Origin of the sequence: Blastococcus sp. CCUG 61487, from assembly GCF_005222955.1 — a bacterium.
Taxonomy (GTDB): domain Bacteria; phylum Actinomycetota; class Actinomycetes; order Mycobacteriales; family Geodermatophilaceae; genus Blastococcus.
In genome coordinates this window covers 1-51,275 of record NZ_LWUA01000291.1, presented here as the reverse complement: position 1 = coordinate 51,275, position 51,275 = coordinate 1, and the positions used below count along the sequence as shown (strand labels likewise).

Below are 51,275 nucleotides of genomic sequence, written 5' to 3'. Positions count from 1 at the left end.
GCGCGGCGTGGCCAGGTGCGGCCGGGCCAGCAGGCCGGCGCAGCTCCGGCACAGGACGACGCCGGGCAACCCGCAGCCGGCGCACGTCCGCGGCAGCACGAGGTCGGCCAGCGCCGACCACACCGCCCCGACCACCCGCCCAGCCTCGGCGGTGGGCGGCCCGGGTCCGGCGCGGGCGAGGAAGTTGTGGATCCGCTTCCTAGAGCGGGAAGAAGGGCGCTGACCCGGGCAGTGGCCCGCGGCCCCGGATCAGCGTCACCCAGGAGACGCCCGACCGCTGCCAGAGGAAGCCGTTCGCCACGACCAGGGGCTGGCGCCCCGGTGCCGCGGCGAGCGAGGTCGGTTCCCCCGGGAGCCCGTTGGTGCGTTCCCGGAGCAGCCCCCAGCCGTCGACCCCGACCGAGTACGGCCCGATGCGGCCCTCCCCCGTGTCGCCGAGCGCCCACAGCTCCCCGGCGGTCCGCCAGGCCACGTCGACGACGCGGCCCAGCGACGGCGCCACCTCCCGCAACCCCCGGACCTCGACGATCCCGGCCGGGTCGGAGCGCACGACGGTGCCGAGGTAGAGCCGCGACCCCTCCGCCCCGGCGATGACCACGGCCGCGCGCACCCCGTCCGGCGAGAGCTCCAGCACCTGCACGCGCCCCAGGTTGGGGAGGTCAGGCGCGACCACGCCCTGGGCGGCCGGGGCGCCGGCGGGTACGCGGAGGATCTCGGTGCCGTCGCGAACCGTCCACGCCTCCGTGCCGGTGGCCGCCACGGTGGGCGGGGTGAAGGCCCCACCGACGTGCGGCAGCGGTGAGAGGTCGCCCCCGTAGGGCCCGGCCCACAGCCGCGCGCCGGCGGGGTCGGGCCGCACGCCGAACACGACGGTGAGCTCCCTGGTCCGGGTGTCGGCCGCGACGGCGGCGGACGTGAGCCCGTAGCCCCCGTCGCCGACCTGGCCCGGGGCGGGCGCGCCCTCCGGGAGCGTGCGCAGCACGCCGTTGTCCAGGTAGTGCCCCACCGCGTCCACCGGAGCGGCGTCGGGATCGAACTGCGCCCAGTCGTCGGTGGTCTGCTGCCGCGGGACGTCGTCGGGCCGCACGACCTCGCCCTCGATGCTGATGGTCACCGAGGTGATGCGGAAGTCGTCCAGCTGCTCGAGGGTCCAGGTGATCTGGGCGCAGAGCTCGGCCAGCGCCGGGCCGGGCTCCACGTCCACGTCGACGAGGTCGACCACCGCGGTCTGGCCCTCGATGGTCACCGTGCGGGCCAGCTGGGCCCCGGCGAGCGGATTGCGCACGCCCGGCGCCAGGGCGGCCGACGGGCCTTCGAGCAGACGCTCCACGAGCGCCGTCGGCTGGGCCTCTCCGCTGATCAGGTGGCGCGGATCGGGCACCAGCCGCTGGCCGGTGGGGTCCAGGAAGTAGGCGTCGAGGGTGTCGTAGAGCCGCTCGAAGTCGAGCTGCAGCATGATCAGCCCGTCGGGCGGGTTGGTGATCCGCCACTCGCCGTCGATCTGCACGAGGCTGAACTGGCGGGTGAAGGACTCCGCCCCGGCGACGGCGAACACCCCGCGCTCGTCGATGGTGCCGACCAGGTTGGCGCTGACCGCGACGGTGCCGGCCTCGGACGCGACGGTGGCGTAGTCGCGGCTGATGATCCAGATCTTCCCGGCGTCGGACCACGACGCCGCCGCGTCGGGCGTGAGGTGCTCCACGGCGACGGGGTGCCCGCGCACGGTGCTGGCAGAGGCGTCGATGAAGCCGCGCACGATCTCCTCGGGCGTCGCGCCCGTGATCGGCGAGAGCGGCTCGGTGATCACGTTCGCGGAGGGCCGCTCCGGGGCCTGGGTGATCTGGACCGTCGGGGACGACGTCGGCACGATCGAGCAGGAGGTGAGCCCGAGCACGGCCACCGCGAGCAGCGGGACGACGGCGCGCCGGTTCATGCCGGGCTCCCCGGGCGGCGCAGGGTGGTCGGCCGCAGCGGCAGCGGCGAGCTGGTGAGCTCCCCGCCCACGGTCAGCGGCACGGTGAGCCGGAACTGGGCGCCCGACCCGGGCTGCCCCCACACCTGGAGCCAGCCGCCGTGCAGTCGGGCGTCCTCCAGGCTGATCGACAGGCCCAGCCCGCTTCCCCCGACGCTGCGGACCCGGGACGGGTCGGCGCGCCAGAAGCGGTCGAAGACGTGCTGCGCGTCGGCCGAGCTCAGCCCGACACCGTGGTCCCGCACCGTCACCGCGGCGGCGCTGCGGCTGGCGGCCAGGGTGATCACGACGGGTCGGCCGGCGCCGTGCTCGATCGCGTTGCCGACGAGGTTGCGCAGGATGCGCTCCACCCGGCGCGCGTCCACCTCGGCGACGACGTCGTCGTCCGGCCGGTCGACGACCAGCTCGCACCCGTGCCGCTCCGCGAGGGCGTACATCCCCGCCGCGACCCGCGCGACCAGCGCGCCCAGGTCGGTGGGCTCGGCCTCCAGGACGGCGACCCCGGCGTCGTAGCGGCTGATCTCGAGCAGGTCGGTGAGCAGGCCCTCGAAGCGGTCCAGCTCGGCGCGCAGCAGCTCGGCCGAGCGCGCCACGTGCGGTGGGAAGTCCTCGCGCGCCTCGTGCAGCACGTCGGCGGCCATCTGCACGGTGGTCAGCGGGGTGCGCAGCTCGTGGGAGACGTCGGAGGTGAACCGCTGCTGCAGCTGCGACAGGCTCTCCAGCTGCGTGATCTGCCGCTGGAGGCTGTCGGCCATCGCGTTGAAGCTGGTGGCCAGCCGGGCGAGGTCGTCCTCGCCCCGCACCGTCATCCGCTCCTCCAGCTGCCCCTCCGCCAGCCGCTGCGCGGTCCCCGCGGCCCGCCGCACGGGATCGACCACCAGCCTGGTGACCAGGACCCCGATGCCGACGACGAACAGGGTGAGCGCGAGGCCGCTGATCAGCACGGTGCTGCGGATCAGCGACAGGCTCTCGGCCTCCTGCGCGAGGGGGAAGACGTAGTACAGCTCGGTCCGCGCCACGCCCGCCGTGTCGACGGTCACCGGCGCCCCGAAGACCAGGGATGCCTGCGGGTCGCCGTTCTCGTCGGGGATCTCGTCGTACTTGTAGGACTGGTTCCCGGCGTCGACGTCGGCCCGCAGGTCGTCGGGGAGCGACTGGTAGATGAACGACCTGCTGGAGCCCGGGATCTCCCGCTCACCGGTCCGGTAGATCATGACGACGTCGAAGTCGCCCGCTGCCCCGCCCCGCTGGAGCAGCGCCCGGCCGGTGCGGTCGAGGGTGGAGCGCACCGACGAGGCGTCGCCGGTCGCGATGCTCACGACCTCGCCCTGCGCCTCGACGACCCCGGCCTGGGCCTGGTCGATCGCCGCCTGGCGCTTGACCGACAGGAGCTGGTCGCGGATCTGGCTGAACAGCACCATGCTCACGATGATCACGACCGTGCCGGCGACCACCATCGTGATGGCCCCGATGCGCACCTGCAGCGACGAGCGCCAGGCGTGCACGGCGCGCCGCACCCAGGGGCGGGTGGTCCGGAGCAGCCAGCGGCGGAGGGCGCCGCCGCGCCGGCGCAGCCGTCGTGCAGCCGCCGCCGCGCCGCTGCCCAGCGGGCGCGAGGGTTCCGGCGGGGGCCCGGTCGTGCCGGGCCCCGCAGGAGGCGTCCGGGTGGCGGTCACGCACCCATTGTCGGGCAGTTCCGGCTCACGGCGGCCCGGCCTTGTAGCCGACACCCCGGACCGTCAGCACGATCTCGGGCCGCTCCGGATCCTTCTCGATCTTGGCGCGCAGCCGCTGCACGTGGACGTTGACCAGCCGCGTGTCGGCGGCGTGGCGGTAGCCCCACACCTGCTCGAGCAGGAGCTCGCGGGTGAACACCTGGCGGGGCTTGCGGGCCAGGGCCACCAGCAGGTCGAACTCCAGCGGGGTGAGGGCGATCGGCACGCCGTCGCGCGTCACCTGGTGCGCCGGCACGTCGATCTGCACGTCACCGATCGACAGGCTTTCGGCCTGCCCCGTCTCCCCGCGGCGCAGCTGCGCGCGCACCCGGGCGACGAGCTCGACCGGCTTGAACGGCTTGGTGACGTAGTCGTCGGCGCCGGCCTCGAGCCCCTGGACGACGTCGATGGTGTCGCCCTTGGCGGTGAGCATCACGATCGGCACCGTCGACTGCGTGCGGATGTCCTGGCAGATCTGCAGGCCGTTGCGGCCGGGCAGCATCAGGTCCAGCAGCACCAGGTCGGGGCGGGTCTGCTGGAAGACGCCCACGGCGCGGTTGCCGTCGGAGACGAACGCCGGTTCGTAGCCCTCCCGGCGCAGCACGATGCCGAGCATCTCGGCGAGGGCGGCGTCGTCGTCGACGACCAGGACACGGCCACGACTGGGCCCGTTCTGGGGAGCGGTAGGCGGCACGATCCCCATTCTCCCCTGTCACGCAAGGAAAGCGGCCCACCCATCCGGGTGAGCCGCTTTCCCTACTACCTGACGTGCGGAAACAGCCCTGGTCTGGGCTGGAACCGGCCCCCTCCCAGGGACCCACTCTGAGCCTGCGAAGGGTGGGGAGGGAGGGGGTCCTTTCAGTAGCGGTAGTGGTCGCTCTTGTAGGGGCCCTCGACCGGGACGCCGATGTAATCGGCCTGCACCTTGGTCAGCTCGGTCAGCTGCACACCGAGCGCGGGCAGGTGCAGCCGCGCGACGTGCTCGTCGAGCTTCTTCGGCAGCACGGTGACGGTGGGCTCCTTGCCCTCGTAGGCGGCGCGGTTGTTCCACAGCTCGATCTGGGCCAGCACCTGGTTGGAGAACGAGGCGCTCATGACGAAGCTGGGGTGGCCGGTCGCGTTGCCGAGGTTCAGCAGGCGGCCCTCGGAGAGCACGAGGATCGTGTGGCCGTCCTCGAACCGCCACTCGTCGACCTGCGGCTTGATGTTCGTCCTCACGACGCCCGGGGTCTTCGCCAGGCCGGCCATGTCGATCTCGTTGTCGAAGTGGCCGACGTTGCCGATGATCGCCTGGTGCTTGGTCCGGCCGAGCAGGTCGGCGGTGATGATGTCCTTGTTGCCGGTGGTCGTGATGACGATGTCGGCCTTGCCGATGACCTCCTCGAGGGTGGTCACCTCGTAGCCCTCCATCGCCGCCTGCAGGGCGCAGATCGGGTCGATCTCGGTGACGATCACGCGCGCACCCTGGCCGCGGAGCGCCTCGGCGGCGCCCTTGCCGACGTCGCCGAAGCCGCAGACGACGGCGACCTTGCCGCCGATCATGACGTCGGTGGCGCGGTTGATGCCGTCGACCAGCGAGTGCCGGATGCCGTACAGGTTGTCGAACTTGCTCTTGGTGACCGAGTCGTTGACGTTGATCGCCGGGAAGAGCAGCCGGCCGTCGCGGGCGAGCTCGTAGAGCCGCATGACGCCGGTGGTGGTCTCCTCGGTGACGCCCTTGATGCCCTCGCCGATGCGGGTCCAGTAGCCCTTGTCCTCGGCGAAGGTGCCGCGCAGCACGTCGAGGATGACGCCGTACTCCTCGGAGTCGGCGTCGGTGGTGTCGGGGACGACGCCGTCGGCCTCGAACCGGGTGCCGAGGTGCACCAGCAGCGTGGCGTCACCGCCGTCGTCCAGGATCATGTTCGGCCCGATGATGTCGCCGTTGTCGTCCCGGAACTCGAACAGCCGCTGGGTCGCCCACCAGTACTCCTCCAGCGTCTCGCCCTTCCACGCGAACACCGGGACGCCGTTGGGCCGCTCGGGCGTGCCGCCACCACACGCGATCGCGGCAGCGGCGTGGTCCTGGGTGGAGAAGATGTTGCAGGAGACCCAGCGCACGTCGGCGCCGAGAGCGGTGAGGGTCTCGATGAGGACGGCGGTCTGCACGGTCATGTGCAGCGAGCCGGCGATCCGCGCGCCGGCCAGCGGCTGGCTGTCGCCGTACTCCTCGCGCAGCGCCATCAGGCCGGGCATCTCGTGCTCGGCGAGCTGGATCTCCTTGCGGCCGAAAGCGGCCAGGGAGAGGTCGGCGACCTTGAAGTCGGGCTCGCCGGTGGGCGTGGTCAGCGAACGGGTGCCAGTGCTGGCGGTCATGGAGGCTCCAGGTGGGGCCCGGCGCGCGGCCGGGCGATGCAGTCGGATGCAGGGTCGCTTCGATCCCCGGTTGCCGGGGAGAGCGAGCATGCCGAGGCTTCGGCGGGGCTCGTGCCGTTCCCCAGGATAGACGAAGGACCCCGTCCTCCTCACCCCTCGCACGCTCGGGGCGAGCCTCTGGACGGGGCCGACGCTCAGGTCTCGCAGCCGACGCCGTCGCCGTCCCTGTCGAACTTCGGCTGCCAGCCCGGGTCACCGGCCCGGATCGGAGCGGCTCCGGCGGCCTTCACCTCGGTGCAGTTCGCGTAGGACACCGACGGGGCGGGGGCGGGCGCCGAGGCAGGAGCCGGGGCCGGGGCCGGTGCCGGCTTCGGCGCGGGGGCCGGAGCGGGCTTCGGCGCGGGAGCGGGGGCCGGGGCGGGTGCCGGGGCGGGCCGCTGCGGCAGCACGGCCACCACTCCTCCGGGCAGCGGCTCGGCCGGGCAGGAGCTGAGCACCGTGGCCATCGTGTTCTTCTCGGCCTGGGTCACCCACGCGCCGTAGCGGACCTTCACCGCGACCTGCCGGGCGACGTAGGCGCAGCGGAAGGACCGCGCCGGCGGCAGCCAGGTGGCGGCATCGCCGTCGCCCTTCTGCATGTTCAGCGGCCCGTCGACGGCGAGCAGGTTGAGCGGGTCGTTGGCGAACTGCGTGCGCTTCGCGGTGTCCCACTGCTGGGCGCCCTTCTGCCAGGCGTCGGACAGCGCGACCACGTGGTCGATCTGCACCGCCTCGCTGGTGCCCTGGCCCCGCTGGAAGGCGATCGTCTTCCCCGAGTAGGGGTCGACCAGCGTGCCGGTGAGGACGACGCAGTTGCGCGTGCCCGGCTTGAACGTCTCGCCGGTGAGGTCGCGGGCCAGCACGTCGTTGCGGGTGTCGCAGCCGTTGCGGTCGGTGTCCACCCACCCGTTGCCGAAGAGGTCGCGGTCGTACCCGGTGCGCGGGGCCCGCCCCTTGACCTCGAGCGCGGCGAGGGCGGCCAGCGCGGACGTCGGCTCGGCGGTGGCGACGACGGCGTCGGTGTTGCCCGCGTCGAGCGCGGTGCCGGCGAGGCCGTCGGCGGGAACCGCCTCCTCGGCGGTCTCGAGCTCCGCCAGGGCGGCCTCGGCCGCGGCCGCCGCCGCCTCGAGCTCCGCCTCGCTGAGCGTGGGCGCCGCGGCCTCGGTGGCCGAGGTCGCCGCACGCTCGTCGGTCGCCTCCGCGTCCGCGCACGCACCCAGCAGGGCGACGGCGAGCAACGGCGCGACCACCGCACGGGCGGCGCGGCGGGCACGTGCGGGCAGGCGGACGGACATGACGACCCCAGGCGGAAGACGACGGCGCCTCGGAACCTAGGCAGGCCGCGCGCCGTCCCGGTCCGCGACACGCAGGCCGCGGCCGCTGGGTCAGGTGAGGTTCGTCGTCGCGCGGTAGAGCACCGCGGGACCGCGCGCGCTGACCGGTGTCCCCGCGGGCACGAAGGCCGACTCGCCCTTCTGCAGGGTGAGCTCCTCGTCGGCCGAGGCGAGCACCGCCGTGCCCTCGGTGCACAGCAGCAGCTGCGGACCGCGGGTGGTCAGGGTGCCCGCCTGCTCGCCGAGCTGGCAGAAGGTGACGTCGAAGTCCGCCACCGGGACGGGGTAGCGCAGCCCGCCGGGACCGAGCACGGGATGCAGCACCGGCACCCGGCCGTCGGTGAAGTCGAGGACCTCGATCAGCGCCGCCAGGTCGACGTGCTTGCCGGTGAGCCCGCCCCGCAGCACGTTGTCCGAGCTGGCCATGACCTCGACACCGGCCCCGGAGAGGTAGGCGTGCAGGTTCCCGGCGGGCAGGAAGACCGCCTCACCGGGAGCCAGCTTGAGGTGGTTGCACATCAGCGAGATGACCACGCCGGGGTCGCCGGGGTAGGTCTCGGCGAGCGAGGCCGCCCAGCGGTAGGTGTTGATGAACTCCGGGTCGTGGGCGGCGACGAAGCCGGCGGCGGACACCGCGACGGCGGAGACCAGCGCCTCCCGCTGCTCGGGGGGCAGCGCCAGCAGCTGCGGGATCGCCGCCCGCAGCCCACCGCGCGCCAGCGCGGCGATGGTGGGCTTGAGCTCGGGCACCTGCAGCTTCGCCAGGCAGTGCAGGGATTCCTCGACCGGCCGGAAGCCGCACAGCGCCTCGACGGGCGTGAGGGCGACCAGGATCTCCGGCTTGTGGTACGGGTCCTTGAACGTGCGCGTCGGGTCGTCGCGCAGCACGCCCGCGGCCTCCTCGGCGGCGTACCCGGCCTGGGCCTGCTCGGTGGTGGGGTGCGCCTGCAGCGAGAGCGGCTGGTCGGCGGCGAGCACCTTCATGAGGAAGGGCAGCCGGGCGCCGAACCTGTCGACGACGTCGCGACCCATGAGCTGCTCGGGCTCGGCGGCGATGGCCTTGTCCAGCGGCACGCCGTCGGAACGCACGCTCGGCTCGTCGGGGTGGGCGCCGATCCACAGCTCGGCGTGCGGCTGGTCAGCCGGCGAGGGCCGGCCCAGCAGCTCGGGGATGACCGTGTGCGACCCCCACGGGTAGTGACGCACCGCGTTCTGAAGCTGCCACATCGGCTCAGGCTAACGCCCGGTTCCCGCTCCCCGGGCCTCCGCGGGCACTGCTCGGCCCTCTCGTCGCACGAGACCCTCGCCTCCCCCGGGCGACACCCCGGCCCGCACGTCGGGGGCGCCGAGCCGGGCGGCGTCGGCGGTGCGGTCGTCGGGCATCCGCTGCGACTCGCGCTCCGCGTCCACCCGGGCGGTGTAGTGCGCGACCTCCCGCTCGGTGCGCTCGTCGTCCCAGCCGAGCTCCCGGCGCATGAGCGCGGCGACCTGCTCGGCGGAGTCGACGCCGCGGTGCGCCGTCTCGATGGAGACGCGGGTGCGGCGGGTCAGGACGTCGTCGAGGTGCAGCGCTCCCTCGGCGGTCACCGCGTGCACGACCTCCGCGGCGAGGTAGTCCGGCGCACCGACGATCGGCGCGGCGAGCTCGGGGTCGGCCGCGGCCAGCGCGAGCACGTCGGGGGTGCGGTCGCCGTGGCGGCGCAGCAACCGCTCGACCGCGGCCTCCGGCACGCCGGACGCGGCGGCCAGCTCGGCGGCGGAGTCGCGGACCTCCGTCCAGCGGGTGGCGCCGACCAGCGGCAGGTCCGCGGTGCGCGAGGGCGGGACCCCGGGCAGCCAGGCCGCGGCGGCGTCGACGGCGTCCTCGGCCATGACCCGGTAGGTCGTGTACTTGCCGCCGGCCACCAGCACCAGGCCCGGCACCGGGTTCACGACGGCGTGCTCGCGGGAGAGCCGGCTGGTCTCGTCGGACTCGCCGGCCAGCAGCGGCCGCAGGCCGGCGTAGACGCCGAGGATCTGGTCGGCGGTCACCGGCCGGACGAGGACCCGGTTGACCTGGTCGAGCAGGTAGGCGATGTCCGCGCTGCTGGCCGCCGGGTGGTCGCGGTCGAGCTTCCAGGGCGTGTCCGTGGTGCCGACGATCCACTCCTCGCCCCACGGGATGACGAACAGCACGCTCGTCGGCGTGCGCAGGATCAGCCCGTCCGGCGTCCCGCCGGCCTCCGCGAGCGAGCCGCCGTCGATGGCCGACCGGGGCACGACGAGGTGCACGCCCTTGGAGGCGCGCACCGTGAGGTTCGGGGCGGAGTCACCCAGCATCTCCCCGACGTCGTCGCTCCAGACGCCGGTCGCCGCGATCACGCTCCGGGCGCGGACCGTGAACGAGGAACCGTCGGTCAGGTCGGCCACCCGCACGCCGACGACGGCGGCGTCGGGGGCGTCGCCGTCGCGCAGGAGGCCGGTGACCCGGGCGCTGGACAGCACCCGGGCGCCGTAGCCGGCGGCGGTGCGGACGACGGCGAGCGTGTGCCGCGCGTCGTCCACCTGCGCGTCCCAGTACCGGATGGCGCCGTGGACGACGTCGGGGCGCAGCCCGGGGAACGCCTGCAGCGTGGCCGTGCGGGACAGGTGCCGGTGGCGCGGGATGGGCCGCCGACGAATGAACGCCGCCCCGAGCACGTCGTAGAGGGCGACGCCCGCCCCGAAGTAGGCCCGCTGCCAGACCGGCGCGGTGAGCGGGAGCAGGAAGGGCAGCGGCCGCACCAGGTGCGGCGCGATGGTCTGCACCAGCCGGGCCCGCTCGTGCAGCGCCTCGTGGACCAGCGGGAACGCGAGCTGCTCCAGGTAGCGCAGGCCGCCGTGGATGAGCTTGCTGGAGCGGCTGGACGTCCCGGCGGCGAAGTCGCGCGCCTCCAGCAGCCCCACCGACAGACCGCGGGCGGCCGCGTCGAGCGCGGCTCCGGCACCGGTCACCCCGCCGCCGATGACCAGGACGTCCACGACCTCCTCGGCCAGCCGCGCGCGGTCCGCGCGCCGTCGGGCCGGCGACAGCAGCGTCCGATCAGCGGTCCCCGTGGGCATGACCTCCAGTGTCCCCCGTTCCGGAGCTCGGGGTGTCGCTGGCGGAGTGGCCGCGGTGCACCGTGAGCGTCATCACGAGGACGATCAGACCGCCGACGACCAGCCCGAGGAGCGCGCTGCCCAGCGTGTTGACCAGCCAGCCGACGACGCCGCCGAGGGCGCCGGTGGCGTCGTGCGCGGCCTCCTCCACGGAGTGCACCGCGTCGTAGAGCAGGTGCCAGCCGAGGTCGTCGGTCCCGACGAGGAGGATGTGGCCGCCGACCCACAGCATGGCGGCGGTGCCGATGACGGTGAGCGCGGACAGCAGCTTGGGCATCGCCCTCACCAGCCCGCGCCCGAACGCGGCCACGGCCTCGCCCGGGCGCTGGGCCAGGCTCAGCCCGATGTCGTCCATCTTCACGATCAGACCGACGACGCCGTAGACGAGCGCGGTGATGCCGAGCGCGACGACCAGCAGGATGATCGCCCGCGACCAGAACCCCTCGCCGGCCACCTCGTTGAGCGCGATCACCATGATCTCGGCCGACAGGATGAAGTCGGTGCGCACGGCGCCGGACACGATCGTCTTCTCGTCCGGGAGTGCGTCCTCCACCGTGGCGTGCGACTCCTCGTGGCCGCGCAGCCGGTGCCACACCTTCTCGGCGCCCTCGTAGCAGAGGTAGGCCCCGCCGAGCATCAGCAGCGGGGTGAGCAGGAACGGCAGGAACTCGCTGAGCAGCAGGATCGCGGGCAGGATCACCAGCAGCTTGTTGCGCAGCGAGCCGACCGCGATCCGCCGGATGATCGGCAGCTCCCGCTCGGCGCTCAGGCCCTGCACGTACTGCGGGGTGACGGCGGTGTCGTCCACGACCACACCCGCCGCCTTGATGCTGGCCCGCCCGGCGGCCGCCCCGATGTCGTCGATCGACGCGGCCGCCGCCCTCGCCAGCACCGCCACGTCGTCCAGCAGGGCTACGAGTCCACCCGCCACGGGAAGTCCTTCCGGTCGGTCAGCACCTGCGCGCTGTCCAGGTCATGATCGTCCGTCCGGCCCCGCGTGCGCTGCGGCGCGCCCGGCCGGGAACCGCTCTACCCGCGCATCCGCGGGGCCGAACCGTGCTGCGGGTCAGGGACGCTGCCCACGCTCCCGGTCCAGCGCCAGGGCCAGGTACACCGCGCTGAAGTCGGCGACGGCCAGCTGCCGTGCCAGCTGCGGGAGCCGCGCCGGTTCGGCCGCTGCGTGCTCGGCCAGCGCGCTGACGGGGACGTTGCGGGCCGCCGCCGTCCGCAGCACCTCCTGCATGGCCTCCCCCGCCGACCTGGGCTCCCGCTCCCCCGAGCCGTCGTGGCCACCGGCACCGGCGTCCCGGATGGTGAGCAGCCGCAGCCGACGGCCGGCGTCGTCGGCCCGATCGCGGAAGAAGTCGTCCTCGTCCTGCGGGGCGAGCGGACCGCCCAGCACCGAGCAGGCGGCCACCCGCTGGTCGGGCAGCCGGAAGCCGGTCGCGGGCAGGCCGGCGAGGGTGGCGAGCTGGTCGGCGATCCGGATGGCGGCCGCACCGGCGAGCGGGCCCTCCGCGGCGATCACCGGCAGCGCGTCGAGGAGCTCCACGGCCAGGGTCTTGGCCGGGTTGACGAACGTCTCCCGCGCCGGCCCGCACTCCTCGGCCGTCGCGTCGAGCGCGCCGGCGATCGACTCGGGATCGGCGACGTCGTCCGGCAGCAGGCCGAGTTCGGCGGCGAGCAGCAGCATCGGGGTGAGCAGCGACCACAGGGCCGTGTGCCGGACCCGCGACGCGGGGAGCGGCACGTAGGGGGCGCGCGCGGTCGAGCAGGCGGCGCGCAGCGGGGCGTCCTCGGCGCCGATGCCGAGCAACGAGACCCCGCGCCGCGCCGCCTCGTACGCCGGGGTGACCGCGTAGGCACCGGCTCCCGTCCGGGTGGCGACGACGACCACGTCGCTCGGACCGGTCCACAGCGGCAGCGCGGGGCCGGGCACGACGTCGACGCTGACCGGGCTCGACGGCCCGAGCAGCGCCCGCAGCACCGAGGCGGCCACGGCGCCCTCCCGCCGCGCCACGACCACCAGCCCCCGCGGACGGCCACCGCGGGTGACCCGCTCGAGGGCGGACTCCGCCGTCAGGCGCGCGGTCTCGCGCACCTGGGCGCCGGCGCCCGCGACGGCGGGGAGCAGTCCCCGGGGATCCCGGGCGCGCAGCACCGCGAGATCGTCGAGGACCTCCTCGGCGATCTCGGGCGAGGTCACGGCTCGATCGGGCTCACTGCGTGCGGTGCCGCGCCTCGTCGAGGAGCAGCACCGGGATGCCGTCGCGCACCGGGAAGGCCCGGTCGCAGGTCGGGCACACCAGCTCCGACGCCGCCTCGTCCACCGTCAGCGGGGTGTGGTGGGTGTCCGGGCAGGCCAGGATGGACAGCAGCTGCGGGTCCAACCCGAGCGGTCCAGCGTTCGTCGCGTCCGTCGTCATGCCCGCACCATCCTCAGCACCTGGTCCCGCAGTTCGGTCATCCGCGCCTCGTCCGGCGCCTCCACGTTGAGCCGCAGCAGCGGCTCGGTGTTGCTCGCGCGCAGGTTGAACCACGCGCCGTCGGACAGCTCCACGGTGAGCCCGTCGAGCTCGTCGACGGAGGCGCCCGGCTCGTCGGCGAACGTCGCCCGCACGTCGGCCATCCGCGCGGCCGCGTCGTCCACCGTCGAGTTGATCTCCCCCGAGGCGGCGTAGCGGGAGTAGGCCGCGGTCAGCTCCGACAGCGTGCCCGCCTGCTCGCCCAGCGCGGCGAGCACGTGCATGGCGGCGAGCATCCCGGTGTCGGCCCGCCAGAAGTCGCGGAAGTAGTAGTGCGCCGAGTGCTCCCCGCCGAAGACGGCGTCGGTCCGGGCCATCTCGGCCTTGATGAACGAGTGCCCGACCCGCGTGCGCACCGGCTCGCCGCCGTGCTCGCGGACGATCTCGGGCACCGCCTTGGAGGTGATCAGGTTGTGGATGATCGTCGTCCCGGTGCCCTTGGCCAGCTCGCGGACGGCGACCAGCGCGGTGACGGCCGACGGGCTCACCGGCTCGCCGCGCTCGTCGACGACGAAGACCCGGTCGGCGTCGCCGTCGAAGGCCAGGCCGATGTCGGCGCCGTGCTCGCGCACTGCCGCCTGCAGGTCGACCAGGTTGGCCGGGTCGAGCGGGTTGGCCTCGTGGTTCGGGAAGGAGCCGTCGAGCTCGAAGTACAGCGGGACCACCTCGAGCGGCAGGTCGGCGAGGACCACCGGCACCGTGTGCCCGCCCATGCCGTTGCCGGCGTCGACGACGACGGTGAGCGGGCGGATGCCCGACAGGTCGACCAGGCTCCGCAGGTAATCCGCGTACTCGCCGAGGACGTCGCGCTGGCTCACGGAGCCGACCCGACCGGGCTCGCGCTCGTAGCCGTCCCGCTCCGCGAACGCGCGGATCTGTGCCAGGCCCGAGTCCTGCCCGATCGGCGCCGCGCCGGCCCGGCACATCTTGATCCCGTTGTACTGGGCGGGGTTGTGGCTGGCGGTGAACATCGCCCCAGGGAGCCCCAGCGAGCCGGAGGCGAAGTAGAGCATGTCGGTCGAGCCCAGGCCGGCCTCGACGACGTCGAGCCCGCGGCTGATCACGCCTTCGGCGAAGGCCCGCGACAGCGGCACCGAGGAGTCGCGCATGTCGTGGGCGGTGACGACCGAGGTGGCCCCGCTGTCCCCGTGCACGAACTCGGCGAACGCGGCCCCGAGGGCACGGGCGACGTCCTCGTCCCACTCGTCGGGCACGACGCCACGGACGTCGTAGGCCTTGATGATCGATGAGAGGTCGTCCACGCGGCGACCTTATCGGCGCCCGCGACCGATCGCTTGGACGGCCACCCTGCAGCGGGGCCGTGCCAGCCGTTACGAGAGGTCGGGGAGGACGCGCAGGTGGCCACGCCGGGTGCCGCGGCCGTCGTCGGCCGGGTCGCGGGCGGGCTCGGGGCGGGCCGCCTCGCGGACGGCGTCGGCCAGCGCGAGCAGGTCGTCGCCGGTCGGACCGGCGTCCTCGAGGTCGATCTCGTGGCGGACGACCTCCCAGCCGCGCGGCACGGTCAGCCGCTCCGCGTGGAACTCGCAGAGGTCGTAGCTGTGCGGCTCCGAGGAGGTCGCCAACGGACCGACAACGGCCGTCGACTCCGCGTACACGTAGGTCAGTGTCGCCGCTGCCGGTTGCGCGCAGCCGCTGCGCGAGCAGCGACGTGACTGCCTCACCACCGGTTCCTCACGCCAGGCACAGTAAACCCGACCGCGGGCACACCGCAGCAGGCGCACCGGGGAGTCGGGCAGGCCGGCCCCATCCTGCACGATGACCCCGTGGGCATCGACGCGGGTCCGGTCCTGGTTCTCGGCGGGCGCAGCGAGATCGGGACGGCCGTCGCCGCCCGCCTCGTCGCCCGGGGTTGCGACACGATCGTGCTGGCCGCCCGGCGGTCCGCCGACCTCGACGCCGAGGAGGCGGCGCTGCGCCGTGCGGGCGCGCGAACCGTCGGCCGGGTGGAGTTCGACGCCGACGACCTGGGGTCGCACGCCGCCGTGCTCGCGGAGGTCGAGGAGCGGTTCGGCGCGCCGGCGACCGTCGTGGTGGCCTTCGGCGTCCTCGGCGACCAGGCCCGCGCCGAGCGGGACCCCGCGGCCGCCGTCGCGATCGTGCACACCGACTTCACCGCGCAGGTGCACGTCCTCACCCTGCTGGCCGAACGGATGCGCGCCGCCGGGCGGGGCACGCTGGTCGTGTTCTCCTCCGTCGCGGGAGTGCGCGTCCGCCGCGCCAACTACGTGTACGGCTCGGCCAAGGCGGGTCTCGACGGGTTCGCCAGCGGGCTGGCCGACGCGCTGGCGGGCACCGGCGTGCGGCTGCTGCTGGTGCGTCCCGGCTTCGTCGTCGGCCGGATGACCGAGGGGATGTCACCGGCGCCGTTCTCCAGCACCCCGGACCAGGTGGCCGACGCCGTCGTCGCCGGGTTGGCCGGACGGCGCGGCGAGGTGTGGGTGCCGCCCGTGCTCCGTCCGGTGTTCTTCCTCATGCGGCTGCTGCCGCGTGCGGTGTGGCGCCGGCTGCCGCGCTGACGCTCCGGGGCCCCGTGCGCGCCGTAGGCTCTCCGCTGCCATGACCCACCCCTCGCGCCGTCCTCCGCGCTCCCGTCGCGACCGCCACGGACGCGGCCTGCGCGGCCGCCTGGTGCCGGCCGAGGTCCCGCTCTCCCGCACCCGCGGCGAGCAGTTCGACGACCTCGTCCTGGACGCGGTGGAGGACCTCGAACGCCGGTGGGAGCGCGAACTGGCCGGGGTGGAGTTCGCGGTCGAGGACGTGCCGTGGGTGGAGCACACCGACCCCGACGAGGTGGTGCTCGACGCGGACGTGCTGGACGACGGCGGCGTGCCCCTGGCCCGCCTCCTCCCGGCGCACCGGGAGGACGGCCGCGAGGTACCGCCGCGGATCATCGTGTACCGCCGTCCGCTGGAGCTGCGCGCGGGCGAGCGGGACGATCTCGCCGACCTGGTGCGCGACGTCGTGGTGGACCAGGTGGCGGTGCTCCTGGGCCGCGATCCCGAGGAGATCGACCCCACGACGTGAGGCCGTCCAGCCCTGCGATGCTGGGGCGCGATGGACGTTCCCGCGTCGGCCGTCGGGCCGTGGCTCGCCCTCGGCGCGGCGCTGGGCATCCTGCTGGTCCTGGTCGTCGGCGCGGCCGTCCGCCGGCTCCGGCTGCCCGACCGGACCGGACCGGGCGCCGGCGCCGCCTCTCCCGCCGGCGGGCACGACGACCTCCCCGGCTTCCTGGAGCACCCACCGGGCACTCCCGGCGCCCCTCGCGGCAACGGCGAGGGCTGGACGTCGCTGGCCCCTCCCGCGCCCGCCGCGCGCGCGGTCCGCGAGCGCGCCCCGGCCGCAGCGAGCCCCGGCCGGGTGATCGCCGCCTTCGCCGTCGCGGCCGTGCTGCTGATCGGCGTGGCGGCGGCGCTCGCCGCGGCACGCACCCCGGAACGGGTCGCCTCGTCAGGGCCGCCGGCCTCCGCGCCGGACGCAGCGGAGCCGGCTCGGGGAACCGTCTCCGCCCGGCTGGCCTTCACCGGCGTGGTGCTCGAGGAGCACGCCGTCGGCATCACGGCGGGCTACCCCGAGCTGGAGCTGACCGCCGACGGGCACGACGCCACCGCCCGCCTGGTGCTGCCCACCGCCAACTGCCTGGCCGCCGAGCCGCCGCCGGCCGCCGAGGACGCCCGCTGCCGAGCCGGCCGCACCGAGTACGCCGACCTCGACGCTCCGGAGCTCCGCGTGCAGCGGGAGGGCGACCGGTGGCGCGTCAGCGGCACGTTCACCACCCGGCTGCGCCCGCCGGGCGGCGCCACCGAGCCGACGGGCCGGAGCTACGAGGTGGTGGTCACCGTCGCGCCCGACGGCGAGCCCGGCTCCGGCTGGGTGCCGGCCGACGCCCGGCTGGAGTGGGGCGATCAGCACGCGGCCGGACGCGAGGGGGCGTCGGTCGTCCGTCAGGACGGCGGATGACGGCGGTCAGCCACGTCCGCCGCCCAACCGGCGCGCGACGTCCGGCGCGGGCAGCAGGGATCGCACCGGGACGCTGACCTCGGCCAGCGGAGCACCCCGTTCCGGGCGCAGGCCGGCGGCGCCCGGCGGGCCCCACCACGGCCAGCGGTCGTCGCGATCGAGCAGCGTGAGCAGGCCGCTGCGCACCCCCTCGCCGGACGCGTCGGGGACGACGGCGACCTCCAGCTCGCCGGTGACGGCGTGCAGCCGGGCCGCGGCACGCACGAACTCCCGCACGCGGCGGTCGGGCTCGGCGGCCAGCAGGAGAGGCAGCCAGCGCTCCAGCTGCCGGGCGTCCCGGCTGCGGACCACCGGCCCGAGCGCGTCCAGCTCGTCGACCAGCCCGGTGCTCCGGCGGGTGGCGGTGCGCCCCTCGGTGAACCGGGCGGCCACCCGGCGGGAGGTCGGATCGCCCAGCGGCAGGCCGGCGAGCCGGAGCGACCACGGCCCCCGGAGCCCCTGCACGACGTCCGTGATGCCGTCGGCCAGGTGGCCGGCGGCCTCCTCGTCCCGCGCCAGCAGGCGGGTCGTCGGCCGGCCACCCGGCAGCGGGGCGGGACCGTCACCCAGCGCCGTCACCCGCGCGACGAGACCGCGACGGCGCACGTGGAGGAACGCGGCCGCCGCCACGGCGGTCCGCTGCGGCGTCTCGACAACGACGGCCACCGGCGACCCGGCCCGCGTGTCGAGCACCGTGGTCAGCCAGGGCGCCCGGGCCGTGACCGGCGCGCGCACCCGCTCGGCCAGCGCGCCGGCCGCGCGGAGCTCGGCGGCCACGCCGGCGGCGCCCACGACGACCCGGGTGTGCATCCCCCGATAGCACCACAACCGCCGACGGACTCCGTCGGCGGTTGTGCGTGGTCGGCTGTCTCCTCAGACCGCGCGGCGGCGCAGGCGGCGCCGCTCGCGCTCGGACAGGCCGCCCCAGATGCCGAAGCGCTCGTCGTTGGAGAGCGCGTACTCCAGGCACTCGGCCTTGACCTCGCACCCGGTGCAGATCTTCTTCGCCTCGCGGGTCGAGCCGCCCTTCTCGGGGAAGAACGCCTCCGGGTCGGTCTCCGCGCACAGCGCGCGCTCCTGCCACGACTGACCCTCGGCCTCGAGGCCGATGCCGAGCAGCCCGGACAGCGCCGAGCCCGAGGAGTCGCCCAGGGCCTGACCCGCGCCCGCCCCGAATCGGTCGGCCACCCGGTCGTTGCCGTTGACGTAATCGCTCAACCACGACACTTCGGCCATGACGATGCGTCCCCTCTCGTTCGTGTCCCGGTGCGCGGCTGTCGAGACGTTCCCGGACCGCTCAGCACTCGATGACATCGACGGAATTACACGCGTGTCGTTGCCCGGCCGTCAACTTCGCCCGGTGTAAGCGACACGCCACACCTGCCTCGCGCGTCACAGCCCGTTCGTCAGATCTCGTGCGCTACCCCGACACGCCCGTGGAACAGTCGACAACTGCCTATCGGGCACGATGGCTTTCGTGCAGATCGTGGTGCTGGCAGGTGGGACCGGAGGGGCTCGATTCCTACGGGGGGTGCGAGCCGCTGTTCCGGAGGCGGAGATCACCGCCGTGGTGAACACCGGGGACGACGTGACCCTCCACGGGCTGCGCATCTGCCCGGACCTCGACACGGTGATGTACACCCTCGGCGGGGGCATCGACGAGGAGCGCGGCTGGGGGCGGGCCGGCGAGAGCTGGACGGTCAAGGAGGAGCTCGCGGCCTACGACGCCGACCCCGACTGGTTCGGCCTCGGTGACCGCGACCTGGCCACGCACCTGATCCGCACGCGCATGCTGGATGCCGGCTACCCGCTGTCCGCCGTCACCGCGGCGCTGGCCGCCCGCTGGCAGCCGGGCGTCACCCTGCTGCCGATGAGCGACCAGCGGGTGGAGACCCACGTCGTCGTGCCCGATCCGGAGACCGGGCGGCCGCGCGCCATCCACTTCCAGGAGTGGTGGGTACGCCACCGGGCCGAGCTGGACGCCTCGGCCTTCGTCCAGGTCGGGGTGGACTCCGCCCGGCCCGCCCCGGGCGTCACCGAGGCGTTCGCGGCGGCGGACGCCGTCCTGCTCGCACCGTCCAACCCCGTCGTGTCGATCGGAACGGTCCTCGGAGTGCCGGGGGTCCGCGAGGCGCTGCTGTCCACCCCGGGCCGCATCGTGGGCGTCTCGCCGATCGTGGGCGGCGCGGTCGTGCGCGGCATGGCCGACCGCTGCCTGCCGGTCCTCGGCATCGACGTCAGCGCCGAGGGCGTGGGCCGGCACTACGGGGCCCGCTCCGACGGCGGCCTGCTCGACGCGTGGCTCGTGGCGCCGGACGACGGTGCCGCCGTGCCGGGCGTGGACGTCCGGCAGGCGCCGCTGCTCATGTCCTCCCCCGAGACCACGGCCGCCCTCGCCCGCGCCGCCCTGGACGCGGCGCTGTGAGCGTGCCGCCGGCGGGCGTCTCGGTGCTGCCGGTCGCCGGGCTGCCGGAGTTCGCGCCCGGGGACGACCTCGCCGCCGCGATCGCCGGGGGCGCCCCCTGGCTGGCCGACGGTGACGTCGTCGTCGTCACCTCGAAGGTGGTCTCCAAGGTCGAGGGGGCGCTGGTCCGCGTGGAGCCGGGCGCCGACCGGGAGGCGGCCCGGCAGGCCGCCATCGACGCGCAGACGGTGCGGGTGGTGGCGCGGCGCGGCCCGCTGAAGATCGTGCAGACGCCGCACGGCTGGGTGGTGGCCGCCGCCGGCATCGACGCGTCGAACGTCGAGCAGGGCGCGCTGGTCCTGCTGCCCGAGGACGCCGACGCCTCCGCGCGGACGCTGCGATCACGGCTGCGGGACCTGCTCGGCGTCGACGTCGCCGTCGTGGTGAGCGACACGTTCGGCCGGACCTGGCGCGAGGGGCTCACCGACGTCGCCGTCGGCTCCGCCGGCATCCCCGCGCTCGTCGACCACCGCGGCGCCGTCGACGCGTACGGCAACCGGCTGGAGACCACCCGGATCGCGCTGGTCGACGAGCTGGCCTCGGCCGCCGACCTGGTCAAGGGCAAGCTCGACGGCGTGCCGGTCGCGGTGGTCCGCGGGCTCTCCCCCGCCGCGCCCGAGCCCGACGAGGGCACCCGCCCGCTCGTCCGGCTCCCGGCGGAGGACCTGTTCCCCTACGGCTCGCGGGACCTGGTCGGCTCCCGGTCCCCCGAGGTCGAGCTCGTGCCCCGCGAGGGCGAGCTCGAGGCCGTCGCGGCCGCCTTCCGCACGGCCAGCGCCGCCCTGCCCGAGTTCCCCGTCGTGCTGCGGCACGGCGGGGAGGGCGACGGCGTGGTCGACGTCCACCTCACCGACGCCGTGACCACGACGACCGCGGTCAACCTCGGCGCGCTGCTGGGCGCGGCGATCGTGCAGCTTCACGCGGAGGGCTGGTCGACCCGCTGGGAGCCGGCGGCCACGGCGGGCGGCACCTCGCTCGTCGGCCGGCTCTGGGTGGGCACCCGCCCGGCCTGAGCGGCGTCGGTAACGTTCCCGCCATGCGTGGGATCATCCTGGCCGGTGGCACGGGGACTCGGCTCTTCCCGATCACCCAGGCGGTGAGCAAGCAGCTCATGCCGGTCTACGACAAGCCGATGATCTACTACCCGCTCTCGACGCTCATGATGGCCGGCGTCCGCGAGGTCCTGATCATCACGACGCCCGCTGACCAGGACGCCTTCCGCAACCTGCTCGGCGACGGCAGCCGGCTGAACATGCGCATCGACTACGCCGTCCAGCCGCGCCCCGAGGGGCTCGCGCAGGCCTTCCTCATCGGCGCCGAGTTCCTCGGCGGCGAGCCGGCAGCACTGGTGCTCGGCGACAACATCTTCTACGGAGCCGGCCTCGGCCGGGCGCTGTCCCTGCTGCCCGAGCCCGAGGGCGGGCACATCTTCGCGTACCACGTGCGCAACCCGGAGGAGTACGGCGTCGTGGAATTCGACGCGAGCGGTCGCGTGCTCTCCATCGAGGAGAAGCCGGCCCGCCCGAAGAGCTCCTACGCGGTGCCCGGGCTCTACTTCTACTCCGGCGACGTCGTCGAGGTCGCCCGCGGCATCCGCCCCAGCGCCCGCGGTGAACTGGAGATCACCGCGGTCAACGAGCACTACCTCCGGGAGGGCCGGCTCACCGTCACCGCGCTGGACCGCGGCACCGCCTGGCTGGACACCGGGACGTTCGCCTCGCTGCGCCATGCCACGGAGTTCGTCTCGGTGGTCGAGGAGCGCCAGGGATTGAAGATCGGCTGCATCGAGGAGGTCGCCTGGCGCAACGGCTGGCTGGACGACGACGGCCTGGTGAAGGTGGCCGACGCGCTCGGCAAGAGCGGCTACGGCACGTACCTCCTCGGCCTGCTCGACGACCGCTGACCGGGCCCCGTCCTCGCGTGGGCAGGACCGGCACCCGGGACGTCGCCGGGCGGGCGGAGCTCGTCCTCGTCGCCGCCGTCGCCCTGCTGGTCCTGCTGCTGGGCTGGCGGATGCGGTGGACGTCGGACGACGCGTTCATCAACGTCCGGATCGTCGAGAACCTGCTCGCGGGGCACGGACCCGTCTTCAACCCCGGCATCCGCGTGGAGGCCGGCACCTCGCCGCTGTGGCTGGGCCTCGTCGCGCTGGTCTCCCTGCTCCCGGGGCTCGGGATCGAATGGGCGGCGGTCTGCCTGGGCCTCGGCCTGACCACCGCGGGGTTCGTCCTCGCCGGGCTGGGCGGCCGTCGACTGCTGGGCAGCAGGGACTCCGTCGTCGTCCCGGCCGGCCTGGTCCTGGCGGCCTGCCTGCCGCCGATGTGGGACTTCACCACCTCCGGTCTGGAGACCGGCCTGACCTTCGGCTGGCTCGGGCTGTCCTGGTGGCTCTGCGTCCGGTGCCTGGACCCCGGGGCCCCGCGGTCGGGACATCTCTGGACGGCCCTCGTGCTCGGCCTCGGCCCCCTCGTGCGGCCGGACGCGGCGGTCTTCTCCGTGGTGTTCCTGGTCTGGCTCCTGGTGGTCCAGCGGACCTGGCGCGCCCGGGCCGCGGTCGTGCTGGTGGCCGGGCTGCTGCCGGTCGCCTACCAGGTCTTCCGGATGGGGTTCTTCGGCCTGCTGGTGCCCAACACGGCGGTCGCCAAGGAGTCGTCCCGGGCGCTCTGGGAGCGGGGGGCCACCTACCTGCTCGACTTCCTGGCGCCCTACGGCGCGGTCCTCGTCGGCCCGCTGGTCGCGGCGCTGCTGGCGGTGGTGCTCGTGACCCTGCGGGGAGATCGTCGGGCCACCGGGCTGGTCGGCGCCGCCGTCGTGGGCGCCCTCCTCCACGCCCTCTACGTCGTCCGCGTGGGCGGGGACTTCATGCACGGCCGGATGCTGCTGCCGGCCACCTTCCTGCTGCTGGTGGCAGTCGCCGTCGTCCCCGTCGGCCGCCGGTGGACGACGGCCACCGTCGGGCTGGTGGCGCTGACCGGCGTGCTGAGCACCGTCACCGCGGCCACCGGGCGGGTCGAGTACGCCGGCCGGGTCAGCGCGGACGGCATCGCCGACGAACGCGGCTTCTACGCCGCTCTGGCCGACCACCCCCGGCCGGTGACGCTCGACGACCACGAGGGGAACGCCTTCGTGCCGTACGGGCGGGCGGTGGCCCGGCTGCGGGAGTCCGGGTCGCGGGTCGTCGTGACGCAGGACGGCCTCCTGAACCCGGAGCGGCGGGTCACCGTCGTGGGCCGGGCCCGGGAGCGGTTGCTGTTCGCCATGGGGAACGCCGGGCTGCTCGGGGTCGCCGCGGGGACGGAGACGCTCGCCCTGGACGGCGTGGGGCTCACCGACAGCGTGGGGGCGCACCTCGAGGCGGGCGCGCCGGGTCGCCCGGGACACGAGAAGGAGGTGCCGCTGGTCTGGTACTGGGCGCGCTACGGCAGCGGGCTCACCGACGAGGCCCGCCTCCGGGGGGTGACCGCCGCGGACGTGACCGCCGCGCGGGCCGCGCTGGACTGCGGTGCGGCCGCCGAGCTGCTGCGCGCCACCGAGCAGCCGATGAGCTGGAGCCGGTTCTGGTCGAACGTGGGCAGCTCGGTCACCCTCACCACGCTGCGGATCCCCGTCGACCCGCAGGAGGCGCGCCGGCAGCTGTGCTGAGCGGTCAGATCCGGCGGTAGTCGGTCGGCGCGAAGCGCGGGCCGCGCCGGGGCCGGCGCGGCCCACCGGCCAGCAGCAGCCGGACCACCCGCTGCCGGTGCCCCCGCCAGGGCTCCAGCAACGCGAGCATGAGGTCGTCGTCGGAGGTGCGGCGGCCGGCCAGCGCGAACCCCACCTGGTTCTTCAGGTGGTAGTCCCCGACGCTGACGGTGTCGGGGCAACCGAGCGTCCGCTGCACGACCTCGGCGGCGGTCCACGGGCCGATCCCGGGGACCGAGCAGAGCCGGCGGGTCAGGTCCGCGGAGCTCCACGTCGGGTCGGGCTCGAGCCGGTCCGCGACGCTCGCGACCGCGCGCAGCGCCCGCCGTCGTGCGCCGTCCAGCCCGCAGGCGTGCCACTGCCAGTCGGTGACGTCGAGGACCCGCCGCGCCGAGGGCACGACGCGCATGCCGTCCGGCGCCGGGCCCGGCGCCGGGTCGCCGGCCAGGCGCAGCAGCTCGCGCCAGACGCGGTTCGCCTCGACGGTGGTCACCTTCTGCTCGAGGACGGCGGGGACCAGCGCGTCCCAGGTCCGCCCCGTGCCGCCCAGGCGGAGCCACGGGGTGCGCCGGTGCAGCTCGGCGACGAGCGGGTGATCGCCCGGGTCGAAGGTGTCGACGGGATCGTCGGCGCCCAGCGCCCGCGGGACGGCGGCCCCGGCGTGCTCGGCGCCGGGCCCCCAGGCCGACACCGCCACCCGTCCCGCGGCGAGGCGGACCAGGAGCGTCGCGGGGCCGTCGGGGGTGGTGGTGGTCCGCCAGATCCCCTCGGCGCTGATCCGCATCGTCGGGTCGCCGGTGCCGCGCAGGTGCGGGGCGAGCGCCCGGCGCAGGTCCAGCGGCCAGTCCGGCTCCCACGTCGCCTCGTAGGCGGCGGTGCTCAGCGACGTCGTCATCGCGCGTCGGCCGCGGGTGCCACGGTCTGCCGTCGACGACGGACGGCGGCCACCCCCACCCGGATCCCGGCCTCGAGCAGGACCGCCAACAGCAGGCCGGTGGCGAACGCCGCGTGCACGTTGTGCTTGGCCAGCTCGTAGTAGCCGTCGCTGAGCGCCAGGACCGACTGGCTCACCGCGAAGCCCGTCAGCAGCACGGCGAGGACGCCGCGGGCGGCGCGGACCGGATCCCGCGACCGGGCCCACCGCACGCCGAAGACCGCCCCACCGAGCCAGAGGAACGCGATCGAGGGCACCGGCCACCCCTGCGGCAGCAGGCTCAGCACCCAGAAGACCGGGCTCGGCCGCTCCGCCAGCTCCGCCTCGTCCCCCGGCTCGCCGGGCACGTTCGCCAGGTAGTCGACGCGGGCCTCGGTCACGGCGTCGAAGGACTGCGGCACCAGCTCCAGGAAGCGGTCGGGGTGCGCGGCGAAGAACCTGAGGTAGGTCCGCCAGGTGAAGATCGTCGCGGCGTGGTCGTGGATCTCCTCGTCCCCGAGGGGATCGTCGTCCCGCCAGGCGCTGGCGCCGGCGTAGCGCTGCAGCTCGGGCGGCAGGCCCAGCTCCTCGAGGTCGGCGGCGGGATCGTCGGACTCCGCGAGCAGCGTGTAGAAGAGCACGTTGAACTTGTTGCCGTTGCTGAACCCCTCGCCCTGGCTGCGCGCGACGGAGGCGCCGAGTACTCCCGTGAGCAGCACCACGGCCACCATGGCGAGGCCGAGGTGGGGAACCGCCCAGCGGCGAGGCGCCGCGGGGCGTCGCCAGGCAGGCCGGCCGACGAGGAGCGCGAGGGCGACCGCCGGGACGGCGGTCAGCAGCGCGGTCTTGGCCGTGGCCGTGAACGCGATCGCCACCGCGGCCACCAGCAGCCACGGCCAGGTCCGGTGGACGACCAGACCCACGACCCCAGCGCACACCCACAGCAGTCCGATGAAGCCGGCCTGGTCGGTATAGCCGGAGTTCAGGTAGGTGACGAACCCGATGTCGCTGGCCGCGACGACCACCAGCGCGACGAGCGGCCAGCGCGCCCCGGCGCTGCCGGGCAGGGCGAGGAAGAACGCCGCGGCACCGAGCCCGAGCAGGACCGCCCCGAGGACCGCCAGGACGGCCATGTCGAAACCGTCGCTGCCCGTGACGAGCCGGGAGAGCCAGTACGCGAACCGGAGCAGCGGACGCCAGGAGGTGTGGTACTCCCAGTTGTCGCCGGTGCACGGCTCGGACGCCACGTAGTCGCCCTCGAAGCTCTCCTTCCGCGAGTCCGGGCCGACCTCGAGGCCGAGGCGGCACACGAGCCGCTCGCCGTCGCCGTTGTCGGCCAGGCCGACGGTGCCGCTGGCGAAGAGCTGGGCCAGCACGACCGCGGTCGTGACGGCGAAGACGACCGCGGCGCCGGCGGCCCGCACCCGCGCCGGGAGACGGCCCCCGCCCGACTCCGGAGCGGCGTCGGACCGACGCCGGTCACGGAGCGAGGACACGACGACCATCTTCCGCGATTCTCCGGGCCGCTGCGGGGACCTCCCGATGACTCCGGACACGGCGCGGCGCCCCGGGCGTGCCCGGGGTCAGCTGAACCGGTCGCCGTGCCGGGCCTCGACCTCGGCGAGCAGCTGCTTGACCCGCTCCGCCTCGGACACCGGGCAGACCATCGTCACGTCGGCGGTGTGCACCACCACGCTGTCGCGAACGCCGAGCAGCGCGACCAGGTGGTCCGGGTCGTCGGAGAGCACCACGTTGCCGGAGCTGTCGAGCAGCACCCGCAGCCCGCGGGCGGCGTTGCCGTCATCGTCGCTGTCCAGCGTGTGCGCCAGCGCCGGCCACGAGCCGATGTCGAGCCACTCGACGTCGAGGTCGACGACGGCGACCCGACCGGGCTCGGCGGCCGCGGGCTCCAGGACTGCGTAGTCGACGCTGATCTTCGGCAGCGTCGGGAACACCTCGGCGAGGACGGCGTCGCGCTCGGGGCCGGCCGGCGCGGCGACGATGCGGGCCAGGCCCTTCGCCGACTCCGGCAGGTGGTCGGCCAGCGCGTCGAGCACCGTCTGCGCCCGCCACACGAACATGCCGGAGTTCCAGACGTACTCCCCCGACGCCAGGTATGCCTCCGCGGTCTCCCGGTCGGGCTTCTCGCGGAACGACGCCGCCTCGGCCGCGCCGGCGATTTCGGTCGGCGCGCCCTTCTGCACGTAGCCGAACCCGGTCGCCGGCGAGGTCGGGGTGACCCCGAGGGTGACCAGCGCGCGGGGGCGCACGGCGAGCAGGTCGTAGGCGGTGGTGAGCGCGGCGGCGAAGCGGTCCACCGGCCGGATGACGTGGTCGGCGCTCACGACGGCGAGCTCGGCGTCCGGATCGACGTCGGCCACCAGGGCGGCGGTGAGCCCGACGGCGTTGGCGGTGTCGCGCGCGGTCGGCTCGAGGACCAGCCGGTCGGCCCGCAGCCGCGGCAGCGCCGCCCTCACCATGTCGGCGTAGCGCGCGGCGGTGCAGACCCAGATCCGCTCGGCGGGCAGCACCGCCTCGAGCCGGGTGAACGCCTCGGCCAGCAGGCTGTGCACGCCGCCGTCGTCGTCGGCCACGACGTCGAGGAGCTGCTTGGGGCGCCCGGCCCGGGACAGCGGCCACAACCGCGTACCCGAGCCGCCGGCCATGATCACCGCGTGTCGCATCAGTCGTCCCTCTCGGTCGTCCGGTCGGCCTGGGCGGGAGCGGGGTGGTCCGGGTGGTCGAGCGGCAGCTGCTCCACCGTCTGCTGCGGCTGAGCGCCCTCGTCGACCTTCCGGCTGGCGTAGGACAGCAGCATCCGGGCGCCCAGCCCCGCGCGCAGCGCTCCCCGCAGCGGCGCGTGCCGGCGGCGGGGCCAGTCGGCCGACAGGTAGCGCAGGGCACTGGTGTGGTGCACCCGCTGCATCCGCCGGGCCGAGCGACGCGTGGCGTGCCCGCCCTCGTGGGTGACCACCGCCGTCGGGACGTAGACGTGCAGCCAGCCGGCCTGGCCCAGCCGGCGGGCGAGGTCGACGTCCTCGAAGTACATGAAGTAGCCCGGGTCGAACCCGCCCACCGAGGCATATGCCTCCAGGTCGACGAGCAGGCAGCTGCCCGACAGCCAGCCGGCCGGTCGCTCCGCGAGCTCGTCCCGCTCACGCCGGTAGCGGGCCGTCCACGGGTTGGTCGGCCAGACCCAGCCGAGCGCCGCGTGCCCGATGCCCGTCGACAGCGACGGCAGCTCGCGCGCGGAGGGGTAGATCGCCCCCTCGGGCGTGCGGATCGCCGGGCCGAGGGTGGCCGCACGCGGCCAGCGGCCGGCCGCCTCGATCAGCTCGTCCACGGCGCCCGGCTCGAAGCGGACGTCGGGGTTGGCGATGATCGCGTATCCGGAGGAGAGCCCAGCGAGGCCCGCGTTCGCCGCCGCCCCGTAGCCGATGTTGCCGCCGGTGCGCAGCAGCGTGACCTCGGGACGCTCCCGCGCGGCGCGCTCGGGGACGCCGTCGGTGGAGCCGTTGTCGGCGAGGACCACCTCGTAGGGCCGGCTCGTGGCCAGGGCGAGGGAGTCGAGGAAGCCGTCGAGCGTCCGTCCCGGGGAGAAGGTCACGACGACCACCCGGAGCGGCGCGTCGGCCGAGGCGCTTCCCACGCGGGTCACCCTACGTCGGGCGCGACGGGTCCCCGGCCCGCTCCCCCGGCCGCGGCGGCGTAGACGTTCAGGTGCTGCTCGGCGCACGACCGCCAGGTGAAGCCGGCGGCCCGCGCCACCGCGGCGGCGGACAGCCGCGCCCGCTCCGCGGGGTCGCCGAGCAGCTCGCCCAGCCGGGCGGCGATCGACGCCGCGTCCGGCTCGGTGTACGCGACGGCGTCGCCACCCACCTCGGGCAGCGCCAGCGACCGGGTGGTGAGCACGGGCGCGCCGCAGGCCATGGCCTCGAGCACCGGGAGCCCGAAGCCCTCGGCCAGGCTCGGGTAGGCGAGCACCTCCGCGCCGCCGAGGAACCCGGCGAGCAGGTCCAGCGGCAGGTAGCCGGGGCGCAGCACCTCGAGGTGGCCCGGCACCCGGGCGAGGACGTCGTCCACGCGGTCGTCCCAGCCGCGGCCGCCGGCGAGCACCAGCGCCGGCGGATCGGGCAGGTCGGTGACCGCGCGCTGCCAGCCCTCGATGAGGGCCGGCACGTTCTTGCGCGGCTCGATCGTGCCGAGGAAGCCGACGTAGCGCCCGGCCCACAGCCCGAGGTGACGCCGGGCGGCCGCGACCTCGTCAGCCGAGGGCACGTGGAAGCGGGCCGCGTCCACGCCGTGGTGGGCGACCGCGACCTGGCCGTGCACGCCCCGCGTCACGCGGGCCAGCTCGTCCAAGGTGGCCTGCGACGGGACCACGCAGCGGGCCGCCCGGCGCAGCGACGCCGTCGTCCAGCCGCGGAAGAAGGCACGCTTCACCGGCTGGTGCACCTCGGGGTGGGTGAAGAACGTCGCGTCGTGGAGGGTCGTCACGACCGGCACGCCCGCGGCCAGCGGCATCGTGTAGTGCGGGCAGTGGAGGACGTCGGCGCCGACGGTCCGGGCCAGGCGTGGCAGCCCGACCTGCTCCCACGCCAGGCGGACCGGCCGCCGTCCGATCGCCTCCGGCGCGATCTCGATGCGGGCGCCGGGGAGCAGCTCTCTGTAGAAGTCGCCGTCACGGCCCTGGCAGACGACGGCGAGGTCGACCTCGAGGCGGGCGAGCTCGGGCAGCAGCTGGTCGACGTACCGGCCGACACCGCCCCGGTCGGCCGGCACCGCGGTGGCGTCGACGAGGACGCGGAGCGGGGTCTCGGGCATGCGTCACCTCTCCTGCGCCGGGGCTGCGCGGCGCAGGCCGTGGACGACCGGGCGAGCGTAACGCCGCCGCCGGAGCGCTCGGGCGACACAGCGGCTGTGCCACCATGGGGAGCGATCGCTCTCCGGGGGCTCGCCGTCGACCGCCGCGGGCCGCCCACGTCGGAGGACCTCTCTCGCATGCCGCCGCACTCCCCCAGCGACGTGGGCACGGCCGCCGCGCTCGAGGACGCCGCCGCTCCGGCCGCCCCGACAGCTCCGTCGCGCGAGGCAGCCGTCACCCGGCAGGGCCGGCTGGAGTTCCTCGACGCCCTGCGCGGTATCGCGGCGCTCGTCGTGGCCGTGCAACACCTGGGCGAGACGCAGTGGGTGGAACTGCTCGGGTGGTCGCACCACTGGTTCCGGCCCGGCAGCTTCGGCGTCCTCGTCTTCTTCCTCTGCAGCGGGTTCATCATCCCGGCGTCCCTGGAGCGGCGGAACGACCTCGTCGAGTTCTGGATCGGCCGGTTCTTCAGGTTGTGGCCGCTCTACCTCGCAATTCTCGCCGTCGTGTTCGCGGCGTGGGGTCTCAGCGCCCGGTACTCGCCGCCGGACGGCTACCGGGTGTGGGAGGACTCCCTGCTCAACCTCACGATGCTCCAGGTCTTCACCTCCCGGCCGCTGGTCATCGGTGCGTCCTGGACGCTCGGGTACGAGCTGGTCTTCTACCTGCTGGTGTCGGTCCTGTTCCTGCTCGGCGTGCACCGCAGTTCGGCCACCACGTCGGTGGTCCTGCTCGTGGCGGCGCTGGGTCTGGGCGGCACGACAACGCTCTTCATGGTCCAGCGGCAGCCGGACCACTGGTGGGCCTTCCCGGCCGCCGGCCTGCTGCTGCTCCTCGTGGTGGCGGGCCGGGTCCGCGGCCTGGACCGGCAGGTGGCGCTGGTGGCCATGGGCGCGGTCGTCGTCCTCGCGATGTCCAACCGCCCGCACGGCCTGTACTTCTCGCTGCTCGTGCTGGGCTCGATGTTCGTCGGCACCGTGCTCTACCGCTGGACGGCCGGCCAGACGAGCGGCCGGACCGCGGCGACGGTCTTCGGCCTGGCGCTGGCTGTCATCGCGCTCGCCCAGTACACCTGGCACGTCGGGCACCCCGAACCGCTCAGCGGTGTCACGCCCCAGTGGTGGACCGAAACCCTCACCTTCCTCGGGGCGTACCTGGTGTTCGGCGCGGCGCTGCTGCTGAGGTCCTACCGCTGGCCCCGGCTGCTGGTGTACCTCGGCACGATCAGCTACTCGGTCTACCTGCTGCACGCCCTGGTGCTGCTCCTGTTCCCGCAGGTGCCCGGTGGGCCCTGGGTCCGCTTCTCCGCGATGATGGCCGTCACCGTCGTCGGGGCGATGCTCACCTACCGGTTCATCGAGAAGCCCGGGATTGCGCTGGGCCGCCGGGTCGTGGCGGCCCGCCGTGCCCGCGCAGCCGAGCCCGCGGTCGGCGCCTGAACCGCGCTACCTGCGCACCTCGCCGTAGAGGTCCCACAGTCGCTCGGCCGCGCCGGCCCAGGAGAAGTCCCGGGCACGCTCTTGCCCCCGCCGCACGAGGTCGGCGCGCAGGTCCTCCTCGACCAGCACGCGCGCGAGGGCGCCCGCCAGCGCGTCGGCGTCGCCGACCGGCACCACCGCCGTCGCGCCGCCACCCACCTCCACCAGCGCCGGGTCGTCGGAGGTGACCACCGGCACCCCCGCGGCCATGCCCTCCAGGACGGGCAGCCCGAACCCCTCGGCCCTGCTCGGCACCACCACCGCCGCCGCGCCATGCAGCAGCGCGGCCAGGTCCGCGTCGGGGACCCGCCCCAGCGCTCGCACCCGGTCGGCCGCGAGCCCGGCGTCGGCCGCCACGCGGCTCAGGTCCACGCCACCCCAGCCCGGCTGGCCGGCCACCAGCAGCGGCAGATCGGGGGCGCCGGGGCGGCCCAGCGCCCGGACCAGCACGTCGAGGCCCTTCCGCGGCTCGAGCGTCGCCGTCGTCATCAGATAGCTGCCCGGGACCGCGCCGAGCCTTGCGAGCCGCTGGGCAGCGTCCGCAGGCAGGGCGAGCCGGTCCGACACCCCCTCCCCCACGACGACCACGGGGCAGCGCAGGTCGAGGTGCCGCGCGAGGGCGCGGGCGACCGCGTCGGTGGGGACGACGACGGCGGCCGCCGAGGCCGCGGCCCGCTCCGCCATGCGGCGGTGCCAGCGCACGCCGCGCGGGGTGAGCGTCTCGGGGTGAGTCCACGGCACCGCGTCGTGCACCGTCACCACGACCGGCAGCCGGCCGCCCAGCGGCGCGAGCAGCGTCGGGGCGTGCACCAGGTCGACCTGCGTCGGTCGCGGCAGCGCGGAGCGCTCCCAGGCTGCGGTCAGCGCCCGGCGCGGCAGCGGGAGCCGGTGCGGCCCCCTCACCCCGGGCACCCGGGCGGCCGCGGTGTCCCGGTGCCAGGCCGTCCAGCCCTCGACCGCGTCCCCGTCACCGGCGGTCGCCGCCAGCGCGGCGGCGACCTCGTAGGCGTACCGGCCCGTGCCGCCGGGCACGCGGGCCAGCACCTGCTCCACGACCACTCCGACCCGCACGACCCGACCCTAGGTCCCGGGCGTGCGGTGCCCCTGCGGGACGATGCCGTGCGTGCGAATCGGACTGGACGCCACCCCGCTGCTCGGCCCCCGCACCGGAGTGGCCCGGTACACCGAGGAGCTCCTGCGCGGGCTGGCCGCAGGCGGTGGCGATGACGTCGTGGCCACCGCCTTCACCTTCCGGGGCGTCGACGCGCTGCGCGCCGCCGTCCCTCCGTCCGTGGAGGTCCGGGCCCGCCGCCTGCCGGCCCGCGTGCTGCGCCGGTTGTGGAGCACCGTCGAGTTCCCGCCCGTCTCCTGGTCCTCGGGCCGGGTCGACCTCTTCCACGCCACCAACTTCGTGCTGCCGCCCGTGGGGCGCGCCACCGGCGTCGTCACGGTCCACGACCTCTCCTTCCTGCGCACCCGCGGCGCCGTGGACGCCGCCTCGCTGGCCTACCGCGAACTGGTGCCGCGCAGCATCGGGCGGGCCGCCGTCGTCCTCACGCCCAGCCAGGCCGTCGCCGACGAGATCACCGCCGAGTACGGCACCGACCCGGCGCGGGTCGTCGCCACCCCGCTCGGCGTCTCTCCCGGCTGGCTCGACACCCGCCGTCCCGACCAGGCATGGCTCGCCGCCCGCGGCCTGCCCGCCGACTACGTGGTCGCCGTCGGCACCCTCGAGCCGCGCAAGGGGCTCCAGACGCTGGTCGACGCCTTCGACCGGCTGCTCCGCAGCGATCCCGAGGCGCCCTCCCTCGTGCTGGTCGGACCGCAGGGGTGGGGCGCGGCACTGGACCTGAGCCGACTGCCGGCCGGCAAGGTCCACCTCACCGGCTTCCTGGGCGACGACGAGCTCCGGCAGGTGGTCGCGGGCAGCCGGGGGCTGGCGTTCCCCTCGCTCTACGAGGGTTTCGGCCTGCCCCCGCTGGAGGCGCTGGCCTGCGGCCGCCCCGTGGTGGTGAGCGACCTGCCGGTCATGCACGAGGTGCTCGCCGAGCACGGCCGCTACGTGCCGGTCGGCGACGTCGACGCGCTCGCCGAGGCGATCGGCCGGCTGCCCCGCGAGGACGACGAGCCGGCGCAGTCGGCCCGCCGGCTGCACGCCTCGACCTTCACCTGGGCGCGGTTCGCCGGCCAGATCCGTGCCGCCTACGACGGGGCCCGCTCAGGCGGGTGACATCGCCGGCGGTGCGCCGGGGCGGAGCCCGCCGCGTGGCTAACCTCTGCATGCCGCGGCTGACCGCTGCGGAACGATCGCGACGAGGAGCACACATGCCGACGGCCTTGATCACCGGCGTCACCGGCCAGGACGGGCTCTACCTGAGCGAGTTCCTGCTCGCCAAGGGCTACGAGGTCTACGGCCTGGTCCGCGGGCAGAACAACCCCAAGGTCGACACCGTCGCGCGCATCCCCGGCCTGAAGCTGCTCTTCGGCGACCTGACCGACCTGCCCAGCCTGCTGCGCGCGCTGCACACCGCGCAGCCGGACGAGATCTACAACCTCGGCGCGATCTCCTTCGTCGCCTACTCCTGGGAGAACGCCCACCTCACCTCCGAGGTCACCGGCATGGGCGTGCTCAACATGCTCGAGGCCACCCGGCTGTTCTGCGGTGACGACCCCTCCCGGGTGCGCTTCTACCAGGCGTCGAGCTCGGAGATGTTCGGCAAGGTGCAGCAGGTCCCGCAGTCCGAGGCGACCCTGCTCTGGCCGCGCTCGCCCTACGGCGTGGCCAAGGTGTACGGCCACTACATGACGATCAACTTCCGCGAGTCCTACGGGATGCACGCCTCGTCGGGGATCCTGTTCAACCACGAGTCCCCGCGCCGCGGTCCGGAGTTCGTCACCCGCAAGATCACCCGCGCGGTCGCGCGCATCCACCTGGGCCTGCAGGACGTCGTGGAGCTGGGCAACCTGGACGCCCGCCGCGACTGGGGGTTCGCCGGCGACTACGTCGAGGCGATGTGGCTGATGCTCCAGCAGGAGCAGGCCGACGACTACGTCGTCGCCACCGGCGAGACGCACTCCATTCGGGAGTTCCTCGACGTCGCGTTCGGGCACGTCGGCGTGCACGACTGGTCGCCCTACGTGCGGCAGAACCCGGCGTTCATGCGGCCCGCCGAGGTCGACCTCCTGGTCGGCGACGCCGCCAAGGCCCGGACGGTGCTGGGCTGGAAGCCGAAGGTCGGCTTCGAGCAGCTGGTCACGATGATGGTGGACGCCGACCTGGCGGAGCAGCGCGGTCTGGCCGGCTGACGTGGCCACCGCGCTGATCACCGGCCTGACCGGCCAGGACGGCGGGTACCTCGCCGAGCAGCTGGCCGCGGACGGGCACACCGTCCACGGCGTCGTCTCCCCCGCCCACGACCCGGACGGCATCCCCGAGCACCTGCGCGCGCTCGGTGACGCGCTCGTCGTCCACGAGGCCGACCTCCGCGACCTCGACGCGCTGACCGCGCTGGTGGACGAGGTGGCGCCCGACCTGCTGTTCAACCTGGGCGGGATGTCCAGCGTCGCCGCGTCCTGGGAGGACCCGGTCGGGACGCTCGACGTCAACGCCCGGCCGGTCCTCGGGCTGCTCGAGCACCTGTTCCGGCGCAGCGAGCGCGGCGCGGCGCCGACCAGGTTCGTGCAGGCGTCCAGCGCCGAGGTGTTCGCCGGCTGCGGCCGGACGCCGATCGACGAGAGCTGCCCGGTCGACCCGGTCAACCCCTACGGCGCCGCCAAGGCCCTGGGGCACCAGGCGGTCGGGATGTACCGGCAACGCGGCCTGCACGCCAGCTCCCTGGTGCTGTTCAACCACGAGTCGCCCCGGCGGCCCGTCCGCTTCGTGACGCGCAAGATCACCGCCGGCGTCGCCGCCATCGCCGCGGGCCGGGCCGACCGGCTCACCCTCGGCAACCTGGCGGTGCACCGCGACTGGGGGTGGGCGCCGGACTACACCCGCGCGATGGTGCTCGCCGCGACCGCCGAGGCCCCGGACGACTACGTCGTCGCCACCGGCCGGGCGCACAGCCTCTTCGACCTCGTCGAGATCGCGTTCGGCGAGGTCGGCATCACCGACTGGCAGCGGTACGTGGTCTCCGACGCCGCCCTGGTGCGTCCCGCGGAGGCCGACGTGCTCGTCGGCGACTCGACCAAGCTGCGGACCCGGCTCGGCTGGGCTCCCACGGTGGAGTTCCGCGAGATCGTGGCGGCGATGGTGGCCGCCGACGTCGCGGCCCTCGCCGAGGACTGAGGTCCGCTAGCTGCCGGCCGCCGTCGGCTCGGCCCCCGTGGCCCCCGGCTGCTTCGCCCCGGCGCCCTTCCCGTCGGCCTGCCTCGCCTCGGCTGCCGCGCGCGCCTCCAGTTCGAGAGCGGTGACGGTGGCGGCCTGCAGCTCGTTGAGCCGCTGCACGATCGGATCGATCTCGAAGGCGGTCGCCTTGCGGAGCATCCGCTTGACCAGCCGCACCGAGCGGCGCCCGTGGTTGGTGTCCGGCGGGCCGATGTGCGGCAGCCGGCGCAGCGGTGCCGACCGACGTCCCGCCTCGGCCACGACGGCCGCGCCGGCCGTGCGCTCCCCCGCGGGCGCCAGCCCGGTGAGCGACGGGCGGCTGGACGCCCGCTGCCGCACGCGCTCCTGGAGCCCGGCGCGCAGATCCTCGCCCTCGGGCGGCAGCTCCTCCGCCCAGCTCGCCGTCGTGGGGAGGTTCCCCGCGGGAAGACGCTCGATCATCGCCGCCCGCAGCTCGACGTCGTCGTCGACGAGCCGGACGTCGGACCGGGCCGCCGCCTGCTCGGCCAGCCCGCCCACGCGGGTGGCGATCACCGGCCGGTCGAACAGCGCGGCGCGCTCCATCACCCCGGAGGACCAGATGTTGCGGTAGGGCAGCACGACGACGTCGGACGCGACGATCCAGCGGTCGAACAGCTCGTCGCTGACGTAGCCGGAGTGCAGCGTGGCCCCCTCCACCGTGTCGGCGAGGTCGACGAGGTCGGCGTGGTGGCGGCGCATGTCCGGGTCGTCGGTGCGCACCGAGCCGACCACGTCGAGCCGGGCCCCGCCGGAGGCCAGGCCGTGGAATGCCCGGATCGCCCGGTCGAACCCCTTCGACGGCTGGATGAAGCCGATCGCCAGGAAGACGAAGGCGTCCGGCTCGATCCCGAGCGACGCGCGGGCCTGCTCGCGGTCCAGCTGGGTGTGCGGGCGGAAGTCCGCGCCGTGCGAGATCAGCTGCACGCGCGCCGGGTCGACGCCGAAGTCCGCGACGAACGCCGTCCGCTCGGACTCCGTGTGCACCTTGATCGACTCCGGCAGCCGCCACAGCCGCCGGGCGGCCAGGCCGTCGGGCCGGCGCGGGTTCCCGTGCCGCCCGTCGATCTCGTGGACGACGACCTCCAGCCGCCGGGCCAGGGCGAACGGCAGCGCGAGCGCCAGGCTCTCGGCCATCCGGGACCGCGGGTCACCCGGATCCGGGTAGAAGAAGTCCGGGTGGAACTGGACGATCACCCGGTCGTAGTCGCGGATCCGCTTGGCCAGGGCCAGGGCACCTCGGGGCCCGCGCAGGTCCAGGTGGTGGTGCGCGGCGCTCGGCCCCGGCGAGAGCACCTCGACGTCCAGGCCCTCGCGGCGCAGGGCCCGCACCGTCTGCAGCGCGTAGGAGGCGATCCCGTCCCGGACCGGGGGGTACGGGGAGATCATCAGCACCCGCTCGCGGCGGTCGGTGGTCACGCCGTCGTCCACGTCGTCAGCCCCTTCTCGACCCCGTCCAGGACGCGATCCCACGTGTAGCTCTCCAGCACGTAGTCGCGGCCGCCCTTCGCGAGCCGGCGCGCGACGTCCGGCGCCTCGGCGACCAGGCGCAGGCACTCCACGAACTCGGCCTCGTCGTCGTACACCAGCCCGGCGCCGGAGCGCTCGCAGTGCCACCGGACGACGTCGCTGCCACCGTTGGCGATGACCGGGGTCCCGGCCAGCCAGGCCTCCATGACCGTGCGCGAGAACGCCTCGTACCGGCTGGACTGGATGTAGGCCTCCGCGGCGGCGAAGGCGTTGTCGCGCTCGGCGTCGGGGAGGAAGCCCAGGTCGAACACGCGCCCCTCGAGCGACGGCGGCGGGTTCACCTCGCCCGAGCCGAAGGTGACCAGCGACAGCGGCAACCCGCCCTCGACCGCCCGGCCGAACGCGGCGAGCATGTCCTCCCAGCCCTTGGCGCCTTCACGGCGCCCGGCGTACAGGACGAACCGCTCCGGCAGGTCGTAGCGCTCCCGGAACCCCTGCGGGTCGTACCCCTCGGGGACCTCCACGCCGCAGCCGACGACGTCGTGCGGCGCGAGCTTGGGCGCGACCCGGTGGGCGAGCTCGTGCTCCGGCTCGGTCTGGAAGTACATGCCGGCGATGCCGGAGAACACCGGCTGGAAGACCTCCAGGTAGGCGGCCGGCTCGTCGTGCAGGCAGGTCCACAGGACGCTCTTCTCCGGCAGCAGCTGGCTGCCGGCGTAGGCGGGCCAGAAGACGTAGGGCCCGTAGATCAGCGCCCGGTAGTCGTCCCCGTGGTCGAGCAGGTGGTGGTACATCTCCGGCGAGCGCATGTTCGCGTTCATCCACCGCTGCTGCTCGACCAGCCCCAGGGGCTGACCGGTGGCGACGGCGTGGTTGAGCCATCCGCGCTCCGGGTCGTCGTCGAACACCGCGGGGAACCGCCGGACGTTCAGTCCGCCCTCGACCGACTCCCCCGTCGGCAGCACGTTCTCCCAGCCGAAGTGGTCCAGCGCGGCCGTGGTCAGCACCTCGACGTCCCAGCCGCGGGCGCTCAGCCGGCGGCCCATCTCGGCCAGCACGATCTCCGCCCCGCCGACCATCCCCTCGCCGTACCGGGCGGGCACGACGGCGATCCGGCCGCGGCGGTCGGACGGCTCGATCGAGCTCATCGTGTCTCCCTCTGTCGGTGTCCTGCCGCGGCGCACACGTCAGCGCTCACCGGCAGCCGTCTCCAGCGGAACTCCACCACGCAGGACGTCCTGGCCCGCGAGCTGGTACCCCGGCCGCAGGTGCACCGTCCCGTCCTCGACGACGTCGGTCACGACGCGGAACGTGGCCAGCCGGTTGACCCGGTGGTAGACGGTGCGGTTGCCGGTCGAGGCGACGGCGATGCTGACCTGGTAGACGCCCTCGGCGAGCGGCATCTCCGGGAAGTGGACAGTGACGTCCTGGCGCTCCCCGGTCAGCTCGGGCAGCACGACGCCCTGCAGGTCGCTGTTGGAGCCCCACACCACCTGGCCGCCGCTGTCCTCGATGGCGACGCCGACGATCCAGTCGTCCAGCGCGCGGCCGGGGTCGACCCGGAACCGCACCTGCAGCCCGGCGCCGGACGGCAGCGTGCGCACCGGGCGCCCGTCGGCGTCGGCGACCGACACGTCGGAGATCGTCACCCGCCGGTTGCCCTCGGCGGCGGTGTCCACGTTCTTCTGCTCCTCGGCCTCCTCGGCGGCCTGGTTGAGGTCGCGGAAGGCGCGGACGGCCTCGGTGGGGGTGCCGTCCACCAGCTGCCGGCCGTGGTCGAGCAGCACGGCGCGGTCGCACAACTGGCGCACCTGGTCCAGCCCGTGGCTGACGAACACGATGGTCCGGCCCTCGCGCTGGAAGCGCCGGATGCGGTCCAGGCACTTGCGCTGGAACGGCTCGTCGCCCACCGAGAGGACCTCGTCGACCAGCAGGATCTCCGGATCGACGTGCACGGCGACGGCGAACGCCAGCCGCACGTACATACCGCTGGAGTAGAACTTCACCTGGGTGTCGATGAAGCTCTCGATGCCGGAGAAGTCGACGATCTCGTCGAAGTACTGGTCGGTCTGCTTGCGGGTGAGCCCGAGGATCGCGGCGTTGAGGTAGACGTTCTCCCGGCCGGTCAGGTCGCCGTGGAACCCGGCGCCGAGCTCCAGCAGAGCGGCCAGCCGGCCGCGGCGCTCGACGTAGCCGGTGGTCGGCGTGAGGATGCCGCCGATGATCTTCAGCAGCGTGCTCTTGCCCGAGCCGTTGTGACCGATCAGGCCGGTGGTGCTGCCCGCGGCGAAGGTCAGGTCGATGTCCCGCAGCGCCCAGAAGGACTCGGCGTTCTCGCGCGAGCGGCGGGCGTTGACCAGCCGTTCCTTGAGCGACTTGTCCTTGCGGAGGGCGAACTGCTTGCTCACGTCGCGGACGCGGATGACGTCGGTCATGGGGTCACAGCTCCTGGGCGAAGTTGCCCTGGGACCTGGCGAAGACCCGCTGGGCGAACCAGACGAAGACGAGCCCGAACGCGATCAGGACGCCGAGGCGCAGGTACAGGTTCCCGTCGTAGTAGAAGGCGGCGCCGGCCTCGGTCTGGCCACCCGGCCAGAGGGCCCGCTGGAAGGCCAGGACGACGTTGGCCATCGGGTTGGCCAGGTAGACCTGGAACAGCCAGCCCAGGTCGTTGTTCTCCGTCAGCGTGGTGCGGACCTTGGTCCAGTCGTAGACGATCGGCGTCATCCAGAACCACAGCAGCAGGCCGACCTCGACCAGGTGGGTCACGTCGCGGAGGAAGACGTTGCTCGCGGCGAGCAGCAGGCCGAGCCCCACGGCGAACAGCACCAGGGCGAGCAGCGCCAGCGGCACCAGCCCGAGGTTCTCGACCGAGGGGAAGCTCCAGGTCGCGACGTAGGCGACGACCAGGATGACCGCCTGCAGCAGCCCGTTCACCAGGGCCGCGCCGACGACCGACAGCGGGAACAGCTCGCGTGGGAAGTACACCTTCTTCACCAGGCCGGCGTTGCCGACGATCGAGCTGGTGCAGCCGCCGATGATGTCGGTGAACAGCGTCCAGGCCAGCAACCCGGTGAACAGGTAGATGCCGAACTGCGGGATGACGCGTCCGGAGCCGAGGAAGACGCCGATCGCCACCGCGTAGACCAGCAGGTAGAGCAGCGGTCGCAGCAGGGTCCACACGAACCCCAGGACGCTGTCCTTGTACTTGACCTTCAGTTCCTTGCGGATGAGCTGGCCGAGCAGCTCCCGGTAGGCCCACACGTCGCGGACGGTCGGCCAGAAGCCCCGCCAGAAGGAGACCGGCTGGTTGACCCGTTCCATCGGGAGGTCCTCGAGGGACGTCTCACCGGCTCCCGCGGCGGGTCCGATGGTCCGCGTGGTCACCGCCGGGGCGGTGACACCCCCGAGCTGTTCTGGCATGGCAGCGATCGTACGGACCGGTCCGCTCCGCGCCGCGGCGCCGAAGGGGGTGTGCCGCACGGCTGCGTGATGCGCCACACCCCAGGGCGCTCACCGCCCACGTCCGTCCCGTCGGTCACGCGGCCCAGCGGTTAGGGTTCCGGACGAGGATCGGGGGGCGCCCCAGGACGGCACGGGAGGCGGGCACGTGGACATCGTGGTGTGCGGCGCGCAGAAGCCCTTCGTCCGGGGCGGCGCCGAGCAGCACCAGGAGAACCTGGTCGCCGCCCTGGAGGACGCCGGGCACCGGGTGGACCTGGTCCGCCTGCCGGTGGCCTGGGAGAAGGGCCGGCTCTTCGACTCCCCGCTCGCCTGGCGCATGGTCCCGATCGACGCCGACCTGGTCATCGCCACCAACTTCCCGTCGTACTTCGTCCAGCACCCCAACAAGGTGGTGTGGCTGCTGCACCAGCACCGCGGCGCCTACGACGGCTTCGAGGCCGGCGCGACCTGGTCGGACTTCGCCCTGGACGACGTCAGCCTCGAGGAGCAGCGGCTGATGACGGAGTGGGACGTCGCCGCGCTGTCCGAGGCCCGCCGCGTGTTCAGCAACTCCCGGGTGGTCAGCGAGCGGCTGGCCCGCTTCAACGGCCTGGACAGCACACCGCTGGCCCATCCGCCGCCGCTGCACGACGAGCTGCACCCCGGCGAGTTCGGCGACTACGTCCTCTCCGTGCAGCGGCAGGAGGCCAACAAGCGCCCGCACCTCCTCGTCGACGCGATGGCCGAGGTCCCCGCACCCCTGCGCGCGGTGATGGCCGGCCGCGGCGAGCTCCTCGAGGAGACCCGCGGGCGGGTGCGGGACGCCGGGCTGACCGGACGGGTCGAGCTGCCCGGCTTCGTACCCGACGCGGAGCTCGTCGAGCTGTACGCCGGCGCGCTGGCGGTCGTGTACGTGCCGGAGGACGAGGACTACGGCTACACGACGCTGCAGGCCTTCTACGCGGGCAAGCCGGTCGTCTGCGCCGCCGACTCCGGAGCGGTGCTGGACTGGGTGGAGGACGGCGTCACCGGGCTGGTGTGCGACGGGACCCCGGCCGGCCTCGCCGCGGCGCTCCGCACGCTGGCCGAGGACCGGGACCTGGCGCGGCGGATGGGCGAGGCGGGCCGCGAGCGGGTCGCGCGCCTGTCGTGGGCCGACGTCGTCGCCCGGCTCACGGACACGTGAGCACACCGCCCCGCCTGGCCGTCCACGTCGGCCGGGACGTCCCCGCCGGGCTCGCCGCGGTGCTCGCCGCCCTGCCACCGGGCGTGCAACCGGTCGCCGCGTCCGAGCGCGAGCCGCTGCCGGAGAACACCCGCGCCCACCTGTACTGCAGCGACGCACTCCCCCGCCGCCCGGCGACCCCCTACGCGGTCTGGCGGATCACCGGAGCCGAACCGGGCGGGCCGGACGAGGTGCCGGTGCTCGCGGACGAGGAGTCCGGGGACGTCCGCGGCGGCGAGCTGCGGGTCTCCCTCCGCGAGTGGCACGAAAACGCCCGGCCGGTCCTGCCGTTCACCCGGGCCGGGTTCCGCCGGCTACGCGGGCTGCCCGAGCGGCTCGTCGGCGTGGCCGGCCCCGACGGCGTCTCCTGGGGTCCGCCCGGCGAGCAGTCCGTGGCGGCACCAGCGGAGCTGTGGCCCACGCTGGCCGCGCTGTCGTCGGCCGTCGTCGCCACCGGCGAGGAGCTCTGGACGGCGCTCACCTGGGCAGCACCGGCCGTGACGGACCCTGCCACGGCCCGCCTGCTGGCGCTCGTCCCGGACGAGGAGGTGCTCGTCGGAGACGATCCGGCGAGCCGGCGCTGCCTCGCCGCCGAGCTGGCCGCCGACGACACGCGCGCCGCCGTCCTGGCACGGCGGGGCTGGCAGGCGGTCCGCTCCCGCCGTCCCGCGGCGGTGGCTGCCGAGCTGTGCCGCCGCCTCGGCATCGAGCGGCGGCCGCACACCCCCGTGACAGGGTTGACCGCGGCGCTGGACGCCCTGGGCACCCCACCGCAGAGCCTCGTCCGTCGCCGGGCCCGTGCGGCCACCGCCGGGCTTCCCGGTGCGGTCACCGCCGGCTGGCTGCCGGACCGAGAGGAGCACCCGTGAGCACCCCCGACCCGCTCAGCCCCGAGGCCGCCGAGCTGCTGCGCAGCACGGCGGAGGCGGAGTCGCCGGCCGAGCCGGGACCTCGCCGGGACGGCGTCGCCGCACGGCTGGGCGCCCGCGGACGGCGGGTGGCCGGCCGCCTGGCCCGACGCGGACTGCGACCGGTGATCGAGCGCGCCCAGGTCGAGGTCGGCTCCCGCGTGCACCGGATGGTGACCGAGGCGCTGGACGCCGACCCGGCCCTCGGGCAGGTGCGCGAGGTCTCCGAGCGCGGCGGTCTGGACCCGGCTCGCGCCCGCGAGCGCGACGAGGCCGTGCACAGCGCCCACGTCAACCTGGAACTGCTCAAGGGCGAGCTCCGGCACCTGCAGGTCACCCTCGACGAGCTGGGCATGGCGCTGGCCCCCGGCACGGGCCTCGCCGGCGCCGGCGCCCGCTACGCCGAGCTGCGGGAGTCGGTCTACGCGCTGGAGCGGCGGCTGCGCAGTGCCGGGACCACGCCCGCCCCTGCCGAGCCGGCGTCGACACCCGCCCCTCCTCCCGCGGATCCGAACCGGGAGGTCCTGTCGTCGACGCTGTTCGACTACGTCGGCTTCGAGCGGCGCTTCCGCGGCGACCCCGACGTCATCCTCGGCACCCTGGTCGACCGCTACGGCGAGCTGCTCGCCGACCACCAGCCGGTCGTGGACATCGGCTGCGGCCGCGGCGAACTGCTCGGGATGCTCGCCGAGCGCGGGCTGGAGGTCATCGGCATCGAGCCCGACCCGGGCATGGCGGCCGAGGCCCGGGCACGCGGGATCACCGTGCACGAGCAGCTGGCCGGCGAGTGGCTGCGCTCGGTGCCCGACGGCTCGGTGGGCTCGATCATCACCACGCACGTACTGGAGCACCTCGAGCTCGACGACATGATCGAGCTGCTCGAGCTCTCCGCGGTCAAGCTGGCCCCGGACTCGGTGTTCATCAGCGAGACACCGAATCCCCAGTCGCTGATCGTCCTGGGGAACTCGTACCTGCTCGATCCCACGCACGTGCGCCCGCTACACCCGAGCCTGCTCGCCTTCCTGTGCGAGAAGGCCGGCTTCCGGGACGTCCGGCTGCAGTTCTACAGCCCGGCCGAGGGCTACCACCTCCCCATGGCTGACCTCGACGGCCACGAGGACGCCCCGGCGTGGGCCCGGGAGCTGGCGGCCACGATGAACCAGGGGTTCGCGAAGCTCAACGAGGTGATCTTCGGGCCCCAGGACTACGCGGTCATCGCGCGTACGCCCCCGGCGGCGGACCACTGAGCTCCGCGCCGCACCCCGACTCCACCCGGACCGGCCGCCCGCGGTGGGTGCTGCCGCTGGCGGTGCTCGCGGTGGCGCTCCCGTTCCTGACCGTCGCCGTCCGGGCCGCGACCGGGGTCGAGGACTCGTTCAGGTACGGCGGGGACCAGGCGGTGACCGGCCTGGCGGTGCACGAGGCGAGCCACCTGGAGCGCTGGCTCGGGCCCTACTCGCGGTACGGCTGGTCCCATCCCGGGCCGCTCTGGTTCTACCTGATGGCACCGATCAGCCGGCTCCTCGGCGGGGACGACGCCGCGCTCATCGCGGCCAACGTGCTGGTCAACGGAGCGTTGGCGGCCGCCGTGGTCGTGGCCGCCAGCCGGGCCCGCCGCCCGGCGTTCACCCTCGCCGTCGCCGCGCTGGTCCTGCTGTTCGTCCTGCGCATGCCGCCGGAGATGTTCGTCGACGCCTGGAGCCCCTACGTCCTGCTCATGGGCACCCTGCTGTTCCTGGTCCTCGCGGCCGGGCTCCACACGGGCAGCTGGCCGGGGCTGTTCGCCATGCTCATCGCCGGCAGCCTGCTGGTGCAGGCGCACGTGGGCACCGCACCGCTGGTCGCGGTGGTCACCGCGACCGGCGGGATAGCTCTGTACCTCGCGCGTCGAGGCGGCCGCGGAGCGGCGGACCCCGCGGATGCGGTCCGATCCCGCCGGTGGACGATCGGGCTCGCCGCCCTGCTGGTGGCCGTGTGGCTCCCTCCGCTGCTCGAGCAGGTCTCGGCGCGGCCGTTGAAGGAGGGGAACCTCGCCCGGCTGGTCAGCTTCTTCCTGCACCACGAGGAGCCGGGCGGGAACCCCACGCTCGCGGAGGCCGTCGTCGCCGTCGGGCGCCTGATCTCCATGACCCCCTACGGCTGGGACACCGGGCCGCTGGAGATGGACGTCGACGGCCTGCCCGTCGCGGTCGCCCTGGCCCTGACCGCCCAGGTCCTGGCGTCGGCCGGGCTGGTCGCCCTCGGTGTGCGGTGGAGCTCCCGGCCGGGCACGTGGTGGGGGGTGGTCACGCTCGTCGCGCTGGCGGCCGCGATCGGGTCGGCCGTGACCGTCACCGGAACCCTGTACTGGTACCTGGTCGTGTGGGTCTCGGTGCTGCCGGTGGCCACCGCCATCGGCTGGGCGCACCTGCTGCTCGAGCGCCGGGCGGTCGGACGCGAGCGGAGGCCGGTGCTGGTCGGGCTGACCGTCGTCGCCGCGGCCGGCACCGTCGCTGCGGCGGCGTCCCTGGTCGACGTCGTGGCGGACCTGCCCGAGTCCACCGAGGTCACCGACGCCTACCGGTTGGTCGAGGCAGGGCTCGCCGACGTCGAGGAGCGCACCGTGCGGCTCGACATGCAGCCGCACGAGCTGTGGCCGGTCGGCGCCGGGGTGGTCCGGGGCCTGGTCTCGGACGGCTGGACCGTCACCGTGGACCCCGAGTTCGCGAACATCTTCCACGACAGGGGTGCCGCCCCGGGGACGGCGCCGGTGGATCTGGTGCTGGTGTCCACCGGGGGCGCCGAGCACGAGCGGGTCCTCGGCGAGACCGGCGCGCGGGAGGTGGGGACCTTCGCCTCCCAGTACGGCGAGGTGTCGGTCCTCGTCCGCGACGGCGGCTGAGCGGTCGCCGGGAGGAACCGGTCCCCCACGTGGCTCGCCGCCGCGTTCCTCGTGTGACGTGGTGGACGCGTGTGGTGGCGCGGAGCAGGACGCGACGCGTTGGTCAGCCGCCCGGCCGGTCACGGACCGTATCGTCCCCGTGACTGCGCCGCCGGGAGCCGACCCTCCCGGACGCTCTCCGCGAGCCGGCCCACCCCCACGTGAGGACCTGCATGACGGACAACGCCGGCCGCTCCGGGAGCCGCCCCCTGCCGCCTCGGCTGGATCCGCGCGCCGGTGCGCCGTCCCGCCGGGACCGCAGGAAGGCCGCCCGGATCGAGCGGGCGGAGGACGGCCCCCGTCGGGGCCGTCGCGGCCTGGTCGCGGCCGGCCGGCTGGTGACCGCCGTCGCGTCGGTCGCCCTCCTCGCCGGCAGCGGCTGGGGCTGGTACCTGGGCCAGGTGGCCGATGCGAGCATGACCCGCACGGACGCCATCCCGGACAGCGGGAACGAGGGCCTCGGCGACGCGATGAACCTGCTGCTGGTGGGCAGCGACAGCCGGATCGGCGCGACCGACGCGGAGCTCGCCGCGCTCAACACCACCGCGAACGACGGCACGAACACCGACACGATGATCCTGGTGCACGTGCCCGCGGACGGGTCGACGGCGTCGTTCGTCTCGTTCCCCCGCGACTCGTACGTGAAGATCCCCGGCTACGGGTGGGACAAGCTCAACGCCGCCTACGCCTACGGCTACTTCCAGGACGCCGGCGACGACGCCACCGACGCCGAGCGCCAGGCCTCCGGGGCCCAGCTGCTGATCAAGACGATCAGCAGCCTCACCGGCCTTGCGATCGACCACTACGCCGAGGTCGACCTGCTGGGGTTCTTCAAGCTGTCGGAGGTCGTCGGCGGCGTCGAGGTGAACCTCTGCACGGCGGTCAAGGACTCCTACTCGGGCATCGACCTGCCCGCCGGCCCCCAGGTGCTGCAGGGCGAGCAGGCGCTGGCCTTCGTCCGCCAGCGGCACGGGCTCCCCCGCAGCGACTTCGACCGGATCATCCGGCAGCAGACCTACGTGGGCGGCATGATCCGCAAGCTCATGGCCGACGACGTCCTGCTCGACCTGGGCAAGCAGCGTCGGCTCGTCGAGGCGGCGGCCGAGTCGGTGACCGTCGACCAGTCGCTGAACCTGCTCGACCTCGCCGCCCAGATGCAGTCGGTCCAGCCGGACAAGATCCACTTCCAGACGGTCCCCTACATCGGCGACGACAGGGACGCGCAGGACCGCTACATCCTCCGGCTGGAGGACGAGGACGTCCTGCACGCCTTCTTCGCCGACCTCTCGGCCGACCCCGAGCCCGCGCCCGGCACCCCCGTCCCGACCGAGGAGGCGCCGCAGCCGGTTCCGGCGAGCGAGATCCCCGTCGCCGTCTACAACGGCTCCGGCACGTCCGGGCTGGCCGCGACGACGGCCGCCGAGCTCGAGGCGCTGGGCCACCCGGTGACCGGCACGGGCAACGCCGACAGCGCGGGCTACGACGTGACCGAGATCCGGTACGCCGCCGGCGACGAGGGCCTCGCGGCCACGCTCGCCGCGGCGATCCCGGGGGCGATCACCGTCGTCTCGGAGGAGCCGTCGGCCGGCACGCTGCACCTGGTGCTGGGCTCGGACTTCAACGGTGTCGGGGAGGCGGTGACCGCGGCCGCGCCGGTCGAGGTCGTGCAGGGCGAGGACCCGCGCACCGCCGCGGACACCGACTGCATCAACTGAGCCGCGCGGCGCCTGCCCGGGTCGCCTCCCACCTCACCGAATCGGAACCTCCCTCGCCGTCGACGGTGAGGGAGGACCCGTGTTGATCAGCGACCCTGATCAACACGGAGCCCGGGGGGGCCTTCGTCAGAAGGGGAGCTTGCGGAAGATCGCGCGGGGCGTGTGCCGCAGGCCGCTCATGACCCAGCGCATCGCTCCGGGCACCCACACCGTGTGCCGGCCGGCCCGCACGCCGGTGACGATCGCCTCGGCCACCGCCTCGGGCGTCGTCGACAGCGGCGCCGCGGGCAGGCCCTCGGTCATCTTCGAGCGGACGAACCCCGGGCGGACGACGAGCACCGAGACGCCCGAGCCGGCCAGCGAGTCGCCCAGGCCGGAGAAGTACGCATCCAGCCCGGCCTTGGTGGAGCCGTAGACGTAGTTGGACCTGCGGGCCCGCTCCCCCGCCACCGAGGAGAGCGCGACGATCACGCCGTGGCCCTGCGCGCGCATCCGGTTGGCGAGCTCGGTGCCCACGACCACCGGCGCCACGTAGTTGACCTGCCCGAGGGCGGCGACCGCCGCGGGGTCGGTGGCCAGCCGCTCCTGGTCGCCGAGCTGGCCGAACGCGATCACCGCGATGTCGACGTCCCCACGGGCCGTGGCTGCCGCGACCATCCGCGCGGGCGAGTCCGGATCCTCGGCGTCGAAGTCCACGACCTCGACGTCGGCGCCGGCGGCGCGGAGCTCCTCGGCCACGGTCGCGCGGCGCGGGGTGTCCCGGGCCGCCACGACGACGCGCAGCGGGCGCTCGGCCAGGTAGCGGTGCGCGGTGGCGACGGCGATGTCGGAGGTGCCACCGACCAGCAGGAGCGATCCGGGCGAACCGAGGGCGTCGATCACAGGGAGAGCCTCCTGGCCAGGTCCGAGGTGAACACGCCGTCCGGGTCCAGTCGCTCGCGGACGGCCCGGAAATCGGCCAGCCGGTCGTACATCCGCTCGAAGGCCTCGGGGCGCACGCGGGAGTCCTTGGCCAGGTAGATCCGGCCCTCCGCGGCGACGACGAGTCCGTCGAGGTCGTCGAGCAGCCGCGCCAACCCCTTCTGGACCGGGATGTCCAGGGCCAGCGTCCACCCCGGCGAGGGGTAGGACAGCATGCCCGGGTTGCCGGGCCCGAACCGCTTGAGCACGGCGAGGAAGGACGCCGTCCCGAACGAGCTGAGCCGGCCGAGCGCCTCGCGCATCGCCTCCTCCTGCCCGAAGGGGACGGTGAACTGGTACTGGACGAAGCCGCGCGGGCCGTAGATGCGGTTCCACGACCCGACGGCGTCGAGGGGGTGGAAGAACGTCGGGATGCTCTGCAGCTGATCGCGCTTGCGCGTGGGCGCCTTCCGGTACCAGACCTCGTTGAACGCCGCGACGGTGGCGAGGTTGAGCAGGCCGGGCGGGAAGACGTCGGGCACCGACAGCTTGATCGAGCCGCGGTAGGCCAGCGGATCGGTGCGGCGCTTCTGCGGCAGCTCGTCCAGCGTCGCGAACCGGCCCCGGGTGACCACCGAACGCCCCATGCGCCTGCCCTTGGCCAGCGTGTCGATCCAGGCGACCGAGTACTCGTACAGGTGGTCGGTCTCGCTGAGCAGCGTCATGAGCGAGTCGAGGTCGGGGGTGCGGTCGGTGTCGACCAGGCAGCGCGAGGTCTCGATCCGCTTCAGCTGCACCTGAGCCCGCAGGATCACGCCGGTCAGGCCCATGCCCCCGGCGGTGGCCCAGAAGACGTCGGGCTCCTGCTCCGGGCTCACCCGGCGGACCTCGCCGTCGGCGGTGAGCAGGTCCAGCCAGCGGACGTGCTGGGCGAAGCTGCCGGCCACGTGGTGGTTCTTGCCGTGGATGTCGGCGCCGATCGCCCCGCCGACGGTGACCAGCCTGGTACCGGGCGTGACCGGAACGAAGAAGCCCTGCGGGACGAAGCGGTTCATCAGCTCGTCGAGCGAGATCCCCGCCTCGACCTCGACCAGTCCGGTCTCCGGGTCGAAGGCGAGAACCCGGTCGGCCGCGGTCATGTCGAGGACGTGCCCGCCGGCGTTCTGCGCCGCGTCGCCGTAGCTGCGCGCCAACCCCCGGGCGACGACGCCGCGCTCGCCGGCGTCGCGGACGATCGAGCGCACCTGGTCGTCGTCGTGGACGGGGGTGAGCACGGCACGGGTGGGCGCCGTCCGCCCCCATCCGTTGAGCAGCGTCGTCGCGGGTTCAGACAAAGAAGACTCCCAGGGCCACCGTCGCCACCCAGACGACACCGAGGCAGAGCAGGACGCGGTCGCGCAGGACGATCTCCTCCGGGGCACCGGCCGCGCCCTTGTCGACGTCGACCGCGTATCGCAGGATCGCCATCACGAACGGGGCGATGGAGATGGTCGACCAGGGGATGCCCTCCTGGACCTCGCCCATCTCGAAGGCCCACAGGCTGTACGCGGTGACCGCGACGCCGGCCGAGAGGCTCCACACGAAGCGCAGGTAGCTGGCCGAGTACTCCTTGAGCGTCTGGCGGGTCTGCGCGGCGTCGCCCACGAGCACGAGCTCGGAGTAGCGCTTGCCGGCGACCATGAACAGCGAGCCGAACGCGGCCACCAGCAGGAACCACTGCGAGAGCAGCAGGCCCGCGGCCACACCGCCGGCGATCCCGCGCAGCAGGAAGCCCGACGCGACGACGGCGAGGTCGATCACCGGCTGGTTCTTGAGGAACACGCAGTAGGCCAGCTGGATGACCACGTAGCTGCCCAGCACGAGCGCCAGTTCCGGTCGGGTGAGCAGCACCGCCGCGGTCAGCGCGACGGCGATGAGCACCACGGCCATCGCGACGGCCAGCCACCGCGGCACGATGCCGGCGGCGATCGGCCGGAACCGCTTGCGCGGATGGCGCCGGTCCTCCTCGACGTCGATCGAGTCGTTGACCAGGTACACCCCGGAGGCGGACAGGCAGAACAGCACGAAGGCGATCGCGGTCGGGCCCATCACGTCGGGGTTGAAGATCTCCCCGGCGGCCAGCGGCACCGCCAGCACGAGGACGTTCTTCACCCACTGCCGGGGCCGCAGGGCGCGGACCAGCCCCCAGGCGAAGCTGCCGCGGAAGCCCGGCAGCCGGGGGGCGAGCGGCGGCGAGGACGCGGGCTCGGTCGCCTCGTCCGGCGCGGCCGTGTGGGCGAGTGCGGGACTCGACTGGGGGTGCACGGTCACGCCTTCCTGCCTGCGGGTCCGGTCAGGCGACGCCGCACGACGGTCGCGACGCCGGCACCGAGCACCGCGCCGGACACCACGTCGGACGGGTAGTGGACGCCCAGCAGTACCCGGGAGACCAGCATCGTCACCGTGACCGCCACCATCGGGGGATGCCCGATCATCGGGCCGTAGCCGACGGCGGCCGCCGCCGTCGAGCAGCTGTGCGCGCTCGGGAAGGAGAGCCGGCTCGGCGTCGACACCAGGGCGGGCACGTCCTCCAGGGCGGGCCGCACCCGGCGGACCACGCGCTTGACCACGACGCCGGCGGCGTGGGCGGCCACGACGCCGGCCATGCCCGCGGCCCACTCCCGACGCCGCCCACCGGCAGCCCACCCGGCCGCGCCGAGGGCGAGCCAGCCCAGGGCGTGCTCGCCGAAGTGCGACAGCCCCTGAGCGACCGGCACGGCCGGCGTCCCGCCGAGCGTGCGGCGCGTGGACCGGAGCACCGCATGGTCGATGCGGGTCAGGGCAGCGCTCGGTCCAGCTGTCATCGAGTGACGACTGTAGCCGCAGGGGCCCTCGCACCGCCGGGCTCGCAGACCGGACTGCTCCCTCCGGGTGGGTGCCTGTCAGGCTCTCCCCGTGCCCATCACCCCTCCCGGCGCCGGGGCCGGTGCGTCCCCGGAGCTCCTGCCGGCCGGGCTGCTGTCCGCCGCGCTCCGGCGGGCGGCCGCCACGCCGCTGCTCACCTTCTACGACGACGCCACCGACGAGCGGATCGAGCTGTCGGCGACGACGCTGGCCAACTGGGTCGCCAAGACCGCGAACCTCCTCCAGGACGAGTGCGACGTCGGGCCCGGCAGCACGGTGGCCCTCGCGCTGCCGGTCCACTGGCAGACGGCGGCGGTCCTCCTCGGGGCGTGGAGCTGCGGCGCGACGATCCTCGACACCGCGCTCGAGGACGACGGCCGGACGGCTGACGTGGACGTGGTCCTGGCCGCCCAGGACCGGATCGCCGCGCTGGAGGAGGCCGCGGGCGATCGACTGCCCGACGAGTTCTGGGGCCTCTCCCTGCATCCGCTGGGTCTCGGGATGACCGGCTACGTCGGTCCGGCCCGCGACTTCGCGCTCGAGGTGCGCGTGCACGGCGACGAGTTCGTCCCCTACGAGCAGCCCGATCCCGCGGCACCCGGGCTCGTCGCGGGCGGCGTGACCCTCACCCTCGCCGGCCTGACCGCCGCGGCGACCGAGCTGGCCGGCCGCCTGGGCCTCGCGGAGGGCGACCGCGTCCTGGTCGACGACCAGCTCGCCGCCGAGGCCGGCCCCGTGGTGTGGCTGCTCGCTCCGCTCGCGGTGGGTGCGTCGATCGTCCTGTGCCGGAACGCCGCCGCCGACCGGCTGCCGTCGCGAGCCGCGACGGAGCGCGTGACGGCTACCCTCGGCGTGCGGATCGAGGGCATCCGCACCCTCGGCCGGGACGACTAATGGGGCTTACCGAGCCCGCTGGTGTCTGGCAGGTTCGGCGCCGGTAGCGGCCGGTGGGTCAGCACTCTCGACGACTGGAGCGCTTGGATTCCTA

The 51,275-nt window shown here is 74.4% G+C and carries 45 protein-coding genes; 17 read left to right on the top strand and 28 right to left on the bottom strand.

Annotated features, from left to right (window positions below; all coding sequences use genetic code 11):
* Positions 1-199 precede the first annotated feature (199 nt).
* The 12 genes from A6V29_RS19965 to A6V29_RS19910 all read right to left on the bottom strand — a co-directional run bounded on the left by A6V29_RS19965 (position 200) and on the right by A6V29_RS19910 (position 14,742).
* Positions 200-1,933: an LpqB family beta-propeller domain-containing protein gene (locus A6V29_RS19965; protein WP_137161930.1), complete on the bottom strand. Its 1,734-nt coding sequence runs from the start codon at positions 1,931-1,933 to the stop codon at positions 200-202.
* Positions 1,930-3,648 (bottom strand): MtrAB system histidine kinase MtrB, encoded by a 1,719-nt coding sequence (gene mtrB, locus A6V29_RS19960; RefSeq protein ID WP_249933370.1) that lies wholly within the window; start codon positions 3,646-3,648, stop codon positions 1,930-1,932. Before mtrB ends, A6V29_RS19965 begins: the two co-directional genes overlap by 4 nt.
* Positions 3,649-3,673: 25 nt before the next feature.
* Positions 3,674-4,390 (bottom strand): MtrAB system response regulator MtrA, encoded by a 717-nt coding sequence (gene mtrA / locus A6V29_RS19955; RefSeq protein WP_137161929.1) that lies wholly within the window; start codon positions 4,388-4,390, stop codon positions 3,674-3,676.
* Positions 4,391-4,545: 155 nt separating this feature from the next.
* Positions 4,546-6,042 carry an adenosylhomocysteinase gene (gene ahcY, locus A6V29_RS19950; RefSeq protein ID WP_137161928.1) on the bottom strand — a complete coding sequence of 499 codons (1,497 nt, stop codon included), beginning with the start codon at positions 6,040-6,042 and terminating at the stop codon, positions 4,546-4,548.
* A gap of 194 nt (positions 6,043-6,236) precedes the next feature.
* Positions 6,237-7,376, bottom strand: coding sequence for a GmrSD restriction endonuclease domain-containing protein (locus A6V29_RS19945; protein WP_170977977.1), 1,140 nt, complete (start codon positions 7,374-7,376; stop codon positions 6,237-6,239).
* Between the two features lie 90 nt (positions 7,377-7,466).
* Complete coding sequence (gene manA / locus A6V29_RS19940) at positions 7,467-8,642, bottom strand: mannose-6-phosphate isomerase, class I (RefSeq protein WP_137161927.1); 1,176 nt, start codon at positions 8,640-8,642, stop codon at positions 7,467-7,469.
* A gap of 9 nt (positions 8,643-8,651) precedes the next feature.
* Positions 8,652-10,496 (bottom strand): glycerol-3-phosphate dehydrogenase/oxidase, encoded by a 1,845-nt coding sequence (locus tag A6V29_RS19935; protein WP_137161926.1) that lies wholly within the window; start codon positions 10,494-10,496, stop codon positions 8,652-8,654.
* Entirely contained in the window at positions 10,477-11,466 is a 990-nt protein-coding gene (locus A6V29_RS19930) for a DUF808 domain-containing protein (RefSeq protein ID WP_137161925.1), read from the bottom strand. Before A6V29_RS19930 ends, A6V29_RS19935 begins: the two co-directional genes overlap by 20 nt.
* A 135-nt stretch (positions 11,467-11,601) precedes the next feature.
* The gene (locus A6V29_RS19925) at positions 11,602-12,741 is read right to left on the bottom strand and encodes an SIS domain-containing protein (RefSeq protein WP_137161924.1); all 1,140 of its coding nucleotides are present in this window, start codon (positions 12,739-12,741) and stop codon (positions 11,602-11,604) included.
* Between the two features lie 13 nt (positions 12,742-12,754).
* Positions 12,755-12,961, bottom strand: a complete 207-nt coding sequence (locus A6V29_RS19920; protein WP_137161923.1) for a Trm112 family protein — start codon at positions 12,959-12,961, stop codon at positions 12,755-12,757.
* The gene (locus A6V29_RS19915) at positions 12,958-14,322 is read right to left on the bottom strand and encodes a phosphomannomutase/phosphoglucomutase (protein ID WP_137161922.1); all 1,365 of its coding nucleotides are present in this window, start codon (positions 14,320-14,322) and stop codon (positions 12,958-12,960) included. Before A6V29_RS19915 ends, A6V29_RS19920 begins: the two co-directional genes overlap by 4 nt.
* A 69-nt stretch (positions 14,323-14,391) precedes the next feature.
* Complete coding sequence (locus A6V29_RS19910) at positions 14,392-14,742, bottom strand: DUF3499 domain-containing protein (protein ID WP_283956385.1); 351 nt, start codon at positions 14,740-14,742, stop codon at positions 14,392-14,394.
* A 102-nt stretch (positions 14,743-14,844) separates the two neighbouring features.
* Between A6V29_RS19910 and dprE2 (A6V29_RS19905) the strand changes: the two genes are divergently transcribed.
* Genes dprE2 (A6V29_RS19905) through A6V29_RS21385 form a run of 3 tightly spaced genes read left to right on the top strand, consistent with a single transcriptional unit; the run spans position 14,845 to position 17,038 of the window.
* A complete protein-coding gene (gene dprE2 / locus A6V29_RS19905; protein WP_212719678.1) occupies positions 14,845-15,597 on the top strand; it encodes a decaprenylphospho-beta-D-erythro-pentofuranosid-2-ulose 2-reductase in 753 nt (250 codons plus the stop codon).
* A 40-nt stretch (positions 15,598-15,637) separates the two neighbouring features.
* Positions 15,638-16,105 (top strand): metallopeptidase family protein, encoded by a 468-nt coding sequence (locus A6V29_RS19900; RefSeq protein ID WP_137161920.1) that lies wholly within the window; start codon positions 15,638-15,640, stop codon positions 16,103-16,105.
* Between the two features lie 30 nt (positions 16,106-16,135).
* A complete protein-coding gene (locus A6V29_RS21385) occupies positions 16,136-17,038 on the top strand; it encodes a hypothetical protein (RefSeq protein ID WP_137161919.1) in 903 nt (300 codons plus the stop codon).
* 6 nt (positions 17,039-17,044) lie between these two features.
* On the opposite strand, the gene A6V29_RS19890 is transcribed toward A6V29_RS21385, so the two are convergent.
* Complete coding sequence (locus tag A6V29_RS19890; protein ID WP_137161918.1) at positions 17,045-17,887, bottom strand: hypothetical protein; 843 nt, start codon at positions 17,885-17,887, stop codon at positions 17,045-17,047.
* Positions 17,888-17,950: 63 nt separating this feature from the next.
* Positions 17,951-18,205 carry a WhiB family transcriptional regulator gene (locus A6V29_RS19885; RefSeq protein ID WP_170977979.1) on the bottom strand — a complete coding sequence of 85 codons (255 nt, stop codon included), beginning with the start codon at positions 18,203-18,205 and terminating at the stop codon, positions 17,951-17,953.
* 340 nt (positions 18,206-18,545) lie between these two features.
* Here A6V29_RS19885 and cofD point away from each other — a divergent pair, with 340 nt between their 5' ends.
* From cofD to A6V29_RS19865, 4 genes are read left to right on the top strand one after another with little or no spacing between them, the layout of a single operon-like run.
* Positions 18,546-19,502, top strand: coding sequence for a 2-phospho-L-lactate transferase (gene cofD / locus A6V29_RS19880; protein ID WP_283956384.1), 957 nt, complete (start codon positions 18,546-18,548; stop codon positions 19,500-19,502).
* Positions 19,499-20,554, top strand: a complete 1,056-nt coding sequence (locus A6V29_RS19875) for a coenzyme F420-0:L-glutamate ligase (protein ID WP_137161915.1) — start codon at positions 19,499-19,501, stop codon at positions 20,552-20,554. The genes cofD and A6V29_RS19875 overlap by 4 nt, the downstream gene beginning before the upstream one ends.
* 23 nt (positions 20,555-20,577) lie before the next feature.
* Positions 20,578-21,444: a glucose-1-phosphate thymidylyltransferase RfbA gene (rfbA, locus tag A6V29_RS19870; RefSeq protein ID WP_137161914.1), complete on the top strand. Its 867-nt coding sequence runs from the start codon at positions 20,578-20,580 to the stop codon at positions 21,442-21,444.
* Positions 21,445-21,461: 17 nt separating this feature from the next.
* Positions 21,462-23,183, top strand: a complete 1,722-nt coding sequence (locus A6V29_RS19865) for an arabinofuranosyltransferase AftB family protein (RefSeq protein WP_137161913.1) — start codon at positions 21,462-21,464, stop codon at positions 23,181-23,183.
* Positions 23,184-23,187: 4 nt separating this feature from the next.
* On the opposite strand, the gene A6V29_RS19860 is transcribed toward A6V29_RS19865, so the two are convergent.
* The 5 genes from A6V29_RS19860 to A6V29_RS19840 form a co-directional block, all read right to left on the bottom strand.
* Positions 23,188-24,117 carry a DNA-3-methyladenine glycosylase family protein gene (locus A6V29_RS19860; protein WP_137161912.1) on the bottom strand — a complete coding sequence of 310 codons (930 nt, stop codon included), beginning with the start codon at positions 24,115-24,117 and terminating at the stop codon, positions 23,188-23,190.
* Positions 24,114-25,631, bottom strand: coding sequence for a glycan biosynthesis hexose transferase WsfD (gene wsfD, locus A6V29_RS19855; RefSeq protein ID WP_137161911.1), 1,518 nt, complete (start codon positions 25,629-25,631; stop codon positions 24,114-24,116). Before wsfD ends, A6V29_RS19860 begins: the two co-directional genes overlap by 4 nt.
* A gap of 87 nt (positions 25,632-25,718) precedes the next feature.
* The gene (locus A6V29_RS19850) at positions 25,719-26,819 is read right to left on the bottom strand and encodes a mannose-1-phosphate guanylyltransferase (protein ID WP_137161910.1); all 1,101 of its coding nucleotides are present in this window, start codon (positions 26,817-26,819) and stop codon (positions 25,719-25,721) included.
* Positions 26,819-27,784, bottom strand: coding sequence for a glycosyltransferase family 2 protein (locus tag A6V29_RS19845; RefSeq protein ID WP_137161909.1), 966 nt, complete (start codon positions 27,782-27,784; stop codon positions 26,819-26,821). The genes A6V29_RS19850 and A6V29_RS19845 overlap by 1 nt, the downstream gene beginning before the upstream one ends.
* Before the next feature lie 5 nt (positions 27,785-27,789).
* Positions 27,790-28,959, bottom strand: coding sequence for a glycosyltransferase family 4 protein (locus tag A6V29_RS19840; RefSeq protein ID WP_137161908.1), 1,170 nt, complete (start codon positions 28,957-28,959; stop codon positions 27,790-27,792).
* A gap of 177 nt (positions 28,960-29,136) precedes the next feature.
* On the opposite strand from A6V29_RS19840, the gene A6V29_RS19835 reads away from it, so the two are divergent.
* A complete protein-coding gene (locus A6V29_RS19835; protein WP_137161907.1) occupies positions 29,137-30,438 on the top strand; it encodes an acyltransferase family protein in 1,302 nt (433 codons plus the stop codon).
* Positions 30,439-30,444: 6 nt separating this feature from the next.
* Here A6V29_RS19835 and A6V29_RS19830 read toward each other — a convergent pair whose 3' ends face one another.
* Entirely contained in the window at positions 30,445-31,548 is a 1,104-nt protein-coding gene (locus tag A6V29_RS19830; protein WP_137161906.1) for a glycosyltransferase family 4 protein, read from the bottom strand.
* A 52-nt stretch (positions 31,549-31,600) separates the two neighbouring features.
* On the opposite strand from A6V29_RS19830, the gene A6V29_RS19825 reads away from it, so the two are divergent.
* The 3 genes from A6V29_RS19825 (at position 31,601) to A6V29_RS19815 (ending at position 34,765) form a co-directional block, all read left to right on the top strand.
* Complete coding sequence (locus tag A6V29_RS19825) at positions 31,601-32,707, top strand: glycosyltransferase family 4 protein (RefSeq protein WP_137161905.1); 1,107 nt, start codon at positions 31,601-31,603, stop codon at positions 32,705-32,707.
* A 95-nt stretch (positions 32,708-32,802) separates the two neighbouring features.
* Positions 32,803-33,783 (top strand): GDP-mannose 4,6-dehydratase, encoded by a 981-nt coding sequence (gene gmd, locus A6V29_RS19820; protein ID WP_137161904.1) that lies wholly within the window; start codon positions 32,803-32,805, stop codon positions 33,781-33,783.
* A gap of 1 nt (position 33,784) precedes the next feature.
* On the top strand, positions 33,785-34,765 hold the full coding sequence (locus A6V29_RS19815) for a GDP-mannose 4,6-dehydratase (protein ID WP_137161903.1): 981 nt from the start codon (positions 33,785-33,787) through the stop codon (positions 34,763-34,765).
* Between the two features lie 6 nt (positions 34,766-34,771).
* On the opposite strand, the gene A6V29_RS19810 is transcribed toward A6V29_RS19815, so the two are convergent.
* Genes A6V29_RS19810 through A6V29_RS19795 form a run of 4 tightly spaced genes read right to left on the bottom strand, consistent with a single transcriptional unit; the run spans position 34,772 to position 39,715 of the window.
* Positions 34,772-36,241 (bottom strand): glycosyltransferase family 4 protein, encoded by a 1,470-nt coding sequence (locus tag A6V29_RS19810; protein WP_137161902.1) that lies wholly within the window; start codon positions 36,239-36,241, stop codon positions 34,772-34,774.
* Positions 36,238-37,440 (bottom strand): glycosyltransferase family 4 protein, encoded by a 1,203-nt coding sequence (locus tag A6V29_RS19805; protein ID WP_137161901.1) that lies wholly within the window; start codon positions 37,438-37,440, stop codon positions 36,238-36,240. The genes A6V29_RS19810 and A6V29_RS19805 overlap by 4 nt, the downstream gene beginning before the upstream one ends.
* A gap of 39 nt (positions 37,441-37,479) precedes the next feature.
* Positions 37,480-38,727 carry an ABC transporter ATP-binding protein gene (locus A6V29_RS19800; RefSeq protein WP_137161900.1) on the bottom strand — a complete coding sequence of 416 codons (1,248 nt, stop codon included), beginning with the start codon at positions 38,725-38,727 and terminating at the stop codon, positions 37,480-37,482.
* Between the two features lie 4 nt (positions 38,728-38,731).
* Positions 38,732-39,715 (bottom strand): ABC transporter permease, encoded by a 984-nt coding sequence (locus tag A6V29_RS19795; RefSeq protein ID WP_137161899.1) that lies wholly within the window; start codon positions 39,713-39,715, stop codon positions 38,732-38,734.
* A 187-nt stretch (positions 39,716-39,902) separates the two neighbouring features.
* Between A6V29_RS19795 and A6V29_RS19790 the strand changes: the two genes are divergently transcribed.
* The 5 genes from A6V29_RS19790 (at position 39,903) to A6V29_RS19770 (ending at position 46,504) form a co-directional block, all read left to right on the top strand.
* Positions 39,903-40,922: a glycosyltransferase family 4 protein gene (locus A6V29_RS19790; RefSeq protein WP_137161898.1), complete on the top strand. Its 1,020-nt coding sequence runs from the start codon at positions 39,903-39,905 to the stop codon at positions 40,920-40,922.
* On the top strand, positions 40,919-41,830 hold the full coding sequence (locus A6V29_RS19785; protein ID WP_137161897.1) for a hypothetical protein: 912 nt from the start codon (positions 40,919-40,921) through the stop codon (positions 41,828-41,830). Before A6V29_RS19790 ends, A6V29_RS19785 begins: the two co-directional genes overlap by 4 nt.
* On the top strand, positions 41,827-43,116 hold the full coding sequence (locus A6V29_RS19780; RefSeq protein WP_137161896.1) for a class I SAM-dependent methyltransferase: 1,290 nt from the start codon (positions 41,827-41,829) through the stop codon (positions 43,114-43,116). Before A6V29_RS19785 ends, A6V29_RS19780 begins: the two co-directional genes overlap by 4 nt.
* Positions 43,117-43,187: 71 nt before the next feature.
* A complete protein-coding gene (locus A6V29_RS19775) occupies positions 43,188-44,750 on the top strand; it encodes a hypothetical protein (protein WP_137161895.1) in 1,563 nt (520 codons plus the stop codon).
* 212 nt (positions 44,751-44,962) lie between these two features.
* Complete coding sequence (locus tag A6V29_RS19770) at positions 44,963-46,504, top strand: LCP family protein (RefSeq protein ID WP_137161894.1); 1,542 nt, start codon at positions 44,963-44,965, stop codon at positions 46,502-46,504.
* Between the two features lie 126 nt (positions 46,505-46,630).
* Here A6V29_RS19770 and dprE2 (A6V29_RS19765) read toward each other — a convergent pair whose 3' ends face one another.
* Genes dprE2 (A6V29_RS19765) through A6V29_RS19750 form a run of 4 tightly spaced genes read right to left on the bottom strand, consistent with a single transcriptional unit; the run spans position 46,631 to position 50,247 of the window.
* Positions 46,631-47,386, bottom strand: a complete 756-nt coding sequence (gene dprE2, locus A6V29_RS19765) for a decaprenylphospho-beta-D-erythro-pentofuranosid-2-ulose 2-reductase (protein ID WP_137161893.1) — start codon at positions 47,384-47,386, stop codon at positions 46,631-46,633.
* Positions 47,383-48,738: a decaprenylphosphoryl-beta-D-ribose oxidase gene (gene dprE1, locus A6V29_RS19760; protein WP_137161892.1), complete on the bottom strand. Its 1,356-nt coding sequence runs from the start codon at positions 48,736-48,738 to the stop codon at positions 47,383-47,385. The genes dprE2 (A6V29_RS19765) and dprE1 overlap by 4 nt, the downstream gene beginning before the upstream one ends.
* The gene (locus A6V29_RS19755) at positions 48,731-49,714 is read right to left on the bottom strand and encodes a decaprenyl-phosphate phosphoribosyltransferase (protein ID WP_212719675.1); all 984 of its coding nucleotides are present in this window, start codon (positions 49,712-49,714) and stop codon (positions 48,731-48,733) included. The genes dprE1 and A6V29_RS19755 overlap by 8 nt, the downstream gene beginning before the upstream one ends.
* Positions 49,711-50,247: a phosphatase PAP2 family protein gene (locus A6V29_RS19750; protein ID WP_137161891.1), complete on the bottom strand. Its 537-nt coding sequence runs from the start codon at positions 50,245-50,247 to the stop codon at positions 49,711-49,713. The genes A6V29_RS19755 and A6V29_RS19750 overlap by 4 nt, the downstream gene beginning before the upstream one ends.
* 91 nt (positions 50,248-50,338) lie before the next feature.
* Between A6V29_RS19750 and A6V29_RS19745 the strand changes: the two genes are divergently transcribed.
* On the top strand, positions 50,339-51,181 hold the full coding sequence (locus A6V29_RS19745; RefSeq protein ID WP_249933367.1) for a TIGR03089 family protein: 843 nt from the start codon (positions 50,339-50,341) through the stop codon (positions 51,179-51,181).
* Positions 51,182-51,275: the final 94 nt, after the last annotated feature.

Bases quoted from the DNA above. Each gene is read 5' to 3' on its own strand.
- A6V29_RS19965 (WP_137161930.1), bottom strand. From the start codon at position 1,933: ATGAACCGGCGCGCCGTCGTCCCGCTGCTCGCGGTGGCCGTGCTCGGG.
- mtrA (WP_137161929.1), bottom strand. From the start codon at position 4,390: ATGGGGATCGTGCCGCCTACCGCTCCCCAGAACGGGCCCAGTCGTGGC.
- ahcY (WP_137161928.1), bottom strand. From the start codon at position 6,042: ATGACCGCCAGCACTGGCACCCGTTCGCTGACCACGCCCACCGGCGAG.
- A6V29_RS19945 (WP_170977977.1), bottom strand. From the start codon at position 7,376: ATGTCCGTCCGCCTGCCCGCACGTGCCCGCCGCGCCGCCCGTGCGGTG.
- manA (WP_137161927.1), bottom strand. From the start codon at position 8,642: ATGTGGCAGCTTCAGAACGCGGTGCGTCACTACCCGTGGGGGTCGCAC.
- A6V29_RS19935 (WP_137161926.1), bottom strand. From the start codon at position 10,496: ATGCCCACGGGGACCGCTGATCGGACGCTGCTGTCGCCGGCCCGACGG.
- A6V29_RS19920 (WP_137161923.1), bottom strand. From the start codon at position 12,961: ATGACGACGGACGCGACGAACGCTGGACCGCTCGGGTTGGACCCGCAG.
- A6V29_RS19900 (WP_137161920.1), top strand. From the start codon at position 15,638: ATGACCCACCCCTCGCGCCGTCCTCCGCGCTCCCGTCGCGACCGCCAC.
- A6V29_RS21385 (WP_137161919.1), top strand. From the start codon at position 16,136: ATGGACGTTCCCGCGTCGGCCGTCGGGCCGTGGCTCGCCCTCGGCGCG.
- A6V29_RS19890 (WP_137161918.1), bottom strand. From the start codon at position 17,887: ATGCACACCCGGGTCGTCGTGGGCGCCGCCGGCGTGGCCGCCGAGCTC.
- cofD (WP_283956384.1), top strand. From the start codon at position 18,546: ATGGCTTTCGTGCAGATCGTGGTGCTGGCAGGTGGGACCGGAGGGGCT.
- rfbA (WP_137161914.1), top strand. From the start codon at position 20,578: ATGCGTGGGATCATCCTGGCCGGTGGCACGGGGACTCGGCTCTTCCCG.
- A6V29_RS19860 (WP_137161912.1), bottom strand. From the start codon at position 24,117: ATGACGACGTCGCTGAGCACCGCCGCCTACGAGGCGACGTGGGAGCCG.
- A6V29_RS19850 (WP_137161910.1), bottom strand. From the start codon at position 26,819: ATGCGACACGCGGTGATCATGGCCGGCGGCTCGGGTACGCGGTTGTGG.
- A6V29_RS19840 (WP_137161908.1), bottom strand. From the start codon at position 28,959: ATGCCCGAGACCCCGCTCCGCGTCCTCGTCGACGCCACCGCGGTGCCG.
- A6V29_RS19835 (WP_137161907.1), top strand. From the start codon at position 29,137: ATGCCGCCGCACTCCCCCAGCGACGTGGGCACGGCCGCCGCGCTCGAG.
- gmd (WP_137161904.1), top strand. From the start codon at position 32,803: ATGCCGACGGCCTTGATCACCGGCGTCACCGGCCAGGACGGGCTCTAC.
- A6V29_RS19805 (WP_137161901.1), bottom strand. From the start codon at position 37,440: ATGAGCTCGATCGAGCCGTCCGACCGCCGCGGCCGGATCGCCGTCGTG.
- A6V29_RS19800 (WP_137161900.1), bottom strand. From the start codon at position 38,727: ATGACCGACGTCATCCGCGTCCGCGACGTGAGCAAGCAGTTCGCCCTC.
- A6V29_RS19795 (WP_137161899.1), bottom strand. From the start codon at position 39,715: ATGCCAGAACAGCTCGGGGGTGTCACCGCCCCGGCGGTGACCACGCGG.
- A6V29_RS19770 (WP_137161894.1), top strand. From the start codon at position 44,963: ATGACGGACAACGCCGGCCGCTCCGGGAGCCGCCCCCTGCCGCCTCGG.
- A6V29_RS19750 (WP_137161891.1), bottom strand. From the start codon at position 50,247: ATGACAGCTGGACCGAGCGCTGCCCTGACCCGCATCGACCATGCGGTG.